This is a genomic window from Faecalibacillus sp. MSK20_93 (genome assembly GCF_020589945.1).
In the GTDB taxonomy this organism is placed as follows: Bacteria; Bacillota_I; Bacilli_A; order Erysipelotrichales; family Coprobacillaceae; genus Faecalibacillus; species Faecalibacillus intestinalis.
Window position 1 is genome coordinate 1 of sequence record NZ_JAJDKA010000009.1, and the last position, 57,671, is coordinate 57,671.

Here is a 57,671-nt window from a genome sequence, read left to right on the forward strand (position 1 = left end):
ATTGAATAGTAAAGATTATGATTCATATTATGTTTATTTCTATGAAACAGGAAATAAACAATGTGAAGAAGTAAATGATGATGTCAAAAAAACTTTAAGTGGGTATTCAAATCTTTATTTTTTCAATATTGAAGATACTACATTAAAAACAGGAAAAGATTTTGATTATAAAAATGTGACAGATTATAAAGATATTACAATAAAACAAGTACCAATGCTTATTCATGTAGAAAACAAAAAAATTGATCATGTTTATTACAAAGCAAGTGATATTAAAAAAGCATTAGAATAGTAGGTGAAAGTTATGTTGAAGTTTGCATTAGAAATGTTGTGGACAGAAAGAAAAAAAGCGTATGGCTTAGTTATTTCTATTGTTACAACACTTAGTATTTGTTTATTGTTTTTACATTTTATTATTAATCCATATCTCGCTAAAAAGGTGACATATGATGATATTCTTGATTTTAGTGAACCTTATTGCATTATGTTGATGGGATTGTTTATTTTAATGGTTTGTGTTTCATTGATTTGTTATTCATGTAACTATTATATGAAACTTCATGCCAGAGAAATAGGAATGCTTAAAATGGCAGGATTTAATCAAGGAAAAGTTATTCTTTATCAATTAGTTCAAATGATTATGCTCATGGTTGTTTCAGTAATAATCACTTGTTGCTTATCATTAGTGACAACACCGATTTTTTTAACAGTTGTCTATCGTTATTGTCATATTCATCAAAGTGTTTTCTATTTTAGTACAAGATTATTTTCAATGATAGGGATTTTAGTTATTTGTATTTTAGTTGTTTTAATTGCTATGCAAATCAACTATATCAACAATAATTCTTTATCATCACTTATTAAAGATAAATACATTACGACACAAAAAGAAGATCATCGTGTATTTGTCATACCTGATTATATCTATATTTTAGGTTATTTCTTAGGACTTTATGCGATGTATGTAGGAGAAGAATTAGATGCAGGATTTGCGATTGCTTCTTGTATTGGAGCTATCAGTGCTTATGGTTTATTTTATTATTTCATTCCTCATACTTTAAATGAAATGGTTGATTCGTTGAATCTAAAAGGAGAAGATACGATTGTTTTAGGTGATTTAGCTTTATTTATGCAACAAAGTAAATTACTCATTGTCTTTATTATGTTAGCCGTCATTTTAATACCAACATTTATTTTCTCATCGCTTCATATGAAGATGTTGCATATTGCTTTACACATTGGCGCTGTCTTAATTAATTTTGTTTTATGTTTAAGTGTTGTCAGTCGTTTTGATATCGATGCTTTAGAAAAGAAAGAACATTTTAAAAACTTATGTAAGATGGGACTTACAAATCAAGATGTTAAGAAAATATCTTATAAAGAAGGAAATGGATTTTATGTTGTTTTATGGATCTTTGCAGGTATTTATATTTTAAGTATTGCTTGTACTTTTTTAATTCGTGCATCGATTGATTTAGGACTTGTTGGTATTGTTTTACTTGAGTTTGTTGTTCCTTATGGAATGGCTGAATTGATTGTTTATTTAAAGAAAAGAGGTCAAAATTATGAGTTACATGGAAATTAGAAATTTAAAGAAAGTTTATAATCCTTATGGCATTCATCCTAAGGTGGCTTTAAATGGATTAGATTTTGAAGTAGAAAAAGGTGATTTTATTTGTATTATGGGTGCCTCTGGTTCAGGGAAGACGACACTTGTTAATATCTTGTCAACGATAGATGAAGCCACTCATGGACAAATTTTTCTTAATCAAAAAGATTTACTTCTTTTATCAGAAAAAGAAAAAGCAAATTTAAGGAAAGAAGAAATTGGTTTTATTTTTCAAAATTATAATCTTATTGAATCATTAACAATCAAAAATAATATTTTATTTTCATTAAGACTAAATAAAGTGGATCAAAAAACACAACTAGAAAAATTAAATGAACTTACAAAAATGTTAAACATTGAAGAAATCATTGATAAATATCCATCCCAATGTTCAGGTGGACAACAACAAAGAGCTGCGATTGCTAGAGCGTTGATCAACGAGCCAAAGATTATCTTCGCTGATGAACCTACAGGAAATCTAGATAGTTTAAATGCCAGAGAACTGATGGAATATCTTGTTAAAATCAATGAAGAAAAACATACAACGATTATTATGGTGACGCATGATAGCTTTGTTGCTTCTTATTCAAAGAAAGTTTATTACATGAAAGATGGACATTTAGATTTATCGATAGATCGTCTTACAAAATCACAAGATGATTATTATAAAGAAATTGTTAAAGTTACAACACAAATGCATTTATAAAACAGGAGTTTTTCCTGTTTTTTATATAGAATTATTTTTTCTAATTTTGTAAGAGCTTTCATTGATGTGCGATAGTGTGTTAAAATAGCAATAAAGGTGGGATTGAAATGGATGATTTTTTAAGAGAAATACAAACATCTGTATTTAGAGAATGGATCAATAATCAAAAAAGGGATTATTATCATCTTCATCAAAGTGAAACTGATCCAGATGCAATTATTATAGAAAATGAATATTGTTATAGCTATGTAACCTTTAATCCACAATGTATCATTGAATTATGTGTAATGAATAAAAGAACAGATGAAATGGCTTTTTATCTCCATTTTCAATTCAAGACACTTAAACATGCCATTTCTTTATTTGAAGAAATGGCTCAATGTATTAAAAAAATGATAGATCAACCGATCTGTCGACTTTTACTATGTTGTAGTGGTGGAATGACAACAGCCTTTTTTGCAGATAAAATAAAAAATGGTATTAAAGTATTAAATTTAAATATGGAAGTAGCCGCTACTTCTTATCAAAAAATATATAATGTTGCTCAAAACTATGATGTTATTTTATTAGCACCACAAGTATCTTATGTTAAATTACAAGTTGAAAAAGTATTTAAAAACAAACTTGTTTTAAAGATACCAACACAAATTTTTGCTTCTTATAATGTGGGTGCATTGATTACTTTTGTAGAAGAATCTTTAAAACATAAAGAAAATAAATATAATGGTTATGTTGAACCATTAGCTTCAATGATGGAAATAAAGACAAATAAACATGTTTTAGCGGTATCTATTAATGCTAATGGTGAAAATAGTCATATTTCTTATCGTTTATATAATTCGCATCAAGATATTGTCTTAGATAGTAATATTATTAAAAGTAATATTAAACTTCAAGATGTATTGGATGCTTTGGATACAGTTGTTTTACAAAATGAAATGATTGATGTGATTTCTATTGCTTTACCGGGTATTATGGTTGAAGGAAATGTTTATTCAGGGATTATAGAAGGTGGTAATCATCAATTAAAAGAACGCTTAGAAAAAAGATATGAAAAAGAAATTTATTTAATTAATGATGTTAATGCAGCGGTTGTTGGTTATTATGCTTCACAAAATGAATATAAATCACTTGCTTTTTTATTCCAACCAATTGGTCGTATGGCAGGAAGTGGGATTATTGTAAGTGGACAACTGGTAAGAGGAATGGATCATTTAGCAGGTGAAGTAGCATTATTACCTTTAAATCTTTCGGATGCTTATTTAACGCTAGCTAATACTCCAGAAGGTACTTTGGAGTTGGTGACTAAAAATATCATGAGTATTATTGCGATTGTGGCACCTGAAGCGATTGTTGTTTATAGTGATTTGATATTAGATAGTCAAGATGTTAGTGATGAAATAAAAAAATCATTGAGTCAATATTCTTTAAAAGTGTATCCAAAGATTATTAAAGTGGAAAATATTTTAGAATATATATTATTAGGAGCTATGATTTTAAGTGCAAAGGAGTAAGAAAATGAATATTATTTGGCATGGACATTCATGTTTTGAAATAACAGGAAAAGATGGAACAATTGTTTTTGATCCTTATCAAGCAAATTCAGTTCCAGGATTAAATTCTTTAAAATTGAAGGCAAATCTTGTGTTGTGTTCTCATGAACATGATGATCATAATGCAAGAAATTGTGTAGAAGTAGCACCAAAAGATTTTAAAGTGACATGTATTGAAACCTATCATGACCATCATCAAGGAAGTCATCGAGGTAAAAATACGATTCATATCGTTGATTTTGAAGATCTGAAAGTTGTTCATATGGGAGATATAGGTTGTATGATGGATGATGTTTCAAAACTTAAAAACTGTGATGTCTTGATGATTCCGATCGGTGGCTATTATACAATTGATACCAAAGAAGCTTTAAAATATATTGAACGTATAAAACCACGTATTGTTATACCAATGCATTATCGCAGTCATGAATTTGGTTATGATGTATTATCAACCAATGAAGAATTTATTCAACAATCATCTTCTGTTACTTATGTTGATGATTGTTTGGAAGTTAATAAGGATACTAAAAAACAAACAGTTGTATTTAAAAAAACAAGGAATTAATTTTCCTTGGTTTTTGTTGTAATCATTAATAAGAGGATACTTACAAAAATCATAGCAAGAGCGATGATAAAAGCATAAATATAAGAACCGAAGAAATCATAAATATAACCTACCATCGATAAAGAAATAGCTGCACCAACATTAGAGGCAAAAGAAATCGTTGGAAATGCCTTTGCATAGTTTTCTGTTTTAAAGAAATATTTGGTAAGTAAAGGAACAGCGACAGCTCCTAAAGAATAACATGAACCAAATAAGAAAGCACCAACAATAAGAAGTGTCATAGAACGTCCAATTATTAATAAGACAATTCCTAAAATATTCACTGTAATCATCATTAAGGTTGCTTTCATTTCACCAAAATGATCGCTTAAACTTCCAATAACTAATTTAGAAACAATATTACCCATCATTCCTGAAGATAATAAAATCGCACATGAAGTTAAAGGAAAACCTAATGATTCACCATAACCTGGTAAATGTTGTGTTACACTGGTAATACAGCTAGTCAACATACCAAAAATGAAGAAAGAAATAAAAGAAATTGACATAAAATGGAATGATGATGTTGCTTGATTTTGTGTTGTTTCTTGCTTTTCTTGATAACCATAAGGAAGCAATCCCTCATCTTTAGCATTCATCGAAAATGGATAAAGAACAGCTGGTAAACATAAAAGTAAAAGAATAACCACTTTTAATAGATAGCCCATTTGCCAATTAAAAGAACTGATTACACTTGATAAAACTGGAGAACAAAGCGTTCCACCTAAACCACTAAAACCCAAGGCAATACTTGTCGCAAGACCATGTTTCTTTTCAAACCACCCATTGATAATCATGGTAATGGGTACAATGGAAAAAAGACTTGTTGACATACCACGAATGGCTCCTAAAACATAGAAAGTAATGGCATTTTTTCCAAGTGCCATAGCGGCTGTTGAAACAACGGCAATAATAACACTGAAAGTTAGAATCTTTTTAAAAGAAAATTTTTGATAGATCTTTGGTACAAACAATGACATGATAGCAGTTGCCAGAGAAAAAAGTGTCATATGCATTGAAAATGTACCTCTTAACATATGTAAACTTTTTGAAACAGGTGTATAAAAAACACCTGACGAATTAATTGAAATACCAATCGATGCTGCAGCTAAACCACAGCAACAAATTAAAACGGACCAATGTTTTTTCATAATGTGTCCTCCTTTTCTGATTCTATTTTATAAAGAGTTTTATATAATGTCTAATACTTATAATTTATGTTTTTAATGCTTTTTAGGCATTGAAATAAATATGATTATATTTCTTTAATTTTTTAGATAAACGTATTAAAATAGTTAGCAGTAGGGGGATAAAGAGATGAGATTAGAAAAAGTACTTAAAGAAATGCAAAAAAGACAATTAACGCATTTAATTATTAGTGATCCATCATCAATTGATTATTTAATCAATTATAAAAATAATCCAGGTGAAAGAATGTATTTACTTCTTTTATCAAGTGATGGACATCATAAATTATTTATGAACAATTTATTTTATTTAGATCATGAACTTGATATTGAACAAGTATGGTATAGTGATACAGATAATTATCTTCAATTACTTGCAGATGAATTTGATGGGGCATGTTCTATTGGAATCGATAAAAACTTTCCGGCAAGATTCTTAATTCCTTTAATGAATTTAGTAGATGAATGTCATTTTGAATTAGGATCTGAATGTGTTGATCGTGTGAGAATGATCAAAGATGAAAAAGAACAACAACTCATGATAGAAGCTTCAAAAATCAATGATTTAGTTGTCGATGAAGTCATTAATATTTGTGCTAAAGGTAATTTAACAGAAGAAGAAGTTTCTAAACAACTTGAAGGAATTTATCAAAAACATGGGTGTGTAGGAAATTCTTTTGAACCAATTGTTGCCTATGGTAAAAATGGAGCAGATAATCATCATAGTGGAGATGATAGCCGTTTAAAAGCTGGTGACAGTATTGTTATTGATATTGGTGGTTTATATAAAGGGTATTGTAGTGATATGACAAGAACTGTTTTCTATAAAGAAGTATCACCAAAACAAAAAACAGTTTATGAACTTGTGTTAAAAGCACAAAAAGCAGCAGAAGCAATGATTAAACCAGGTGTTAGACTTTGTGATATTGATAAATGTGCCAGAGATATCATTGCTGAAGGTGGTTATACGGTTGAATTTAACCATCGTTTAGGACATTTCATTGGACGTGATGTCCATGAATGGTGTGATGTTTCACAAAACTTTGATTTAGAAGTTCAAGAAGGCATGACTTTCTCTATTGAACCAGGTGTTTATTTACAAGGTGAATTTGGCGTTCGAATCGAAGATCTTGTACTCGTTACAAAAGATGGATGTAAGGTCTTAAATAGTTATCCAAAAGATTTAAGAGTTATTGGTAATGACTAATTAAAAGCATAGGTTAGAAAATCTAATCTATGCTTTTTAAATACTCTAAAAATAAAGCAAGTGTTTTAGAATGATTTTGATGATACAAAGCACCACTTGCCTCTAAAAGATCAAGATTTAATTTATTAGATCATTTAAAACAACTTCATGTAGAATTTACTTTAGAAAGTAAAGTTATCAAAATTAATCAAGATGCAAGTAAAGTTGTGACGCTAAAAAAGCTATTTTTGAAGCTACTCAACTTGCTTTAAAACTTTAGAAAGGGTAAACCCTTTCTTTTCTTTTTCAAATTATGAAAATAGCATCATCTTTAAAAAATTATGTTAGAATGTATTTTACGATTAGGGAGGAAGAAATATGTCATTAAAAGCAAAATATAACTTTTTACATTTATTTTATTGGTTTACTGGATGTTGTATTAATGGTTTCATTGCCGTTTTCTTACAATCAAAAGGTTTATCAAATACGGAAATTGGAATTGTGACAGGTGGTTCTTGTGTTGCTACAATTTTCCTATCACCATTTATGTCATCTTTAATTTCTAAAATTAAAGGAATGACAATCAAAAAATTAATGACATTTTTAATGTTAACAACAGTTTTGTTATATATTGTGATGGCTTTTTTACCAATACCAGCCTTTTTAGTTATGATTTTCTATGTCATCATGTATGCATTAAATATGTCAACAGTACCTATGCTTACGATGATAGCAATGAATTATATCAATGAAGGAACATATGTTAACTTTGGACTTGCGCGTGGAATTGGTTCAGCTTCGTGGGCGACAAGTGCTTTGGTTTTTGGACAAGTCGTTTCATTTTTAGGAGCTAATATTTTATCAATTGCCTACTGTGTCTTTGCCTTAGTGACATTATTTATTTTATATCATTTACCTGAATCGAAGATTACAAAGACAAAAACAGAAGAAGTTCAAGAAGAAGGCTCTGTTGTTACTGTTATTAAAAAATATAAAATCTTCTTTTTCTTACTTTTAGGTTTTTGCTTTATGTTTTCTGGAGCAACAGCGATCGGTACTTATTTAATTAATATTGTTAAAAGCTTAGGTGGAAATACGTCACTTTATGGGGTAGCTATGTTTGCTATGGCCTTTAGTGAATTACCAGTCATGATGACTGTACCAAAACTTATGAAGAAATTTAATAGTGTGACCCTTATTTTAGTGGCTTCTATTTTCTATATTTGTCGTAACTATACCATTGGTTTAGCACCAAATCTTATCGTTTTAATTATTGGAATGATGTTCCAAGGACTTTCTTATGGATTATTTACAGGGGTTATTACTTACTATGTGACTTATAATCTAGATACCCAAGATCAAATGTCAGGACAAACAATGATTGGTATTATGACATCAGGAATAGGGTCAACTTTAGGAAATGTTTTAGGTGGTATTTTACAAGATACTATAGGTTTAAATGCGTTATTCACTTTTGTTTATTTAATGACAGCTCTTGGGGCCGTTATTATCTTTATTTGTAAATTTGTAAGTGTAAAAGTCAAAAAATAACTTGCTTTTACTTAAAGACTTTGATACTATCAAGATGTTGAATGAGGGAGTAGTACACGTCTTAGGACGCGGTTTGTCAACATCATGGCGTAAGCCTGGCAAATCTTAAAGAACGAGACTCATGCATAAGTTTTTTTATGCATGGGCCTCTTTTATTTTAGGAAGAAAGGAATTTGGTATGAGTTTGTTTATTGAAATCTTTTTGATTGGAGTAGGTCTTTCAATGGATGCTTTTGCAGTATCTATTTGTAAAGGTTTATCAATGAAAAAGATAAAAAAGAAAGATGTTTTTATTATTGCACTATTTTTTGGAGGCTTTCAGGCTTTAATGACTTTTATTGGATGGTTTTTAGGAAAAGGTTTTGAAAGTTATATTACGAGTATTGATCATTGGATTGCTTTTATTTTATTAGGTATTATTGGTGGTAAGATGCTTATTGATGGAATTAAAGCAGAAGATGATGAAGAAACAGGAGAATTTAAATTAGATTTAAAGGAATTATTTTTACTTGCGATTGCAACATCGATTGATGCTTTAGCTGTAGGAATTACGTTTACTTTTTTAAATTATCCAATTGTGGAATGTATGAGTATTATTGGTTGTACAACTTTTATTATTTCTTTTATTGGTGTTTATATTGGTAAGATTTTTGGGTCAAAATATGAACATAAAGCAGAAATTGCTGGTGGGATTATTTTAATTGTAATTGGTTTAAAGATTTTATTAGAACATCTAGGAATATTTTAAAGGAGAGAAAGTTATGACAAATGTATTTGTATCATTATTAGTTCTTATTGTTGGTTTTATTTTATTAATGAAAGGAGCGGATTTCTTTGTAGAAGGAAGTTCTTCTATTGCCACAAGATTTCATATTCCTTCATTAATCATCGGTTTAACAATTGTGGCTATGGGAACAAGTTTACCTGAATGTGCTGTCAGTATTACAGCATCAATGGATGGAAATAATGCTTTAGCGGTGGCAAATGCCGTAGGTTCTAATATTTTTAATTTAATGGTTGTTTGTGGTATATCTGCTTTATTTGTACCGATTGCAGTGCAAGTAAATACGCTTAAAAGAGAATTTCCATTTTCTGTTTTATGTGCTATTTTATTAATGATCTTAGGTTATTTTGGGATGATCTTAGGACATATTGATGGAATTGTTCTTTTGATTTTATTTGTAGGATATATTGTTTACATGATTGTTTCGGCTAAAAAAGCCATGAATACATATCAAGAGGAAGAAGAAATTAAAGTTATTTCAATGGGATTAAGCTTGGTTTATATTGTTGGTGGAGCAATCGCTATTAAATTTGGTGGAGATTTTGTAGTAGATAGTGCTTCCAATATTGCTTTATCTTTAGGAATGTCACAAAACTTAGTCGGTCTTACCATTGTTGCGCTTGGAACTTCTTTACCAGAACTTGTTACTTCAATGGTAGCTGCTAAAAAAGGTGAAGTAGATATGGCTCTTGGAAATGTTATTGGTTCAAATGTTTTTAATATTTTATTTGTTTTAGGTATTGCAGCAACAATTAGTCCAATTACTTTTATCTTTGAAAATATTATTGATATTCTTATTTTAACAATTTTTTCTTTAATAGTTTTATATTTTGGATTTACGAAACATAAAATTGATCGTAAAGAAGGAATTATTATGCTTCTTCTTTATGTCGCTTACTTAGCCTATATCATTATACGTTAGAGAGCATTGCTCTCTTTTTTTTGTTGCTAAAAGAAAGAAAAACAATTAGAATAAAAGCATTGAAAAAGGGGTAGAAGCATGAAAAAAATAGTATTTTTAGATATAGATGGAACATTAGTTACACCAAATTATCCTTTATCAGCTCTTGTAAAAAAAGGAATTAAAAAAGCAAGAGAGAATGGACATTTGATTTTTTTATGTACCGGTAGAAATCGCGTAGGTATAGAAAATATAATGTCTGATGATTTTGATGGTTGTATTTGTTCAGCGGGTGGTTATCTTGAAATTAAAGGGGAAATGATTGAAACAACTTATTTAGATAAAGAAGAAGTTGAACAAGCAAGAAAAGTTTTTGAGCAAAATCATATGCTTTATAATTTAGAATCAACTTATATGACTTTTGCTAGTGATGAATTACGTCATTATTTTGCTCATGCCTTGTTAGGTGATGAGGGTACTAATTCAGAGTTTGAAAGATTAAAAGAACAACAAAGGAAAGAATATCATATGATTGATATAAGCAAATATCAAGATCAAGGAATTCATAAACTTTGTTTCATTGCTTTTAATAGAGAAGATATTGAAAAAACAAAAATACTCTTACCAAATTACCATTTTATTGTTCATGAAATGTTTAGCCAACATTCTATCAATGGTGAAATCATCAAAAAAGGAATGGATAAGGGGCTTGCCATTAAAAAGGTCGTTGAAACACTTCATATGAAAATGGAAGATACGATTGCTTTTGGTGACAGTATGAATGATTATGAAATGTTACAAGTTTGCAATTATGGTGTAGCAATGAAAAATGCATGCCAAGAGTTAAAAGCAAGTGCTGATAACATTTGTGAAAGTGTTGAAAATGATGGTGTGTATTATGAAATGGAAAGGTTAGGATTGTTTGAATGTTTGGATTAGGAACAATTGTTAATACTATAGCTGTTGTTGTAGGTGGTATTATTGGTTTGTTGTTAAAAAATGGTTTAAAAAATAGGTATCAAGAAACGATTATGCAAGGAATTGGTTTAGCAGTTTTGTTTGTCGGTATTTCAGGGGCGATGACAGGGATGTTAAAGATTTCTAAATCAATAATAGAGTCAACGGGTTCTTTAATTCTTGTTTTATCTTTATGTTTTGGAGCTTTAATAGGAGAATTTATTAATATTGAAAAAAGAATTGAACAGTTCGGTTTTTATTTAAAAAGTAAAGTAAAAAGCAATGATTCTAAATTTATTGAAGGTTTCGTTTCAACTTCACTTGTTATATGTGTAGGAGCCATGGCTATTGTTGGTTCTTTTCAAGATGGTTTACTACATGATCCAAGTATCTTGATTTCAAAAGCGGTCATGGACTTTGTTATTGTTATGGTCTTTGCTTCAACATTAGGTGTGGGAACTATTTTTTCCGCAATTCCTATCTTTGTTTATCAAGGATTACTGACAGTTTGTGCTTCTTTTCTAGCACCTTATTTTACGACGACGATGATTTCTAATATTTCTTTTGTGGGTTCGGTTTTAATATTTGCGGTAGGGACAAATTTATGTTTTCATACAAAAATTAAAGTAGGCAATCTTTTACCAGCGGTATTTATGCCCTTGTTATTAGCACTTTTTATGTAAGTGCTTTTTTTGTTTGCTTGTCAATTGTCTAAAAATAATGTACGATAATAACGTTTGAAGAAGGGGGAAATTTATGTTAGACAAGTTTTTTAAGTTAAGTGAAAAAGGCACTACAGTAAAAACTGAAATTTTAGCTGGTGTGACAACATTCTTAGCAATGGCTTATATTTTAGCAGTCAATCCAGCAATGCTTGGTGAAACGGGAATGTCTGTTCAAGGGGTATTCCTTGCAACTGCTATTGCTTCTGCTGTAGCTACCATTATTATGGGACTTGTTGCAAACTATCCAGTGGCTTTATCTGCTGGTATGGGTGTGAATGCTTTATTTACTTATACAATTTGTTTTGGTATGGGCTTATCTTATAAAGGAGCCTTAGCCTGTGTTTTTGTCTCAGGTATTATTTTCTTAGTTATTTCTATTACAGGAATTAGAACAATGATTATTAATGCTATTCCTGCACAGCTTAAATTAGCAATTGGGGCAGGTATTGGTTTCTTTATTGCCTTCATTGGTCTAAAAAATGCAGGTATTATTGTCGCAAATGAATCAACATTTGTCGGTCTTGGTAACTTACAAGAACCAACAGTTATTTTAGCAGTAGTTGGTATTTTAATTACTTTATTACTTTTAACTAAAAATGTTTCTGGAGCTGTTTTCTATGGTTTAGTTGTTACAGCTGTTGTGGGAATTTTTGCTGGAGTTTGTGGTGTTGAAGGAATGCCAGAAATTCCTACTGGAGTTATTTCATTTGACTTTGATTTTTCATTAGTAGGAGCATTTGCTTCAGGACTTGGAGAATTAACTTCACATCCACAATGTTATGTAGCCATCTTTTCATTATTATTTGTTGATTTCTTTGATACTGCAGGGACTTTAGTTGCTGTATGTAACAGAGCAAATTTAGTTGATGAAACTGGAAATCTAGAAAACGTAGATCGTGCTTTATTAGCTGATTCAATCGGTACAGTTATTGGTTCTATTGCTGGAACTTCAACTGTTACATCATTCGTTGAATCAACTTCAGGTGTTGAAGTAGGGGGAAGAACTGGTTTAACTGCGGTTACTACTGGGGTATGCTTCTTATTATCTGTTTTCTTTTCACCATTACTTTCATGTGTTACAAGTGCAGTGACAGCGCCTGCATTAATTATTGTTGGTATTTTAATGGCACAACAATTAAAAGGTATTGAATGGGATAATCTTGTTTATGCAGCAAGTGGATTCATGACAGTTATTTTTATGATCTTGGCTTATTCTATTTCAAATGGTATTGCTATTGGATTTATTACATATACCGTTTCTATGATTGGTGTTGGTAAAATTAAAGAAATTAAGCCAATCGTATGGATCTTAGATATCTGTTTTGTAATCTTCTTAGTGTTCTTACCTAAATAGTGAAGAAATGAGTTTTACGCTTAGGCGTAAGACTCTTTTTTTATTTAAATGAAAAGGATGTTTTGTACATCCTTTTCAATATGATAGGGTTAGAGTGTAAGCTTACATGCCTCCGGGACTGCGGAAAGTCATATGTGCTTGTGCTCTTGAAATTTCATAGTTGTCACTATGAACATCTCTGGATAAATCATGAAGTTCTTTTGTTTTTAAGTAAGTTTCTTTGTTTTCTTTACCTTTATTTTTTCTATCTTGGATGAATAAATAAAGATAAATTCCAATAATGATGATAATAATAAAAACTACTGAATAAATAATCTTCATATAGATCACCTCTTACCTTTATTATATTATAACATTATTATGTGTAAATATTATGTACTTACAATTGAAAACACAAGATTTACACAAGTAAGTATTATAATTTATAAAAAAGGAGGGATTATGTATGTTTGATGTTCATCTTACGACAATTAAAGTGATTGATATTGAAAACAATAAAGTGGTGATTGATAGTACTTTTGGAGAAAAAGAATATGTTTTAGATAAGATTAAAAATGGAGTTAAATTTGAACTTCCTAAATACAAAAGTGCCTTACAATATCAAGAAAAAAACGATATATGTTATGTATTCACAAACAACCAAGGTAAAAAGCTATTTACTGCTTTAGATTCAAAATTAACCCAAGAATTATTAAAAATAATATCGTAATTTTAAGTAATAAAAAAGGAGCCACACTTGGCTCCATTATTATTATGCTTTACATTCAGCGCTTCCTAATTCATTACCTTCATTGAAGTTACGTGCATTTTCCATTGTAACAACAGCGATTGCTTGTAAAGCTTCACGAGTAAAGAATGCTTGGTGACTTGTTAAAACAAGTTGAGGGAACATTTGTAAACGAGCTGTGATATCGTTTGTGATAGCAACATCACTTTTATCTGTATAAACGTTATTATCTTCACCTTCATATACGTCTAAAGCAACAGCATGGAATTTACCTTGTTTTAATGCTCTGATTAATGCTTCAGGATCAATGATAGGTCCTCTACTTGTATTAACTAACATAACTGTATCTTTCATTAAAGCGATTGTTTCATCATTAATTAAATGATAAGTTCCATTATCTCCCATAATTAATGGACAGTGTAAAGAAATTAAATCAGCTCTCTTTAATAATTCTTCTTTACTTACATAAGTTAATAAACCTTCATCAACTAATGCTTGATTAGGATAAGCATCCCATCCTAAAACTGTCATACCATAACCTTTACAAATTCTAGCCATACATTGACCGATTTTACCAGTACCCATGATACCAGCAACTTTATTATGTAGGTCTAAACCTAATAAACCACTTAAAGCAAAGTTGTTATCTTTAACTTTTGTATAAGCTTTGTGTAAACGACGGTTTGCTTCTTGTAGAATTGCCATTGCATGTTCAGCAACTGCATATGGTGAATAAGCAGGAACACGTAAAACTGTAATTCCACATTCTTTTGCAGCTTGTAAATCAACATTGTTGAATCCAGCACAACGTAATAAGATTAATTTAACACCACATTCATGTAATTTTTCAACAACTGGTCTTGAAGCGTTATCGTTAACGAAGATACATACAGCATCATAACCTTGAGCTAAACCAGCAGTTTCAGGTCCTAATTGAGAATCAAAATATTTGATATCTGAATTGTAAGTTCCTTGACCTTTATCTTTTACTAATTCACTAAAGAAAGTTCTATCATAATCTTTAGTTCCAAAGAATGCGATTTTTAAAACATCTACAGGTTTCTTTTCTTCAAAAGCACCATGTAATAATTCTTCAATTGCTTTTGCTGCAACTTCTTCGTCATCACCATCGATATCAAGTCTTAAAGTATCACCTTTTTTAGCACCTAATGCTAAGATTTGAAGAACGTTATCTCCATCAGCAACTTTTTCGTCTAAGTAAATTCTTACTTGGCTTTTGAAATTCACGCAACATTGAGCAAGCAATGCAGCAGGTCTTGCATGAATACCTAATGTGTTATTAACTACATAACTAATTTCTTTCATTTTAAATCTCCTCCATTTTGCAAGACCATTTTAGCACAAAAAATATGAGAATAAAGAAGAAATTGAGAAAAATTACAAAAGTAATGGAAATTTTATAAAATATCACTATAATAAGTTTGTCAAGAGGGGGAAAAATAATGCTAATTATTAATTTTATCTTAGGTTTATTACCTATTATCTGGTTAGTAATCGCTTTATGTGGTTTAAAATGGCCAGGATATAAGGCTGCTTTAGGTGCCTTAATTATTGCTGCTGTTGAAGCATTAACATATTTTGGATTCTCTATGTCAGATACATTAACTTCTATTTTAGAAGGTTTTGCATTTGCAATGTGGCCAATCGTTATTGTAATTATTGCAGCTGTTTTTACGTATAACTTATCTTTACGTACAGGATCAATCGATATGATTAAAAAATTACTTACAAGTGTATCCGCTGATAAACGTGTTTTAGTTTTATTAATTGGATGGTCATTTGGTGGTTTCATGGAAGCGATGGCTGGATTTGGTACAGCTGTTGCAATTCCAGCAAGTATGTTATGGGTTTTAGATTTTAATCCAATTCTAGCATGTCTTGTTTGTTTAGTTGCCAATGCAACACCAACACCATATGGGTCAATTGCTATTCCTACAGTAACACTTGCCACAAACTTAGGTTTAGAAAATAACTTAATCGCTTTTGCAACTTCTTGTGCTTTAAGTGTTTTAATTATTTTAACACCATTTGTAATGGTTTATATTTTAGGAAAAAGTACAAAAGGAAAATCTTCTGCCTTTAAAGGCATTGTACCAGTTGTTTTAGTTTCAGGATTATCTTTCTTAATTCCAGAAATGGTTGTTTCATATTTTGTTGGTGCTGAACTTGCGGGGGTTGCAGCTTCAGTTATCTCATTAGTATGTACAATTTTAGCTAGTATGAAATTTACAAATCCTGATGCTATTCCTGATGAATATCGTTTAGAAGTAAAAAAAGGAAGTCCTTTAAAAGTAGGAAAAACTTTACAAGCATTATCACCGTTTGTTTTAATCTTTGTTGTTTTATTACTTACAAGTAATTTAGTACCACCAATTCATGATGCGTTATCATCATTTGCGACAAGTGTAAAAATTTCTACATACAAAAACGCAAGTATGACAACATTTACATGGATCAATACACCAGGTGTCTTAATTATTTTATGTGCAATTGTTGGTGGATTTATCCAAAAAGCAAAAGTATCAGAAATGGTTGCTGTCTTTATTGCAACATTAAAACAAATGATGTTTACAATTTTAACAATGTTATTTATTTTAGCAACAGCTCGTGTTATGCAATATTCAGGAATGATTGCTGCCGTTGCCGCTTTATTTTCAGTATTTGGACCTGTTTATCCATTCTTTGCCCCAATGTTAGGAGCATTAGGTACATTCGTTACAGGATCAGGTACAAGTTCAAGTGCTTTATTTGGATCAGTTCAAATGTCAACTGCTGCAAGTATTGGTGCTAATAAATATTGGCTTGTTGCCGCAAATAGCTTAGGTGTTGCTACTGGTAAAATGATGGCACCACAAAGTATTGCTATTGGATTAGTCGCTGTTGATGAAGCGGGTAGAGATGGAGAATTACTTAAAAAAGTATTACCATACGCTGCTTTATTCATTATTATTAGTGCACTCGTATGTTTCTTTGGACAATACGTATGGGCAATCTTTGGAATTGCTTAAATTAAAAATAAATGATTTAGGAAGTGTCTGTAAAAAGATACTTCTTTTTCTTTAGGTAGATTTTAAATTATTATATGAAAAGAGAAATCACAGTAAATGATTTCTTTTTTAATTCATTGTAAAAAGTAAATATGTATTAATTTCATAGAAAATTCTCGATAAAAAGGAGATTTTATGAGATAATAGGTGCCAAGAAGGTGGAAAAATATGAAAAAGGGAATTATGAGTAGTTTTATTATTTTAGGGGTTTTATTATCAGGATGTGGGAGTCAAAAAGAAGAACTTTATTCTTCATCAAATCCTGTTGATATTACAGTATGGACCTATTATAACGGAGATCAATTAAGTTCGTTTAATACGTTAGTTAAGAAATTTAATCGTACACAAGGGAAAGAAAATGGGATATATGTTGAAAGTGTTTCTTGTGGAACGGTAAATGATTTGGAAAAAAACCTTAAAGATTCTATTGAAAAGAAAGTAGGAGCAAGTGAGATTCCAGATATGTTTTCAGCCTATAATGACATTGCTTATACAATTGATCAAATGCATGGTATTGTTGATTTAAATAAATATTTTAGTGATGATGAACTTGATGAATATATTGAGGGATATGTTCAAGATGGGGATATTTTAAATAATGGAAAATTGAAAGTTTTTCCTGTTGCAAAATCAACAGAAATTTTAACAATCAATAAGACAGATTTTGATGTTTTTGCGAAAACAACCAATGTAAGTTCTAAAGATTTATCAACAATTGAAGGACTTGTAGAAGTTTCACAAAAATATTATGAATGGACGGATAGTTTAACACCAGAACCAAATGATGGAAAAGCGTTCTTTGGTCGTGATGCGATGGCAAACTATATTTTGGCGGGTTCTATGCAATTAGGACATGAAATCTTTAAAGTTAAAGATGGAAAAATGAAACTTGATTATAATGAAAAAGTGGCACGTAAATTATGGGATAATTATTATATTCCTTATATTAAAGGTTATTTTACTGCTTCTGGTGTCTTTAGAACAGATGACATTAAAACAGGAAATATTATTGGTTATGTTGGATCGAGTTCTTCAGCAACTTATTTTCCTAAAACTGTAACAAATAGTAATGATGAAACATATTCAATTAAAATGGAAACCTTACCATGTCCTCAATTTAAAGATAGTAAAAATTATGCGATTCAACAAGGTGCAGGAATGGCTGTAATGAAAACAACAAAAACAAGACAACAAGCTGCTGTAGAATTTTTAAAATGGTTAACAGATGCTAAACAAAACGTGCAATTTTCTAAAGAAACAGGATATCTTCCTGTTAAAAAAGAAGCCAATAAAGTAGAACCACTTGTTGATAATAATGACAATAAGGATACTCAAAAAGTTGTAGAAGTTTCAATTATCACAGTTAAAGAAAATACAATGTATTCTCCAAAAGCCTTTAAACAAGGAACAAAAGCAAGATCTTACTTACAATCAATGATGTCAGATAAAGCAACTGAAGACCGTCAAGTTGTTGAAACCAATTTAAAAAATGGGCAAGATCTTGATCAAGCAACAGCCTCATTTACTAGTGATGAATACTTTGAACACTGGTATCAAGAAACCAAAACGCAATTACAAACATATGAAGATTAATAGGAGATTATCGTTATGAATAAGATGGGAAATTCTAAAACGGTATATCGGACGATTTTAAGGCCACTTTTAATAGTGCTTCTTGTTGAAATTGTCTTAATGACAGGGAGTTATTGGCTTTTGGGGATTAATGGCCAGCTTAATAAAAATGCTAGAGATATTTTGATACAACAAACAGAAAATAGAAAAAGTTATCTACAAAATGAAATGATTCAAAAGTGGTCTAATTTATCGACGATTTCACAAACAATCAATGAACGTACCCAACAACTTATTGATCAAGATGTCATTTCTTTACAAACATTGGATTCTTCAAGTAAAGCAAGTGCACCGCTTTTAAATGAGATTTCTAAGGAACTGATTTCAACGCTTTATAGTAAAGAAACAACAGGAATTTTTGTTATCTTAAATACACATGATTTGAGAGAAAATAAAGATAATAAACCAGGAATTTATATTCGAAATGATGATCCTAGTACGGTTTCTGTAAAAGAGCATGGAGATTTACTTTTAGAAAAAGCACCTGTGGAAGTTGTTCGTTCTCTTAATATTTCAACGGATACGCATTGGGAATCGACCTTTGATCTTTCAACAGAAGAAAACACTTTACTCTATAAACCTTTTGAAAAAGCATTTCATGATAAAATAAAGATGGAAGCAAAGGAATATGGTTATTGGAATGAAAAAAGCTATCATTTAAAAAATAATGAGAATTCTGCAATCTCTTATTCGATGCCACTTATTTTACCAGATGGAACTGTTTATGGAGTGGTGGGTGTTGAACTTCTTACTTCTTATTTAGAAAATTTAATGCCAATCGATGAACTTAAAAATGATAATCAAGGAAGCTATGTCCTTTCTGTAGAAACGAATGCTCAACACAATTCTTTAGTTGTTTCCTCGGTATCATTAAAGCGTAAGCAATTAAAAAAATTCTATTTAACAGAAGATTATGATAAAAATAATTTTGTATTTTTAAACGGGAAAGAATACTATGCAGCAATTCAAAATTTAGATATTTATAATAGTAATGGTCCTTTCTCCAAACAACAATGGCAATTGATGTCACTTGTTGAACGAAATCAACTTTATTCATTCGCTAATCATTTTTTTTACCTACAAATTTCAATGATTATATTAGGAGGAATTGTTTCATTAATTGGAATCTTTTATGTGTCTAGAAAAATATCTGGATCAATCAGTCGTCTTTCTAAAGAAGTGGATAATTCAAGACTCGTAAAAGAAATACCAGAATTACACGCGACAGGTATTCAAGAAATTGATCAGTTTTCATCCGCAATTATTGATTTAAGTCAGGAAGTTTTGGAAACTTCGACAAAATTCTTAAACATTATGAATATGGCAAGTATTGATATTGGTGGTTATGAAATTAAAAAGGGAAGTAAAAATGTTTATGTCACAGACAATTTCTTCTTGTTGCTTGGTATTGATAAGGTCACTCTTCCTTTAACTTATGAACAATTTGAAGAATTATTTAAAGAAGTAGAAAGGGATTATCAAGTTGAAATTGAAAATGAAAACGAACGCATTTACTGTATAAAAAAATATGTAGGCTTACGTTATGTACGTTTGAAAATGAGAAAAGAAGCAGATCGTGAAATTGGTATTGCCGAAGATATTACGACAAGTTATTTAGAAAGACAACGTATTGAACATGAACGTGATTATGATGTTTTAACAGGATTGTATAATCGTTTTTCTTTCCAAAGACACATGGATTATTTATTTGAACACTCTGAACAACTAAAAATTGCTGCTTTGGTGATGATTGATTTAGATAACTTGAAAAAAATCAATGATGCCTTTGGACATGATTGGGGCGATAACTATATTCGCCAATGTGGAAAATGTTTCCAAGAAAATGTTCCTGAAAAAACAATTTGTGCGCGTGTTTCAGGAGATGAGTTCTATTTATTCTTATATGGTTTTGACAACCAAGAAGAAATACGACAAAGACTTATTTCAATGACATCAATTATGCAACATAGGACAGTTTTATTACCTAATGGCAATAAAATGAATTTAAGTGCCTCTATTGGGATCTCTTGGTATCCTCAAGATAGTATTTATTTTGACTTTTTGAAAAAATATGCAGATTTTGCAATGTACCAAGTTAAGAAATCTACAAAGGGAAACCTTGCAGAATTTGATAAGGCCCTTTATGAAGATGAAAAACATGATCGACAAATGCATTTAGAGTTCTATCAATTAATTGAAAAGGAACAATTAACATATCATTTCCAACCGATTCTTTCCGCAAAAAATGGAGAAATTATTGCTTATGAAGCTTTAATGCGTAGTCAACTTGCTACTTTGAAAAATCCTGAAATGATTTTAAGAATTGCACGTGAGGAAAATAAACTTGAAGATGTAGAAAGAATTTGTATTTTTAAATCAACAGAAACTTTTGATCAATTAAGAAAGAATAAATTAGTTAAAGAAGATGCTTTATTATTTATTAATTCTATTGCATCGGTGTCTTTAAATGATGAAGACCGTGAACGCTTCCATCGCTATTTTAGTCATATTCAATCACAAATCGTCGTAGAAGTAACAGAAGAAGAAAATATGTCAGAAGAAGCTTTGATTCGTAAAAGAGAAACCAAAGGTTTTTCAGGAATGTTTGCGTTGGATGATTATGGTAGTGGTTATAATACAGAAATTAATTTATTAAATTTAAGTCCAAAATACATAAAAATTGATCTTACTATTGTAAGAAATATTGATAAAGATTTTGATAAGCAACAACTTGTTTCAAATATTGTTGAGTATGCACATCAAAGAGAGGGTTATATTATTGCAGAGGGTATTGAAACGAAAGAAGAACTTCTTAAAGTCTTAGAGTTAGGGGTGGATTATTTACAAGGCTATTACTTATCTTATCCTCAATTAAACCCTCAAGAAGTTTCTAATGAATCTATTAAAACAATTGAAAATTATTGGAAGAAAAGATGATGAAAAATCATCTTTTCTTTGTTATAATTGTTAGCGTTTGATAACATGAGGATAGAAATGAGTAGACATACAAGAAAATATCAATGTAAAAAAAGTGCATTGTTAGAGTATCATGAAATTATTGAATGTATCATGACAGCACTTGACGCTAAAAGCCCTTATACGGCAGGACATTCAAAAAGAGTAAGTGATATGGCAGAAATTCTTTGTGGATTACTCGGTTTAAATAGAAGTGAAACACGGATGATTCATATTGCTGCCCATTTGCATGATATTGGGAAAATAGGAATAGATGACGCGGTTTTAAATAAAGAAGGAAAATTAGATGGGCGAGAATGGGAAATGATGAAGACACATCCTCAAATTGGTGCAAACATTCTTGATAAATCTCATTTATTAGCACCTTTTAGTAAAATTGTTTTACACCATCATGAACGTTTTGATGATAAAGGATATAGTTATGGACTTAAAGGAAAAGAAATTCCTTTAGGATCACGTATTATTGCTTTATGTGATTCAATTGATGCGATGTCATCAAAAAGAAATTATCGTGATATACAATCATTTGATTTTTGTTATCATGAAATAGAAAAGAATTTAGGAAAAATGTATGATCCACAAATTGGACAAGCGGTTTTGGATCATTGGCCTCTTTTTGAACAGTACATATTAAAATCAAGGGAAAAGTAATTTTCTCTTTTTTTTCGTTTTTATCAAGAAATTGACAAAAAAACATACAATGTCATGAGGTGGTTTTACATGTTAAAAAAAGGATTATGTTTGTTCGTGGGGATCATGATGCTTTTTTGTCAAATCAATGTTGTTCATGCAACGAATCTTGCAAGTGGGGCAGAAAGTGCAATTTTGATTGATGCAAATAGCCAACAAATTTTATATCAAAAAAATGCGACAAAAAAGCTTTATCCGGCATCGACAACAAAGATTATGACGATGATTTTATTGTTTGAAGCCATTCAAGAAAAGCGTTTGAAATGGGATGATATTTTAACGTGTTCAGCTTATGCTTCAAGTATGGGAGGAAGTCAAGTCTATCTTGAAGAAAATGAAACAATGAGTGTCTTTGAACTCTTTAAATGTATTGCAATTGCTTCGGCTAACGATGCAAAACACATCGGGTAACTGTTTATATTGGAATGTTAAATATTGACTTATCAAAGTACAATGATGAGTTTCATCATAGTTATGGAAATTGCAAAGTGAAGATACATATTGTTTATTAATGAGGGCGTGTTCGCTCCAAAATTCAACCGTGTGCGATTTGTAAGGAAAAATAAAGGAATAATGCCATTATGAATTATAAGAGAACGTGTGGCGAAATATGAAAGAAATCTTAAAATGAAGATTTCTTTTTTAACGTTATGAGGATATATTAATTATTCAAATCATGAATTTGACTGTGCAGGTTAAAGGCTAGGTGTAAAAGTGGGTGTAGGATCTTTAATAACAATTGAATTTATCTTGATAAAATGGGACTAATTTAGAAATAAAAGAGGGTGTAAATAACATTAATTAGGAGGAGATTATGGCAGAAACTAGAGAAAAAATAACATTTTTGGTATCAAAGGAGCAAAAAGAAAAACTTATACAATATATCAATATATCTAACGATAAAGGAATAACTGATTTTATACTATCGGCTATGGAGTTTTATGGTGGGTATTGTATGACGAGTCAAAAAAGTTAAGTGTGTAATCTTAACTCAAAAAAATTATATATACAAGACTAGATGTTTCATGATTATTCATCGATAATGCTAGCAAGGAGTGGATAGTCATGAATGAAAAAGTCAAAGTGATAAAAGTAGAATTAAAACAAGAATATGGTGAAGAAAAATTAAAAACATATTATCCTGAAGATGTAGAACTTGATGATATTATTATGAGTGTTTATAGTTTATTAAATTTTACAAGTATTATGTTCGAGTACAGTTCTTATCAATTTGATTTAGACATGTCACAAATAAAAACTTGTCTTTATGAGTCAAAAGAAAACATAGAAAATATGCTACAAAAAATCAGTAATTAAAAAGATATGATTTTCTTGTAAGAAAACCATATCTCTATTTGTTTATTGGGATGAGTCTGTCTATTTGATATCACTAGAGGAGTGCCACTGTGTCATACCTGTAACTACTTTTATAACATCTCGTTACAGAGAACATAAATATATTATGCAATCATTTATAATATATGTTGATGCATTTTATAAAATTTTATTTATTAATTTTAACAGATGACCAATATTTTTTAGTCTGAATAATTATAGTAGGAATCAATGCAAATGCATAAATAACAAATAATTGAGTTATCGAGATTGTTTGAATCATAAATAAACTGTGCATAAATGGCACGAATAAAATGACATGCAGTAAAGAAAATCCAATTAAGAATGCATAGATGCTTGAACGATTTGTATAAAAACCAATCTTTGTTAATGGAAGATTGCTACGACAATTGAAACCATGTAATAGACGAGCTAGACAAATTGTAGCAAATGCCATAGTAGATGCAACAAGAGGATCTTGTTTTAGTCCAAATAAATAAGCACACATTGTACAAATTGCAATTATAATACCTTCAAAAGTGATTTGTAAAACAGTTTGTTTGTTTAGAATAGAATCGGAAGAACTTCTTGGTTTTTCTTTTAAAACACCATTTTTTCCTGTTTCCATACCAATTGCGATGGCAGGTAATGAATCTGTAATTAAGTTCATAAATAGTAGGTGTACAGGGAAGAAAGGTGTTGGCAATAAAAGTAATGATGCAATGAAAACACAAAGAATTCCAGCAAAGTTACCAGATAATAAATAGTTGATCGAATTTTTAATATTACGATAAACATTACGTCCAGTGATCACTGCTTTAACAATTGTTGAAAAATTATCATCAGTCAAGATCATACTTGCTGCATCTTTAGAAACCTCTGTTCCAGTTATTCCCATTGCAACACCGATATCACTTTGTTTTAATGCTGGAGCGTCATTGACACCATCACCTGTCATTGCGACGATATCGCCACGTTTTTGCCAGGCTTTTACAATTCTAATCTTATGCTCAGGAGCAACTCTTGCATAAACACTAATATGAGGTAATTTTTCATCAAGTTCCTCTTCACTCATCTTATCTAATTCATAACCTTCAATAGATAAATCCCCATCTTCATAAATCCCAATTTGCGTAGCAATTGCTCTGGCAGTCACAACATGATCACCTGTAATCATAATAGGTTTAATACCTGCTATCTTACATTTAGCTACCGCATCTTGACTTTCAATACGTGGTGGATCCATTAAAGAAACTAAACCTATAAATGTTAAATCATGTTCATCTTCTAATGTGACTTGATTTCCTCTGTAATCTTTATATGCAAAACCTAAAACACGTAAACCATTGTTTGCACATCTTTGATTTTCTTTTTCAATCGCATCTAGATGTCTTTTTGTAATGGGTTCTTTAATACCATTAATTAATATTGTTGAACATCTTTTAATAATAACATCAGGAGCACCTTTTGTATAAATATGATTTAAAGAAGAAATGCTCATTAATTTTCTATCAGAATCAAAAGGTAATTCAGAAGTTCTCACTGCAGTATGTTTGAATTCAATATCATTCTTTGTATATTCATGAACCAAATCAATTAAAGCAAGTTCAGTTGGATCACCAATTCTTTGTTCACCGTTGATAACTGCATTATTACATAATAAACAAGATTTTAATAAGACACTGTGATCATGATGACGATTATCTAATTCAGAAATTTTCATTAAATGATTATAAAAATAAATTGTTTGTGGTGTCATTTTATTTTGGGTTAAAGTTCCTGTCTTATCGCTACAGATGACAGAGACACACCCTAAACTTTCAACTGAATTTAAGTTCTTGATAATCGCATTTTCTTTGACCATTTTTTGAGTACTCATTGATAAAACAATTGTGACAATTGAACTCAATGCTTCTGGAATTGCTGCAACTGCTAAAGCGACAGCAATCATTAAAGAATCAATTAAAGATTGTTTTGCTAAAAAGAGATTTAAACATAAAACAATGAGTGAAATAAAGAAAATACCAATAGATAGCTTTCCACTAAAATCATCTAGACTTTTTTGTAAAGGTGTTTTTCTTTCTTTGGCATTGTTTAACATTGATGCAATCTTTCCAATTTCAGTTTGCATACCAATATGGGTAACGATATAACGTCCTGTTCCATTTGTAACTAAACTACTTGAAAAAACCATATTTTTTTGATCACCAACAACAACTTGACCAGTAATCACATCCGTTGTTTTATCGACACTTTCTACTTCTCCAGTTAATGCACTTTCATTGATTTGGAGAGATGAGCATTCAATAATACGTCCATCACCACTAATCACATCACCTGCTTCAATTTGGACAAGATCGCCAATTGTTAGTTCTGTAGAATCAACTTCTTGAAGTGTTCCCTCACGTATAACTTTCGCTTTAGGAACAGAAAGTTTCTTTAAACTATCCAATGATTTCTCTGCTTTTAATGTTTGAATCGTTCCGAGTATTGCATTGACAATAATAACACTGACAATAACAATTGTACTTTCTATCTGTCCGCTCATTCCAGAAATGATTGCTGCAATGATTAAAATAATAACTAATAAATCTTGAAATTGTTTAAGAAAAATCATAAAAGGATTTTCCTTTTTCTTTTCATCTAAGATGTTATAGCCAAATTGCTGATGACGTTTGATAATTTCTTCATGACTTAATCCATTTTCACTTGTTTCACAAGCTTTCATAACTTCAGATATTCTTTTTTGATAATACATATATGCCTCCTATCTCTTTAGCAAACAAAAAAAGACAAGCTCGCTAAAGAAAATTATTCTTTAACGAGTCTTGTCTTTAAGATGCACCAGGATATTAAATCCGCGTCTGTTGATAACATCACACATTTTTGTGAGACTACTCCCTCATTGGAAAGTATAATAACATAGTCATAAAAATATGTAAATAAATTTATGAAAATAGTGGTTAAGTTTCGTCAACCGAAATTGATAATGTCTCAAAAATAATCAAACATTAGCACCATAACGGTGCTTTTGTTTTGCAGCATAACTGACAAAGCTCGCTTTTCTCCATGGATGATTCATTGGAGGAATATACTTTTTCTTTTCTTTCTTAGGTGCTTCCTTAGGAGCATCAAATTCCTTTGATATTAGTTCATATTCGGGTACTTCTTCCATCAGATAAAGCTTATCAGCGATATTTGCCAGAAGCTGTCCATCAAATGTCTCAATGACCATGTAGTCAGTCTTTCCTGCAAAGTATCTTCTGTCACCATTTTCAGGTACTGGAAAATGGTATTTACTCTGGAATCTGATGCAGTGGCCTTTGTCTATAGTTCTAGTTGAAAGTACTGCAAGAGTACGATTAATTTCCTCCATAGATGGTTGCTTCTCATATACCGATTCGGTACTGTTAAGGCGTAGAGCGAACTGATCATTGAATTTTTTTATGTAGGAGTTTAAAAATTCATTGACGTCCTCTATGTTGGTGATATGAGTGTGCCTTCGTTCGACTGGTAATCGTGACTGGAGCGTCTGGTTGAGTCTTTCGACTCTCCCTTTTGCTTGGGGTACGCTCGTAGTTTTTATATCGATTCCCAGATTATGACAGGCATAAGAGAACTGAGTGAATGTGTCCTCAGCATCTGAAGGTCTGTTTTTTTCTTTTATATTCAAATACAGTACGTCTGTCAGTATAAAATAAAGTAGGGATACCATGATTCGTTAATATTTGATGGAGGACATTGTAATATCCTTTAAGAGTTTCTTGATAATCAAAGTAGGCACCAACGATTTTACCATCGGCATCATCAATTGCAACATGCAGATGCCACACTTCTTTTTCAATCCAATGGAATGATGATGCATCCATCTGTATCATCTCACCTGCATATTTTGATTTAGGACGTCTTGGATGTTCATCCTGTTCATCAAATATTTTGGAGAGAGCACTTCCTCAGCTTTCATCCAGTTGTTGAGTGTTGTATCACTTATCTTTATACGAAAGTCACTTTCCACAATCTCACAGAAGTGAGTGAAGTTTGCGCCAGAGAAATCATTAATATAAAGAGAGATGATCTTATTCTTTATATCTAAAGGAACTGCAGAAGCGGGCAGTCTTCCACGGTTTCCATGCATGAATCTCTTCTTTCCCTGTTTCTTGTATTTAATGATAAGTTGTTGATTGTTCTTACTGTACATCCAAGCTTAGTAGCTGCTCTTTTCTTATTTTCATCTGTTTCTACAAGTTTCTTGATTATTTCATACTTATTCTGTTCATTCATTCTCAATTCAACCTTTTTCATAATAACCTCCCCTGGATACATTGAGATATTATCATTTTTGAATCAGAAATAATCAAAAAATATTTAAAAAGCTGTTGACTTTTTAATAATATTAAATTATTATAAGGGCGTAGAAAAAAGAATAAATAGGTTTGTAACTTCCTTTGAAGGCTTTCCCGAAAAATTCTTATGATTTTTTGGTTGCAGATAAGGAAGTTTTTTTGTTAGATAAAATAGAAAAAGGAGAAAAAATAATGTTTAGTTTATTTAAAAAAGAAAAATTTAAAATTGTTTCACCACTAGATGGACAATTGATATTATTAAAAGATGTACCCGATAGTGTATTTTCTCAAAAACTTATGGGAGATGGTTTTGCAATCATTCCACAAAGTCAAGTTGTTGTTTCACCAATAAGTGGTGTTGCTGAGAGTGTTTTTCCAACTGGTCATGCTGTAGGAATTAAAACAAAAGATGGGATTGAATGTATTGTTCATATAGGTTTAGATACTGTTGAATTAAATGGAGAAGGTTTTACCTCTTTAATTTCACAAGGTGATTATGTAAAAGCTGGAGAACCTATTGTTCAATTTGATAATCAATTTATTAAAGATAAAGGTTACAATTTGACAACAATGGTAGTTTTTCCTTCAGGGTATGAAAAAGATTTTAACTTAGGTGAAAGAGAAGTTAAAAAAGGTGAAGTTCTATTTTAGTTATAATTGACAAGAGTGAAGTGAATCAGTAATATTAAGTTATGTTTTAAATAATCAATAACAAATGGACTGGGGTTGAAAAGAATGAAGGTTATAAAAAATATTAACAATAACGTTGCTATTTGTGTTGATGATAATGGTCATGAAGTGGTCGCGATGGGTAAAGGAATTGGATTCTCAAAGCCTCCATATGAAGTTGATTTATCAAAGATAGATAGAACATACTATAGTTTAGATTCTCATTATGTTACTTTATTAAGTGAGATTCCTGAAGAGGTAATTGATGTCACATTAGAAATTGTTGAAAAAGGAAGTGATTACTTAGGAGTTAACCTTAGTAGAACATTTTGGTTTTCACTTTGTGATCATATTAATTTTGCAATTGAGAATGTAAAGAACGGGCTTGTCATAAGTAACCCAATGACAAATGAAATCAAGCATTTGTATGAAAAAGAAATGTTATTAGGAAAATGGGCTATTAACCATATAGAAAAAAGATTATCTATTCAGTTGCCTTTGAGTGAGGTAAGTGGGATAGCGTTGCATTTCATTAATGCAGAACAAATGACTACAATTGGAACACAAAAAGATGAAATAACACATTTTATAGATGATATTACAGAAATTGTTGAGAGTGAAATGAATATTATTATTGATCGTAATGATTTTAATTATTCTCGATTTGTAACACATCTTAAATATTTATTAAAACGTTCGACACGATTAAATGAAACAAATTCTGAGAATGTCAAATTATATGATGAAGTATATGAGAAATTTCCAGAATTAAGAAAAACTATAGAAAAAATTAAATTATATATTTTGGCTGAATTAAATATAGAACCTAGTAAAGAGGAGCTTCTATATTTAGTTATACATATTAATAGATTTTGTACAAGAGCAGGATTGTAACTTAAATAAGGCTTTACCTGATGTATACTAAGAATGTTTTCATAATGTTCTTATTAGCATCAGGTTTTATTTTGGGCTTTTACAAGATAAAATAGCGCGCAAATATCTTGTTAGCATATATATTATATTAAAGAGAGGAAAGAAAAATGGCAAAGTATACAGAGTTTTGTAATGAAGTTATTAAAAATGTCGGTGGCAAGGAAAACATTTCAGGTGTTGTTCATTGTATGACAAGATTACGTCTTAATGTTAAAGACAAATCAAAAGTAAACGTTGAAGCAGTAAAAGAAGTGAAAGGTGCAATTGGAGCACAATTCTCTGGGGAACAGTTCCAAATTATAATTGGACAACATGTTTCAGAAATATACCCAGAGTTTTGTGAAATAAGTGGAATTGAAAAAACAAAATCAATCGAAGAAAATCTAGATAAAGAACCGTTTGATTTTAAAAAGATTCCAGGAAAAGTCTTAGATTTTATTTCAGGATCTATTGCTCCAATTTTACCTATTATGATGGGTGCAGGATTATTTAAAATGTTATATGCAATGTTGGGTCCAGATTTGTTCAATGTTATGAATGTGGAACATCCTTTTATGAAAATGATATCAATTGTAGGAAATTGTGGATTTTACTTTATGCCTATATTTGTAGCATGGTCAACTGCTAAGAAAGTTAATACAAGTATTCCGATGGCATTATTATTAGGAGCATTGTTAATTGATCCTAATATTCTAAGTATTGTAACAACAGGTGAACCTTTTAAAATGTATGGTATTCTATCAATGCCTTTAGTTAATTATGCACAAACATTGTTACCAACTTTACTTACTGTTTGGGTATTGCAATATGTTTTTAAGTTTTTTGATAATGTTATTCCAAAATCATTTAAGATTATGGGAGTACCATTTTGTACATTATTTATCATGATTCCTTTGATGTTTTGTGGATTAGCTCCAATTGGTAACTGGTTAGGTGAAGGTATGTCATGGGTTATCACAACTTTATATGATGTTGCAGGACCATTGGCTATTGCTTTGGTAAGTGCAGTATTCCCATTTTTAATTGCTACTGGTATGCATGTCGCAGTTGGTCAAATTGGTTTGGTCAATATGACAACTGCTGGATTTGATCCTGTAGTATTCGTAGGTATGAACATTGCATATTATGCTATGTCAGGTATGATTGTAGCTTATTTAATTCGTGCAAAGGGCGAAGAAAAACAAATGGCAGGAGTTAATGCAGTAACTTTAATTGTTGGTGGTATTAGTGAGCCTACAATCTTTGGTGTATTAGTGAGAAATAAAAAAGCAATGATTGTACAAGTTATTGGAAGTGCAATAGCAGGGTTAGTTGGTGGTTTCTTAGGAGTAACTGTTTATTCTTTTGGAGCAACAAACTTCATGACTATTCTTCAATTTGCTGGAGGACCTGGACAAGATTTTATCAATGCATGTATTGCTTGTGGTATAGCATTTATTGTTCCTTTGGTTTTAGGCTTAATGATTGGATTCGATGAAAAAAAAGGATTTAAATTAAGAAAATTTAAATCAAATAAATTATCAAAATAGTTATAAGATTTAGGTTCATTATTGAACCTATTTCTTTGTATAACAAGAGGAGATATTCATGTTAAAAATTTCTAAAAACAAGCAAACTTTATTAAAAGATGGAAAAACATTTTTTTACTTAGCAGATACTTGTTGGTCTGCATTTACAAATATAAGTGATGAAGAATGGGATTATTATTTGTATAAAAGAAAAGTTCAAGGTTTTAATACGATTCAAATTAATATTCTACCACAATGGGATGCATCTCTAACCAATTTCAATTTTAATCCTTTTATTAATAATAATCCAAATTATTTGAATGATGAATATTTTGAACACGCAAAGAAAATGTGTGAAAAAGCTAAGAAAGAAGGATTTGAATTATCATTAGTGCTTTTGTGGTGTAATTATGTACCTGGAACATGGGCGTCTTCTTTAATTCCTGATGGCGTGTTACCTTTTGATTGCTTAAAAAATTATGTTGAAAAAGTTCATGAAACATTTAGTAAATTTGAACCATTATATATTGTTAGTGGAGATACCGATTTTCCAACTCAAGAATCTATAAAGTATTATGCTTACGTTGCTTCTGCTTTAAAAAAACTTGCACCAAGTTGTTTATTAACAACACATATCAAAGGAAGATATACATATATTCCAAAAGAAATATATCAGTATTTAGATCTGTGTTTTTATCAAAGTGGACACAATGCAAAAGATTTATCCATGCCATATTCATTAAGTGAAGAAATGCAAAATAAATATCCAGGGAAACCATTAATAAATTCAGAACCATGTTATGAAGAAATGGGATACTCAGGACAAATGTACGGGCGTTGGACTCGTTTTGATGTACGTCGTTGTGCTTTTATGAGTATTTTATCTGGAGCATGTGCTGGTATAACATATGGAGCAGCAGGAATATATAGTTGGCATAAAGTGAAGAAAAGTTTCGAAAGTTCTTTAGGTGAGGGATTTGATATGCCTAAGTCATGGGAAGAAGCAATGTCTTTTACTGGTGCTTGGGATTATGGATATATAAAAGCAATATTTGAAGAATTAAAGGTTAATTCAATAATACCAAAACAAGATATATTGATTAATGATACTAATGATATTCGAGTTGCTCAAGCGAATAATGGATTGATTTTTGTATATGTTCCATATAATACAACTATTCGATTATCTATTAATCTCGATGGGTGGAGTATAAAAGCTGTTGATTTAGCAGAGCGATTTATTGCAAATATAAAAATGATTGTGAAAGAAAAGCATACTGTTATTGATATGCATCCATTTTCTCAAGATGCATTACTAATATTAAAAAAAGAAAATGAAGAGGTGTGTGAAGATGTTTGATAAAGATTTTTTATGGGGTGGTGCTACTGCTGCTAACCAGTATGAAGGTGGTTGGCAAGAAGGGAAAAAAGGTATAAGTACTGCTGATTGCTGTACAAGAGGTTCTAAAACGGAACCTAGAAAAGTTACTTACAAGACTAAAGATGGTAACATTAAAGCAGATAATCTGTTTGGTATGGAAATTAATGATGATGTAGAATTTGGATGTTTTGAAGGCTATGATTATCCTAGTCATAGAGCTAGTGATTTTTATAATCATTATAAAGAAGATATAGCTTTGATGGCAGAAATGGGATTTAAATGTTATCGTATGTCAATTGCATGGACAAGAATATTTCCAAATGGTGATGAAGAAGAGCCAAATGAAGAAGGATTAAAATTTTATGATCAAATTTTTGATGAATGTTTGAAATATGGAATCAAACCGTTGGTCACATTATCACATTACGAAACACCAGTTGGTTTAGTAAATAAATGGGGTTCATGGAGTGATTCAAGAACAATTGATTGTTTTCTTCGTTATGTGAAGTCAGTAGGTGAAAGATATAAAGATAAAGTTGAATATTGGTTAACTTTCAATGAAATCAATTGTATAGATTTTAGTGGATGGGTTGCAGCAGGTATACCTAATCAAAATCCCCAAACAATTGCTGATGCTGCTAAAAACCAATTGATTGCTAGTGCTAAGAGTGTTATAACATTACATAATATTAATCCAAATAATAAGGTTGGAAATATGATTGGCTATGGTATCAAATATCCGAATACTTGTCACCCAAATGATATTTTAAAAACATGGGAAGAAGCAAATGAAGATTATTTTTATTGTGATGTACAAGCACGAGGATATTACCCACGTTATAAATTAAAAGAATATGAAAGAAATGGAGTTGTTTTTTCTTTAAATGATAAGGAAAAAGAAATTCTTAAATCTGGAACAGTTGATTTTATTAGTTTTTCTTATTATATGTCAAATTGTATTTCGGCAGATCCAAAGGTGGCTCCTAATCAAAGTGGAAATATGTCATTTGGAGTGAAGAATCCATATTTAAAAGCTAGTGCTTGGGGTTGGCAAATTGATCCAAAAGGCTTACGAATTGCCTTAAATTATTTATATGATCGTTATCAAAAACCATTAATGGTTGTTGAAAATGGATTAGGTGCACAAGATGAAGTTGATGAAAATAATAAAATACATGATACATATCGTATTGATTATTTGAGAGATCATATTCTAGCAATGGAAGAAGCTGTTCGTATTGATGGTGTTGAATTATGGGGTTACACCTCTTGGGGATGTATTGATCTTGTATCAGCATCAACTGGTGAAATGCATAAAAGATATGGATTTGTTTATGTAAATTACCAAGATGATTGTAGTGGAAATGGAGAAAGAATACGAAAAGATTCTTTTTATTGGTATAAAAAAGTTATTTCTTCACAAGGAAGAGATTTAAAATAGGAGGATTTTATATGAATAGATTAGAAAATAAAGTTGCAATTATTACTGGGGCAGCAATGGGACAAGGAGCTGCTGAAGCTTATCTTTTTGCAAAAGAAGGAGCTAAGGTTGTAGCAACAGATATGTGCGAAGATATTTTGAGAGAAACTGTTCAAAAAATTAATGAAGATTTTTCACATTCTACAATTGCCTTGAAATTGAATGTAACTGATGAAGAAGAATGGAAGAAAGTTGTAGAAGAATGTATTAATCAATTTGGTACTGTTGATATTTTATTGAATAATGCAGGTATTGGATCAAAAGGTATTAATTATGATAAGACAGATTATCAAGCGTTTGAAAATGTGATGAAGATTAATGCTTGGGGACCTTTTGTTGGAATGAAAACAGTTGCGCCAATTATGATTAAGAATAAAAAAGGTTCTATTATTAATGTTTCATCTTTAGCTGCAGTAAAAAGTATTGAATTCAATGCTTATAGTCTTTCTAAAGGAGCAGTTATTTCATTAACAAAAGCAGCTTCTGCTGATTTAGGGAAAAATGGTATTCGTGTTAATACTATTATTCCTGGTACAATAGAAACACCAATGACAAAAATTATTTGTGATTATCCCAATGTTTTGAATTCATGCATTGAAAAGACTGCTTTAGGACATATTGGTGAAGCTGATGATATTGCATATTGTGCCTTATATTTAGCAAGTGATGAATCAAAGTATACAACAGGTACAGATATAACGATTGATGGTGGGCAACGATATAAAGATACTTTAGAATTAGAAATGTAAACATTAGAGGTGAATATTTTAAAACTAGCTTGATGTTTGATTTTATTATTTGGAAAGTGCAGTATTTATTAATTCTTCTTATTATGTAGATATTATAGATAAATTAAATATGAAATAATTAATAGTAAGAAAAATTTATTCTGTTATAAAGTGTCACCAGAAATGTTAGAAATAATTTCTTCTCTTAGTAATTATGCAAAGTATAAATTAGTGAGTACAAGTATTTTTAAAGTTTTAGTACAATGATTAATGATATATTATAGATGTTATTTTAATTATAATACTTTAATTGTTCATATTTTTGGTATTATTCGTGTAACATATCAAGATTAAAATAGGAATTAAATCTAGATTTAATTCCTATTTTAGATTCTATTGTATTTTTTATTGAAAATATAAAATAATTATGGAATTGTATTAGAACTGCTCTAAAATAAATAATCTCCAAAGTTGATAAATTATGATAACTTTATTTTATGGTTTATCATAAGGAGCATAATAAAATGGCAGAAAATGATTTATCTATTCGCAGTTCAGCTGCTGAATATTTAACATATATAGCATCAACAGGAAATACTGACGAAAGTATTGAAATTCGTTATGAAGATGAAAATATACGGTTAACACAAAAAATGATGGCTGTTTTATATGATGTTGAAGCTCATACAATCAATTATCATATTAAAAAGATATTAGAAGATAATGAATTAAATGAAAATTCAACTATTCGAAAATTTCGAATAGTTCAAAATGAAGGTGAAAGACAAATCACTATAATTTACAAATGATTATAGCTGTAGGATTTAAAATTAATAATGAACGTGCTATTCAATTTATAAAATGGGCAAATACAATTGTAAAAGATTATACAATTAAAGGTTGGGTTATGGATGATGAAAGATAAAAAAAGGAACATTCCTAACCGATAAATACTTTGAAGAACAATTAGAACGTGTTCGTGAAATTAGAGCGAGTGAACGTAAATTTTATGCAACTGTTCAAAACAAAATGCATTATGCAATTCATGGTCATACTGCAGCTGAACATATTTTAGAAAGAGCTGATCATCAAAAACAAAATATGGGATTAATGACTTGGCAAGATGCACCAGATGGCAAAATTAAAAAGAGTGATGTCATAATTGCTAAGAATTATTTATCTGAATTTGAATTATCACAACTTAATCGTATGGTTACATCTTACTTGGATTTTGCTGAAAATATGGCTCAAAGAAAAATACCATTAACAATGCAAGACAGGGAAACAAGACTTAATGGATTCATTGAAATGTTTGAATATGGTTTATTAAAAGATGCTGGTAAAGTAACTGCTGCAATTGCTAAAATTCATGCTGAAACAGAATTTGAAAAATATCGAATTATACAAGATCAATTGTATATGTCTGATTTTGATCGCTATTTGTTAGAGTTAGAAGAAAAAATGAAATAGAATTTGAGAAGATATGAGTTATTCATTATGAATATATTCATATCTTTTTATTGTTGGGTTACCGAGGATTCCTCGATAACAGGGAAGGAGTGTAAAAAATGAACGACATATATTATTTCGTTAAAACATAGATTTTAAAAAGGGGGAATTATTATTGAGAGGAAATAAAATTGATATTTCAATTATTGTACGAAATGCAATTTTAGAAGAACTCTATGAAGAAAAAGAAATAGATGAAAAGACATATCACAAAATGAAAGAAATATTTTTAAACCAAGAGAAGAATTCACTAGATAAATAAAATAATCTTAGTAGTATGTTGATTGAAATGAGTGAGCGAATAATGAAAAAATTAAAAGCTGTTTTTTATGCAAGAGTATCTACAGATCATAGTGATCAACTTCATTCTTTAAAGGCACAACAAGATTATTTTTATCAATATTTAGATAATCATCCAGAGTTTGAATTAGTTAATTCATATGTTGATGAAGGTATTACAGGAACAAGCATTAAAAAAAGGAAATCATTCCAAAAAATGATTAATGATGCTTTGCATCATCATTTTGATATTATTCTTACAAAAGAAGTGACACGATTTGCAAGAAATACTTTAGATACTTTACAAATGGTCAGGTTATTAAAAGAAAATAATGTGAATGTGTTATTCTTGACAGATATGATTGATACAAGAACACATGAAGGTGAATTGCGTTTATCTTTAATGGCTACAATTGCTCAAGAAGAAGGTAGAAAAATTAGCCAAAGAGTCAATTGGGGATTTCAAAGAGCATTTGAAAATGAAAAACTTGTAATTACTAATGTTTATGGTTATGACATTGTCAAAGTTGGTCATGTGAGAAAACTTGAGGTGAATGAGCAACAGGCATATGTGATTCAACATATATTTAAATGGTACTTACAAGGATTGGGATATGGAAAAATTTCAAAAAGATTATATGAATGGAATATTCCTTCTCCTTCTGGTAACGCACATTGGGATACATCGGTGATTGCTAAAATATTGGCCAATGAGAAATATATTGGTAGACTTGTGCAAGGAAAACAAAAGACAAATAATTATCTAGAAAAGAAAATATTAAGAAATATATCAAGAAATGATATGTATATTACTAACAATCATCATGAAGCCATTGTTGATAAAGAAATATTTTATGCAGTCCAACAATTAAGACAATCAAAAGTAAAAAATGGAGAAAGAAATCGAAGATATCCGTTGTCTGGTAAAGTCATTTGTGCAATGTGTGGAAAATCATATGCTCGAATGAAATATGGAAACAGTATTGGTTGGGGATGTAGAAAATGTGAAAATACGAATATTATTAATGAAACAGTACTTATAGAATTATTACGTTCATTTATAAGTACTGTTTTCATAAACAAAGAAAAGGTCAAGAAAGAATTGGTTGATGCGTTAATGAATTCTTATGATTTTATGAACTGTGAGAATCAAATTAATCAATTACACAAAGATATTGGATATATTAGACGTCGAATGAAATTATATTTAGATGATTATTTAGAAGAAAAGATATCAATAGAAGTCTATAAAGAAAATAAATTAAAAGAAGAAAAAGAATTAGAAGCAAAAGAAAAAGAACTTCAAGCATTAGAAATGAAGGAAAGTAATAATGATATGAAGAATGCTATTCATCATATTGTGAAAGTGATTGAAAAGAAAGTTGAAATAGATAAAGGAGTTATTCATCAAATCATTATCCAATATATAAAAGCAATCATTCCTAAAAAGATGAATGAGTATCACTTATATATGGATTTAAGTGATTGTTACTTTAAAGAAAATGTGGATTTATCACAATTTGAATATGTGAAAACTTATATATTTGATTTACAAGACTATCAATCGCCATATGTTAAAAAGAAATATAAACAACTTCAAAATACAAAACTTCATCTTTACATAAGGAGGTTGTCGTTATGAAAAAGACAAGAGTCGTTTTCTATGCCAGAGTTTCAAAAGATACCGAAGAACAGTTACATTCTTTTGAAGCACAGAAAAAATATTTTGAAGAATTTATTAGTAGAAATAAGGATATGGTATTCATAAGAGGATACGCAGATGAGGGAATATCAGGAGTTAATGTAAAGAAAAGAAAACAATTTCAACAAATGATTGAAGATGCTAAGAATAGCGAGTTTGATTTAATTCTTACAAAAGAAGTCACCCGTTTTGCAAGAAATACAGTGGATACTTTAGTCAATACAAGATTGTTGTTGAAATATAATGTTGGTGTTCTTTTTACAACAGATAATATTGATACAAGAAGTAATGATGGTGAATTACGTCTATCTTTAATGGCTACGCTTGCTCAAGAAGAAAGTCGCAAAATCAGTTCACGTGTCAATTGGGCAACAAAAAGAAATTATGAAAATGGTGTTGCACATGGGACAATGCCTTATGGTTATAAGCGAGAGAATGGAAAAATTGTTATTGTTGAAGATGAGGCTAAGGTTGTTCAACAGATCTTTCGACTTTATATTGATGGGTATGGCACAAGACGAATCGCTAACACATTAAATGAACAAGGTTATTATAATGCAACTGGTGGAGAGTGGCTTCCTTCTACGATAAGAGGAATGTTAAAGAATCGAAAATATTGTGGAGATCTTGTTCAAGGAATGAGTAAGACAATTGACTTTTTAGAAAAGAAAAGAGAAGTTGTTAAAGATGAAAGTCAATATTATGTATGTGTTTCGCATCATGATGCTATTATTGATAAACAAACTTTTGAATATGTTCAACAACTTCAAGAGAATCGTAAGAGTATAAATGATAAAAACGAGGTTAAAGTTCCCTTTAAATATAGCAATCAAAATATCTTTTCTAATAAGATTTTCTGTGGATATTGTAATGCAAGCTACCGTAGAATCAAAAGAAAGAATGATAGTATTTACTATAAATGTTCAACTGCAGACAAGAAAAAACGTGTTTTCTGTCCTGAAAGTGAGAACATAAAGGAGGAGGCTTTAAAAGATATTATTAAACAGACTGCTCAATATTTTAAGGTCAATGAAGAAGATATTATTAGACAATTTGAAGATGTTTTAAAAGAAATTGAAATGGATTTAGATGAAGATTCAATTCAAGGTATCGAAGAAAAGATACAAAGTAATCGTTCTAAGCTAGAAAAACTAGTTGATCTTTATATGGAAGGTTTGATTGATAAAGAGATTTATTTTCATAAAAAAGAAGAAATTGAAAAAGAAACTTATGAACTGAACCAAAAGATGAATATGACGAGTCAAACACAAGTCAGTGTCATTCAAAAGGTTAAAAATTTGATAGAAACTATCAAAGATAAGCTGAATCATTGGAGAGATATGAGTGATACTTTGATTAAAGAATTAATCTATAAAATTGTGGTCTATAGTAAAGAAAAACTTGATATTTATATCAATGTTGCGAGTTATCAAAAAATAAGTTATGAAAATGGGGTGTTTGTGTTACCGAATGTGAGTGAAATGGAATGATGCCTGTGTTGTCGTGGCAGAAAATATTGCAGGAAGTCATGAAGAATTTGTTTCGATGATGAATGAAAAAGCAAAAGCTTTAAAACTTAAAAATACGCATTTTGTCAATTGTACAGGATTGCATGATAAAAATCATTATACTTGTGCGAAAGATCTTTCAACTATGGCCGCTTATTTACTACAAATTGGTGGCAAGAAACTTTTAGCCGTCACATCGCTTTATGATAGTTATGTTCGCGAAAAAACAAAACAAAAGTTTTGGCTTGTAAATACCAATAAACTTTTAAAACAATATCCAGGAGTAGATGGTTTAAAAACAGGTTTTACCAAAGAAGCTGGGTATTGTATTGTCACAACATGTAAGAAAAAGGATTTAAGATTAATTGGTGTTGTCATGAATGAAGATAAGCCACAAACACGCAATGAAGATATGAAAGGGTTATTGAATTTTGGTTTTTCGAAGTATCAACAAGTTAAACTTTATCAAAAAGGAGAAGTGATTGATACTGTAAAAGTCAAAGATATGGTTGAACAAAAGATCAATGTTGTAAGTCATAAAAATCTTTATTATTTATCTGAAAAGACAAATCAAGAAAAGTTCAAAAAGAAAATTGTTTTTGATTCTTTACAATTACCAATTAATCAAAATAAAAGTATTGGAAAGCTTATTTTATATAATAAAGATAAAGCTGTTGCTAGTTATCCTTTATATAGTGAAATAAATGTCAAAAAAATGAGTTTTTTAGATAAATTATTAAGAGTCTATAAATCGTTGATTTAGGCTCTTTTTTTGTGTTTTATTCTAGTTTTGTCGAATCTATTTTTTTTCTTTTTAAGATGAGCTAAGATGCATTTAAGGAGATGAAAAAATGGAAAATAAAATGGAACATGAAATTGAAAATGGACAACTGATTATTTCATTTTACGGAGAAATAGATGGTTATAATGTTGCGTATTATCGAAATAAATTAAATGTACTTCTAGCGATTAATGATGATGATGTCATTTTTGATTTTAAGCATACGACTTTTATCGATAGTGCAGGGGTAGGGTTGGTTTTAGGCAGGTATCAACAATTATCTAAAGAAGGAAGAAAATTATCACTTAGAAGATTGTCTAATACAGCTTATAAGGTTTTTGAGTTAAGTGGGTTATTTGAAATTATGGAGTATTTAAAGGAGGCGCAAATATGACAAATGAAATGTCATTATCTTTTAGTGCAACTTTGGAAAATGAACCTTTTGTAAGAACATGTATTGCCTCTTTTGTGGTTTGTTTAAATCCTACGATAGATGAAATTGTAGAAATTAAAACGATTGTAGGAGAGGCTGTTTCTAATGCCATCATTCATGGTTATAACGGTGATAAAGGCTGTCTTGTAAAGGTTAAAGCTTATATCGAAGATGATTCGCTTACAATCTATGTCATTGATAAAGGACAAGGTATTCAAGATATTGAAAAAGCAAGACAACCGATGTTTACTTCTAAAAAAGAATTAGAACATGCTGGAATGGGACTTAGTATTATTGAAGCATTATGTGATGAAATGACAATCGAATCTTCTTTAGAATTAGGAACTCAACTCATAATGAAAAAAAGAATTGTTCATGAATAAAGAAGCTGTTTTAAACAATATTCAATTAGCACAACAAGGGGATGAAGCAGCTAAGGAATTAATTGTTAAAAATAATTTAGGTTTAGTTTGGTCGATTGTTCATCGCTTTAAGAATAATTATTATGATAAAGAAGATCTTTTTCAAATTGGTTGTATTGGATTAATGAAAGCTATTAATAATTTTGATGTTCATTATGGTGTTCAATTTTCAACGTATGCGGTGCCTATTATTATGGGAGAAATCAAACGTTATTTTAGGGATGATGGGACAATCAAGGTTTCTCGTTCACTTAAGGAATTGAATATCAAAATTAACAAAGCAAAAGAAAAATTAATTACACTTTATGGTTATGAACCGACGGTTCAAGAAATTGCAAAGGAACTGGAAGTAGATGTCATGGATGTTGTAGAAGCTATAGATGCTTCTTATTATCCAACTTCACTTTCTGAACCGATATATGAAAAAGATGGATCTACAATTTCAATGGAAGAAAGAATAGAAGATAAACATCATACAATGTGGTTTGAAAAAATTGCATTGAAATTAGAAATAGAAAAACTTGATGAAAAAGAAAGACTTATTTTATATATGAGATATCAGTTGGATTTCAATCAAGAAAAAGTGGCGCAAAGATTAAATATTTCTCAAGTACAAGTATCTAGATTAGAAAAGAAAATCATTACAAAATTAAGAAAACATTTGAATGAATCTCATTAAGTGATATAATTCATTCAGGTGATTTTATGAATGAAAGAAAAGAAAGTACGACTTCAATTATATTGGAATATGTAAGAGTCATTGTTTTAACAGTTATTGCAACTTTTATATTTTTACAGTTTGTGCAAATATCAAGAGTTAATGGTTCAAGTATGGAAAATACTTATTTTCAAAATAATATTGTTTTGATTGATAAAGTTTTTTATAAACATAGTCAACCTAAAAGAAATGATATTATTATTGTAGATTATGATGATGGTTTAGATGATACGCTTATTATTAAACGAGTTATTGCTGTTGGTGGGGATCATCTAGATATTAAAAATAATGAAGTGTATATTAATGGTAAAAAGATAAAAGAAAGTTACATTAAAGAGAATATGAATACAGAAGATCTTTCTATTGATATTCCTAAAGGAAAAGTGTTTGTCATGGGGGATAATCGTAATCATTCTTTAGATTCTAGAAAATTAGGCTATTTTGATTTTGATAATGATGTCATTGGTAAAGTCTTTTTTAAGATTCCTTTATAGGGGTCTTTTTTTGTATAGATATGTAATAAAAAAATATCTATATGATAAACAAGCCTTAATTGTATAATTTTAAGCAAAAAAATCGAAAAATAAATCATATTTTTACTGTTTTTATTTTGCTTGTGAAAAAAATTATGGTAAGATAATGTCAATCAATAAGGCAATTTATGGGGAATCTTATTGGTGGAAAGGATGATAAAATGTCATATAAATTTAAAATTACTAGAGGAAATGCAATTCTTAACTTTTCAGAAGAATACTGTCAATCACGTTGTGAGTTGATTGAAAGCGAATCTTTTGCGCGTGTACTTAAAGGGTATGTACACGATATCAAAAGGAAGAAAACAACAGCTTATGAATACTTGAGAGAAGTTCAAAAAGAAAGTATTGATATTGTTGAAGATTTAAGAACGGTTTTTAGATTATTACTCGTTATGGATCCTAAGGAATTAGCTTCAATTTATCCTAAATTTGCTCCATATTTTAGAGATATGGATGAATTTACACAAGTAATTGAAGATATCTATTTATTCTGGCGTCGTTTACAACGTTATAGTGTGGTTTATAACGAAGAATCAAGAGGGGGATATCAAAACGTTCAATTCGCTGATGCACAAGTTAACTTTGAAGCGCTTGTTTTATCAGTATATCGATCAATTAAAAATAAATGTATTGGACAAAGTGAAAATGTTTTACGTCAAATTACTGCAGGTGTCAATGCAGGGTTACGTGTTTCAAATATGCGTTCATTTTTACCATATGAATATCGTTGTTTAGACAATATTCCATTTATTGAATCAGTTATTATTCATCCACCTTTTATTACATATTCAAAACGTAATAAAAGAGATGGTGTTTTCCCTGAAACAAAGAAAAACCCACTTGAAGATTTAAAATTTGATCCAGATCAATGGTTCTGTTATCCTGCGAAAGTAGGAAATCTATTATGTTTTGTTTATTTCAATGTCGCTTATATGGCACAAGGTGTTACTTTATGTAACTTATTCCAATTAGCAACTGAAGAAGAATATCGTAATAGAAAACCAGATATGATTTATGTTTATGGATATGAAGATGGTAAAAAACATCAATATTTCTATCAAGATGATGAAAATGATATGATGGTTGCTTTACTTTCAGCAAACGATGAATTTGATTATTTCGGTTACATGAAGAAAATGATGCTTACATTACACAATGTAAGAAAAATCAATAAAAAACAACTTCCAATCCATGGGGCAATGGTTCAAATCACTTTACAAAGTGGAGAAACAAAAAATATCGTTGTTATGGGTGATAGTGGAGCTGGTAAGTCTGAAACAATCGAACAAATTAAAGTTTATGGAGCAGCTTATATCAGAGATTTAATCACTGTTTATGATGACATGGGGTTATTATCATTAGACGAAAAAGGAACTGTTAAAACATCAGGTACAGAAATTGGGGCTTTCGTAAGACTTGATGATTTAGATGCAGGTTATAGCTTTAAAGAATTAGATAGGTCTGTTTTCATGAATCCTGATAAAGTCAATGCTCGTATCGTTATTCCAATTACAGAATATAAAGATGTAGTTGCTAAGCATGATGTTGATATGTTCTTATATGCAAACAATTATGAAGAAGATGGAGATTCATTAAGTTTCTTTGATAATGTTGATGATGCTCTTAAAGTCTTCAGAGCTGGTAATCGTATGGCTAAAGGAACAACAACTGAATATGGTTTAGTAGGAAGCTACTTTGCAAATCCATTTGGACCTGTACAAAGACAAGATCAATGTGAACCATTATTACAAGATTATTTCCAACGTATGTTTGATCAAGGGGTTAAGGTTGGACAATTACGTACTCGTTTAGGAATTAAAGGTAATGAACATAATGGTCCTAAAGAAGCAGCTACTGAAATCTTAAAATATATTACAGGTGAAAAAGAATTAAAAATGTTAGAAGATGATGAATAATCATCTTCTTTTTTTATATTTTATACTATGGAAAAGAAAAAACGTTGGTTAATTAATTTTTTATATTATGGAATTATTTTTAGTATAGGATGTTTGATAGTTTATATTTTATTTAAAAAATGTCTGATTGTCGTTTTAAGTTATTTATCCGCTATTTTATTAAAACCTTTTATTGACTTGATATTAGAAAAATTGCATATAAAAAATAAAGTTTTTACAATAATTATGACAATCATCATTTTTATTCTTTTGTATACTTGTTTCTTTCTCTTTGTTTTCTTTTCATGTCTTTTTTTTATTAAAACACTTTCTTTTCTACCAAGCTTTATAGAAACGGTTTATCAAGAACTTCTTAGCCATCAATATCTCATTTCTTTTTTTACGCAATTTTATCAACAAATTCAAACTCTCATTCAAAATATTCTTTCAACAAGTATTCATTATGTATTATCGTTTGCGATGAATATGGTTCATTTTATTGCTTGTCTGTTTATTCATTTCTTTCTAACAATACTTTTTTTATTTCATCAATCACTTATTCAAAGAAAAAAAGAAAATCTTTATACGACCCTTATATCTTCTTTTACAGAGACGTTTATTATCATTATAAAAACATATAGTATTTTATTTGTTATCACATTTATAGGGCTTTTTTTAGGCTTTCAAGTGATAGGGATCAAACAAGCATTGAATCTTTCTTTTTTTATTGCCTTCTTTGACTTTTTTCCAGTATTAGGAATTGAGATGATTATGTTTCCTTGGATCATTACTCTTGCTTTATTAAATCAAATATCTCTATCATTAAAACTATTAATTCTTTATGGAATCATTGCTTTGATAAGGAATATTTTAGAACCACATCTTTTATCTAAAAAAATCAAAATACCAGCTCTCTATATGTTTGTTGCTATGTATCTGTTTATGAAATTGATGGGTATTTGGGGGTTTATGGTTGCACCTTTTGTTTTGTTAGTTTTAAATAATTTTAGACAAAAAAATAATTTTCAAGAGATTTACAAAATAATTAAAAAAAGTCTTTGAAATTTATATATGTTTTGTTATAATAGTCGTGCAACAATGTCTAGGATATGCGAATACTCAACGTATAGCTTGGATATTGCCAAGAAATTAACATATGGAGGATAAAAGAAATGTTAACAAAACAAGAAAAACAAGCTATCATGAAAGAATATGCTACTAAAGAAGGAGATACTGGTTCTCCAGAAGTACAAATCGCTGTATTAACTGCAGATATCAACAAATTAAATGGTCACTTCAAACAACATCCAAAAGATAAACACTCAAATAGAGGTTTATTAAAGAAAATTGGTAGAAGAAGAGATTTATTAAAATACTTAAAAAATAAAGATATCGAAAGATATGCTTCTTTAGTACAAAGATTAGGATTAAGAAGATAGTTAAAAAAGCGCTTAGGCGCTTTTTTGTTAAAAGAATAAAAGGATAAAAAAAACTCTATGAAATAGGAATCATAGAGTTTTCTTTTTATTCAACTGTAACTGATTTAGCTAGGTTACGTGGTTTATCAACATCACAACCTTTAAGACCAGCTGCATAGTAAGCAATCAGTTGTAAAGGTACAGCAACTAAAACAGATTGTAAGATTGGATCAACGTCAGGTAAGATATATGTTTCTTTAACATTTCCTACTTCTTGTCCATCGATTGTAAATAAGATAACATTAGCACCACGAGCAATTGTTTCTTGAATGTTAGAAATTGTTTTAGCAGCAATATTTGGTTGTGTTGCTACAGCAATTACTAAACTTCCTTGTTCAATTAATGCAATTGGACCATGTTTTAACTCACCTGCAATATAGGCATCAGCATGGACATATGAAACTTCTTTTAATTTTAAAGCTCCTTCTAAAACAGTAGCATAATCTAAACTTCTACCAATATAATAAGCATCTTTTAAATCTTTTAAATAAGATGCATAATGTTCAAATGTTTTTTCATCTTTTAAGATGTTTTCGATATGTTGAGGTAATGAAGCAATACCTTCAATAATACGTTTATAATCTTCATTTTCATTTCCTAAAGCTTGAGAAATATACATACCAAGTAATAATAAGACAATTAATTGTGTTGTATAAGCTTTTGTTGAAGCAACAGCAATTTCAGGACCGGCACATGTATAAATTGTATGATCAGCTTCACGAGAAATAGATGATCCTAAAACGTTTGCAACTGCAATTGTTGTACACCCTTTTTCTTTAGCTAAACGTAAAGCAGCCATTGTATCAGCTGTTTCTCCTGATTGAGAAACAAAGACACACATTGTTTTTTCATCAACGATAGGATCACAATATCTAAATTCACTGGCAACTTGAGTAAAAGTAGGGATTCCTGTTAATCTTTCTAAAATGTTTGCCCCTGAAAGGCAAGCATGATAAGCTGTTCCACAAGCAACAAAGTAAGCTTTGTTGAAAGTTTTGAATTTATCATGAATGGCATCAAGCTCAGGTAAAACGATACGATCTGTTCCTTCAACACGTCCTCTTAAAGTTTCAGCAATAGCATAAGGCTGTTCATGAATTTCTTTTAACATGAATGTATCATAACCACCTTTTTGAGCAGCTTCATTATCATAAGGAATAGTAGTGATTTCTTTTTCGATAGGATTTCCGTATTGATCAAAGAAAGAAACATTTCCTTTATTTAAAATAGCAATTTCATAATCTTCTAAGAAATAAACATCTTTTGTATAATCTAAAATAGCTGGAATATCACTAGCAGCGACAGAAGCATCAGCTGTTTTTCCAATAACTAATGGACTGTCTTTTTTAGCGATAAAGACTTTATCAGGCTCAATTGTTGAAACAATACATAAAGCATAGCTTCCTTCAATTCTTGTAATAACTCTTTCTAATGCTTTTTGTAAATCTTTTTCTTTTTTATAATAATAATCCATCATATGAACAACAACTTCACTATCTGTTTCAGAATGAAATTGATATCCTTGTAAAATTAAGATTTCTTTAAGTTCTCTATAATTTTCAATAATTCCATTATGAACTAAAGAAATAGTCTCATCATTATTAGTATGAGGATGAGAGTTTAAATTTGATGGGATTCCATGAGTAGCCCATCTAGTATGACCAATCCCAACATGACCTAAAACATTTTCATCTTTTAATAAATCTTTTAAATTTTGAAGACGACCTTTAGCTTTTTTTGTAAATAAATGGTTCCCTTCAATTGTTGTAATACCCGCTGAATCATATCCACGGTATTCTAGTTTTTCTAGCCCTTGAAGTAAGAATGGTAGGGCTTCTTTGTTTGCACTAATGGCAGCAATTCCACACATAAAAAATCCTCCTTTATATATTCATATGTGTGGTTATAAAAAAGAGGATACTAGATGAATTTGTTTTACAATCACTTGTAGTTTTTGTTCATCGCTTAGGTAGTATCATACCTCTAGACCATCCGCCGAATTTTTCGATAAGTCTAGTCCTCGTCAACTGCAATGCAGTCCTGGCGCTCTATTTTCAAATCTCATTTTATAACCGCATCTATTATATAGAGTACTTATTTATAAATCAACTACAAATTTTTTAAAAAAAGAAGAAAAAAAAGAAGAAAAAATGATTTTTTTAGGCGATATAATAATGGAGGTATTTTTATGGAAAATAAAAAAAGTGAGATGTCTGTAGAATATAATATGGACGAAATGAAAAAATCATTAAAAAATTTGAAAGAAACAGAATGCTATGATGTAGAAAAGTATACCTATTCTTTGTTGCATCAAACAAGACAATTAGAATATTTTTATTGTCAATTAGTTGAAGAAGAGAATCCAGAACCTGATCAAACTTATTATCATGTTTCTCGTCGACCTATGGTTCACCAAATGGCCTATTTTAATATTGGTAGAGGATTTCCTAAAGAGTTGATGGATGGGCATTGGTGCTACGTTTTAAAAGATTTTGGATCGAAAATGCTCGTTATTCCCTGTACATCTATTAAAGAAGATTCGCCAGAAGCAACTGAATATGAATTAGATATTCGTGCAAAAATAAGAAAATATCCAATAAGGAGTCGTATGCAGTTGAGTGATATGCGTGTTGTTGATCTTCAAAGATTAGATATTAGAAAAAGATTTTGCAATGTAATTACAGATAAAAAAGAAATAGAAAATCACATAAAACATATTATTTTTGATGAAGATGATGAATATTAAAAGGTCTCACGAGGGAGACCTTTCTTTTATCTTATAAATTTAACAATCTTTTAGTATCTCTAGCGATAACTAATTCTTCGTTTGTTGGAATAACGTAAACTTTAACTTTACTATTTGGCGTAGAAATTAAACGATCACCTTTACCATTAACGTTTGCATCATCATCAATTTCAATACCTAAAGCTTCAGCTAATAAATTACAAATTTCTTTTCTTGCAAAGAATGAGTTTTCTCCAATACCTGCTGTAAAACAAATAGCATCCACTCCACCTAAAGCAATGAAGTAACGACCAATATAAGCAATAACTCTTCTAAAGAAAATATCCAAGGCAAGCTGCGCTCTTTCATTACCGTTGGCAGCAGCTTCTTGTACATCTCTAAAGTCACTTGATACACCAGAAACACCAAGTAATCCAGATTCTTTATTAAGCATCTTGATGACTTCTTTCATATCTAAACCAACTTCTTCGATTAAATAATCGATAACTGAAGGATCAACATCTCCAGAACGTGTTCCCATCATAATACCAGCAAGAGGTGTAAATCCCATAGATGTATTGATTGATTTACCATCTTTAACAGCAGTTAAAGAACCACCAGCTCCTAAGTGAGCAACGATAATACGTGAGTGTTCAGGGTTTCCCATCATTTCACGACAACGAGATGAAACATAGAAATGGCTTGTTCCATGAGCACCGTATTTACGTACTTTGTTTTCTACATAATATTTGTAAGGAATTGGATAAATATAACTTTTTGGTTCTAATGTTTGATGGAAAGCTGTATCAAATACAGCAACAGCACCAGCATTAGGAATAGCTTCTTTAAAAGCATAGTATCCAGTTAAATGAGCAGGATTGTGTAAAGGGGCTAATGATTTTAATTCATCAATTTTAGAAACAACATCTTCATCAATAATGACTGATTGATCAAAATAAGCACCACCTTGGACAACACGATGTCCAACACCTTTGATTTCATCTAGGTCCTTAACGATTTCTTTTTTGATTAAAGTGTCTAATAAAAGTTGAACAGCAACTTTATGGTTTTCGATTGGTAAAGTTGTGACATCTTTTTCTCCATTATACTTAATAGTAAAAATAGAATCTTCTAAACCAATTCTTTCAATAACACCAGAAGTAATAACAGTTTCATCATCCATTTCAAATAATTGGAATTTTAAAGATGAACTTCCAGCGTTTACGGAAATAATTTTTGACATAACATTCAAGTCCTCCTTATTAATACTTTTCTATTATAACACCGACAAGGAAGAAAAAACTATAAAAAGATTGAAAAAAAGAAGAGATTGATTTATAGTAAGACTTGCCAGGGGCGCAAAATGCTGAGAAAGGTGAAAACCTTGTCCCTTATAATCTGAACTAGGTAATGCTAGCGTAGAGAGTGCAAAATAGTTTATTTGCCTTTTTGCGTATGTAAAAAGGCTTTTATTTTGCCTCATTTAAAGGAGGATGACTATGGAAATTAAATTAACTACGAAGAATATGGCTTATATGGCAATGTTTGCGGCAATGCAAGTTGTTTTAGAATATTGCACAAAATTTTATGAGATGCCAAAAGGTGGTAACTGTGCTTTTTCACTTGTTGCAATTATTTTATGTGGCTATTTGATGAATTGGGGTTACAGTTTGATTGTTTCACTTGTTTGTTTAGGTCTACATTTTACTTTAGGACTTGCAACATTTTATGGTCCTTTATCGGTAATCTTTGATTATTTATTACCAATGGTTTTAATTGGACTTACACCACTTATTCCTTTATTAAAAGTAGGTAAGTATGAATTACCTGTTGGAATTATCGTAATGGGTGGTTTAAAAACGATTTGTCATTTGATTTCAGGATGGTATGCTTTCCAAACACCATTACAAGCAAACTTAACTTATAACTTACCTTATAATATTGCAACAATCATTGCTTGCTTTATTTTGTTTGTGATTTTATATCCAAGACTTAAAAAAGCAGTTCATTTATAAGACTCGTTTCGAGTCTTTTTTTCTTTGAAAGAAAGATGAATTTGTGTATAATGTAAATGTTAATAAGGAGTCGTTTGTTGTGGAAGATATTGTAGGAAAGAAAATCTTAATACATGGATATAAACATAATGGTAAAATACATAGATGTTGGTCAAAGGGACTTGTTTTACAAGAAACGGATGATCATTACATTGTTATTAATAATCGGACATTGGTGACAGAATCAGATGGCAGAATGTGGCATACACGTGAACCTGCTATTTGGTATATGCCCAAACATAAATGGTACAATGTAATTTGTATGATTAGAAAAACAGGAGTGTATTATTATAGTAATATTGCTTCACCAACTTTATATGATGGAGAGGCTTTAAAATATATTGATTATGATTTAGATTTAAAAGTATTTCCAGATGGAAACTATCGCATTTTAGATCAAGAAGAATATCGTCAACATGCTCGTGAAATGGGCTATAGTGATGAATTAGACAAAATTTTAAAGAAACAACTAGATGTTTTGATTGATTTAGCGGTAAAAAAGGGAGGACCATTTGATCAGAATTTTACTAAGAAATGGTATGGTTTTTATCAAGATTTAAAAGAGGGTTATTATGGAAAAAGTGATTACTATAAATAATAGAGATGAAACATTAGCTTTTGGTGAATATTTAGGAAAATTACTAAAACCGCATATGTTATTGACACTTAATGGTGATTTGGGTGCAGGCAAAACAACCTTTACTAAAGGAATAGGAAAGGGTTTAGGAATTAAAAGAATTATTAATTCACCAACTTTTACAATTTTAAAACAATATCAAGGAAATTATCAATTATCTCATTTTGATGCTTATCGCTTAGAAGGACAAAGTGAAGATTTAGGCTTTGAAGAAATTTTTGATAGTGATGATATTTGTGTGGTTGAATGGCCAGAATTTTTAGAAGATATTTTACCTCAAGAACGTTTAGCAATGACGATAAAAAGAATCGATGATGATCATAGAGAATTTATTTTAAAACCAATTGGTAAAAAATACGAAGAACTTGTAAAGGAGATTGAATATGAAAACAATTGTCATGGATAGTGCTAATAAGTATTTAGTAGTAGCTTTATATGAAAATCAAAAATGTTTAGCTTCTTTACAAGAAGAAGGAAATCGAAAGCAATCTGAGTATGCAATCGTTTATTTACAAAAATTATTACAAGAAAATCATTTAAAAATGAGCGATTTTGATGAAATGGTCATTACTATTGGACCGGGTTCTTATACTGGTGTACGTGTTGCTTTAACGATTGCGAAAACATTAAATGCAACGATGAATATTAAGGTAAAAACTGTTTCTTCTTTAAAGGCGATGGCAGGAATGAAAAAAGCTATTTCTATTTTAGATGCAAGAAGCCATAAATTATTTCTAGGAATTTACAATGAAGGAAAGGTTATTGTTGATGATTGTTTAATAAATATTGATGAATTTGAAAATTATCAAAAACAATATACTGATTATGAAATTGTTGGTGATACACATTTAGTAGGAATACCTGAAAAAGAAGTGGATCTTGCCAATCATATTTATACACTTTCTACTTTAGAAAAAGAAATAGAAAATGTTGATGGTCTTGTTCCAAGATATACTAAGGAAGTTGAGGCTAAAAAAATATGTCAATAAGAGAAATGAAAGTTGATGATTTAAAAAGAATTGTAGAATTAGAAAAAGATCTTTTTTTATCACCATGGAATGAAGAAGATTTTATACATGAATTAAAAGAAAACCCTATGGCGGGTTATTATATTCTTGAAAAAGAAAATCAAATTATTGGATACATAGGATTATGGTTTTTAGGTGATCAATGTCAAATTACAACAATTGCGACAGATCGACATTTTCAAGGACAAGGGTATGCAAGCCAACTGATGGAATACGCTCTTGAAAAAAGTGAAGAATTACATTATCAAAATGTTAATTTAGAAGTACGTGTTTCAAATGTAAAAGCAATTGCTTTATATCAAAAATTTGGGTTTAAAAATGTTGCTGTTAGAAAAAGATACTATAGCAATGGTGAAGATGCGTATTTAATGATCAAGGAATTGGAGGGATAGAGATGTCATTATTACTAGCAATTGAATCAAGTTGTGATGAAATGGCGATGGCTGTCTTAAAAGATCAAAGAGAATTTTTAAGTAGTGTCGTGGCAAGTCAAATCGACATACATGCAATGTATGGTGGTGTTGTCCCTGAAATTGCCAGCCGTAAGCATGTTGAATGTGTATCTGTTGTTTTAAAAGAAACGTTAAAACAAGCAAATATAAAAATGGAAGACCTTGATGCTATTTGTGTAACAAAAGGTCCAGGACTTGTTGGCTCTTTACATATTGGTTTACAAGTCGCTAAAACACTTTCTTTGGCTTATGATAAACCATTAATTGGGGTTCACCATATTGCAGGGCATATTTATGCAAATAATTATGAAAAAGATATTGTTTATCCAGCACTATGTCTTGTAGTCAGTGGTGGGCATACAGAGCTTGTTTTGATGAAACATCCTTATTCTTTTGAAGTGATTGGTGAAACTTTAGATGATGCTGTTGGAGAAGCATATGATAAAGTGGGAAGAGTTTTAAATCTTCCTTATCCTGGAGGACCGGTTTTAGATAAGATGGCTCATTTAGGAAAGGCAAGTTATCATTTACCTAAACCATTAGATGATGATAGTTATAATTTTAGTTTTAGTGGTTTAAAATCAGCAGTAATCAATTTAGCACATAATCATAGACAAAAAGGTTTAGAAATCAATCAAAATGATTTAGCAACGTCTTTTCAAAATGTTGTTGTTGATGTCTTGGTCGATAAAACGATTCGAGCGGCTAAAGAATATGGTGTTAAAGAAATTATGTTAGCTGGTGGGGTTTCTGCTAATAGGGGTTTAAGAGAAAAGATGAAAGAGCAAGTTGCCATGTTAGAAGACGTACAATTGTCTCTTCCACCGATGAAATGTTGTACAGATAATGCAATGATGATTGCTTTAGCAGGAAAAGTTATGTATGATAATAATAAGTTTAGTGATTTATCGCTTGGCATTAAACCACATCTTGATTTAGAATTAGAATCAATAGGAGGGGATTAGTGTGGAGAAAAAAATATCAAAAGCGACAATGTCCCGTTTTCCTGTTTATTTAAAAGCGCTTAGAAAAATGCAACATGAAGGAAAAGAAACATGTTTATCGAGTGAATTGTTTGAAATTACAGGAATACAAGATACAACAATTAGGCGTGATTTTACATATTTATCAAAAACGGATAATTTTGGTAGACGTGGAAGAGGCTATGATGTTAAACATCTTATAGATGGTTTAAGTGAAGTTTTAGGTTTACGATTAGATGAACCTATTATTTTAATTGGGGTTGGCAATTTAGGAAGTGCCATTTTAAAATATAATCGTTGGCAATATACAGTAGGTAAGATTGTTTGTGGTTATGATATGGATAAAAATAAAGAAGGGGAAAGATTTGGTGTGAAAATTTGTCATATTGACAAGTTGGAAGAAACTTTTCCAAGTGATTGTAAAATTGCTATTTTGGCGATTTCAGAAAATGTTCAAGAAACAGTGGATCGTTTAATGAAATTAGGCATTAAAGGAATTGTAGATTTTACGCATAGTCATTTTATGGTTCAAGAAGGCGTTGAAGTCCAAACAGTAGATGTTGTGGTAGCTATTCAAGAATTAGTAATTAAAATGAAATCAAATGATCAAGAATAGGGAGAGAAAAATGTTTGAATTTATTACAGTAAGAGAATTATATGAATTATATATCAATGATAGAGACCAATTAGATGGTATTGAATATGTTGAATTACAAGGATGGATCCGTACAAATAGAAATAGTGGGAAAGTCGGATTTTTAGCTTTAAATGATGGAACATATTTTAAAAATGTACAAGTTGTTTATTTAGATGAAATTATTGATAATTATGAAGAAGCTTCTCATATTTCTACAGGAAGTGCTGTTAAAGTAACTGGTAAATTAAAATTAACACCAGATGGAAAACAACCTTTTGAAATTGAAGCAACACATTTAGTGGTTGAAGGAACTTGTGATGAAGATTTCCCATTACAAAAGAAAAGACATTCTTTTGAATACATGAGAGAAATTCCTCACTTAAGACCAAGAGCAAATACTTTTTATGCAATCTTTAGATTAAGATCTGTTTTATCAATGGCTATTCATGAATTCTTCCAAAACCAAGGATTCGTTTATGTCCATACACCAATCATTACTTCAAATGATGGTGAAGGTGCTGGAGAAATGTTTAGAGCAACAACAATCGATAATACAGAATTTGATAAAGATTTCTTTGGAAAAGAAGCTTATCTTACAGTTACAGGACAATTACATGTTGAAGCTTTTGCTTTAACATATCGTGATGTTTATACATTTGGACCTGCCTTTAGAGCGGAAAATTCAAATACTTCAAGACATGCTAGTGAATTCTGGATGATTGAACCTGAAATTGCTTTTGCTGACTTAGAAGATGATATGGATTTAATTGAAGATATGGTTAAATACTGTATTGATTATGTCTTAGATAATGCACCAGAAGAAATGAAATTCTTTGAAAGCATGATTGATAAAGAATGTATCAAACGTATCAAAGCAGTTAGAGATAGTGATTTTAAACGTATGACTTATACAGAAGCAATCGATTATTTATTAAAAGCAGATGTTAAATTTGAAAATAAAGTAGAATGGGGTATGGATTTAAATTCAGAACACGAACGTTATATCTGTGAAAAAATTGTTGGTGGACCAGTATTTTTAACAGATTACCCTAAAGAAATCAAAGCATTCTATATGCGTTTAAATGATGATGGTAAAACAGTAGCTGCTTGTGATTTACTTGTTCCAGGAATTGGTGAACTTGTTGGTGGATCACAACGTGAAGAAAGATATGATGTCTTAGAAAAAATTATGGATGAAAAAGGAATGGCCAAAGAAGGATTACAATGGTACATGGATCTACGTCGTTTTGGTGGATGTAAACATGCTGGATTTGGTTTAGGATTCGATCGTTTCTTAATGTATTTAACAGGTATGCAAAATATTAGAGATGTTGAACCATTCCCAAGAACTCCAAGAAATTTAAAATTCTAAAAGCCTATTCGTTAGGCTTTTTTTTGTGTATAATATGTGGGAGGTGACACACATGAATGAATATGATTTGATGAATCTCTATTTTAATTTTATTTTTAAAGACGGTAATAAGTCATTTAGGAATGTGTATGCAAGTTACGAACAACTTGGAGAATTTAAAAATTGGTTAACAAAACAAAATATAAAATTTCCATTTGTACATCAAATTCAAAAAAATGAATGTGAGTTACTTTTTAGAAGTAAAAACTTTGAAACCTATGATACGGCTTTTAAAACAAGTTATGCACATGATTTTCATAAATATATAGCAAAGGAAAAAGAAAAATATCAAGTCATTTTATTATCGGGAATCGATCAGCAATTCTTGGAAAATTTTGATAATAGTTATAATTATGATTTGATGCGCGTTTTTTGTATAAAAAAGGCATTGAAAGAAGATATCTCTTTATATGGACCTTTTCATCTGTTTTTAAATGCTCTTTATCAAATAGATCGTTGGCCTGGTGTTTTTATATTTAAAGGAGAGCAAAGTATTTTTTATCCTGTAAAAAACATAGAGGAAGTAAAAGAATGTTTTAGACTAATAGAAACAAATAAGATTTTTGAAAAGAAATGTCAAACAAATGAAGATCAATATTTTATACAACTAAGTGATCTTCATTTAGGAACAAAGAAAACAGACAATGGACTTATTGTATTACAAGATAGTCTAGATGAACTTTATCATATGCTTCCTCATGATCATCAACTTAAATTTTTGATTACGGGTGATCTAATGAATTCGCCTAATCGTAAAAATATGTATGCAGCCTCTCATTTTATGAATCGTTTAAAAAGGAAATATCATAGTGATGTAACGTTTATTTTAGGAAATCATGATGTCATTGTTTATGGCTTGAATCTTTTAAAAAAACAAAAGACAAAAGTGGTAGCTTATTTGCTAGGAGAAAATATTAAAGTTTATCCGGATGTTAAAATGATTGTGATCAAAATAGATTCTACTTCCCAAGGAAATCTAGCAAGGGGAATGGTCGGGCAAAGACTTTTACAAGAAATTGAAGATGAGTTATTATCTATTAATCATTTAGAGGATTATACTTTGATTGCTATGATGCATCATCATTTAATGCCACTTAGAAAAGATGATTTTTTGAAAATAAAATGGAATGAAAAACTATTCATGGGGAAAATTGCTGACTCGACAAAAGCCCTTGTGGATGCTCAAGATGTAATGTATTGGTTAGAAAAACATCATGTACGTTATATTTTCCATGGACACAAGCATATTCCTTGTGTTGTAAAAAAAGGAAATACATATATTATGGCAGGAGGTTCTTCGTGTGGAGGAGGTACCAGAGAAAGAAAAAGCAGTTATTTAAGTTATAATTTATTGAAATATAATCGTAAAGATCAAGCGTTTAAGTATTGTTTTGTATTCTATGATGATCTTACAAAACAAGAAAGACATCGTGTAAAAATAAAATTATTTATGGAGGATCAAAATGAAGTTAGTAGATAAGATGAAAGATGAAAATTTAGGACTTGCAATCCTATATAACTTTACAAAAGGGTATGGGCATGTTCCAATGAGTGTTTATGATGTAGTTTTACCATTTCTTTATCATGATGGTTTTAGAAATCATTTATTTGAAGGGGTTGAAGTAGAAGAAGCCCTTACTAAATGTGTTCAAGAGGATGCTTCTTTTATTCAAAATATATTAGATACAATTGAAAAAGATAAAGAAATGACATCAAGAGCATTAGGGATTTGTCTTTTAAATAAATATTTAAGTTTTGAATTTGAAGATAATGAAATGAAAGGAATTTATCATGAAAGCTCTATTTTAGATATTAATGAAGCAATCAATTTAGGAAAATTTTTTTCAGGAAAATCTTATGAAGATATTTTAAATATTTTAAAAAAAAAGAGTTCTA

57 protein-coding genes, 1 pseudogene and 1 riboswitch (1 of these 59 running past the window's edge) are annotated in these 57,671 nt (G+C 30.1%); of the genes and pseudogenes, 51 read left to right on the top strand and 7 right to left on the bottom strand.

What is annotated here, in order from left to right:
• The 5 genes from LJD34_RS04375 to LJD34_RS04395 form a co-directional block, all read left to right on the top strand.
• The coding region (locus LJD34_RS04375) for a hypothetical protein (RefSeq protein WP_227359272.1) at positions 1-292 on the top strand (292 nt) is incomplete at its 5' end.
• A 12-nt stretch (positions 293-304) separates the two neighbouring features.
• Entirely contained in the window at positions 305-1,585 is a 1,281-nt protein-coding gene (locus LJD34_RS04380; RefSeq protein WP_227359273.1) for an FtsX-like permease family protein, read from the top strand.
• Positions 1,566-2,315: an ABC transporter ATP-binding protein gene (locus LJD34_RS04385; RefSeq protein WP_227359274.1), complete on the top strand. Its 750-nt coding sequence runs from the start codon at positions 1,566-1,568 to the stop codon at positions 2,313-2,315. The genes LJD34_RS04380 and LJD34_RS04385 overlap by 20 nt, the downstream gene beginning before the upstream one ends.
• 107 nt (positions 2,316-2,422) lie before the next feature.
• The gene (locus LJD34_RS04390; protein ID WP_227359275.1) at positions 2,423-3,829 is read left to right on the top strand and encodes an ROK family protein; all 1,407 of its coding nucleotides are present in this window, start codon (positions 2,423-2,425) and stop codon (positions 3,827-3,829) included.
• A gap of 4 nt (positions 3,830-3,833) precedes the next feature.
• Entirely contained in the window at positions 3,834-4,433 is a 600-nt protein-coding gene (locus tag LJD34_RS04395; protein WP_227359276.1) for an MBL fold metallo-hydrolase, read from the top strand.
• Here LJD34_RS04395 and LJD34_RS04400 read toward each other — a convergent pair.
• Entirely contained in the window at positions 4,430-5,623 is a 1,194-nt protein-coding gene (locus LJD34_RS04400; RefSeq protein WP_227359277.1) for an MFS transporter, read from the bottom strand. The genes LJD34_RS04395 and LJD34_RS04400 overlap by 4 nt on opposite strands.
• A gap of 166 nt (positions 5,624-5,789) precedes the next feature.
• On the opposite strand from LJD34_RS04400, the gene LJD34_RS04405 reads away from it, so the two are divergent.
• From LJD34_RS04405 to LJD34_RS04435, 7 genes are all read left to right on the top strand, one after another.
• Positions 5,790-6,866: a M24 family metallopeptidase gene (locus tag LJD34_RS04405; protein WP_032090335.1), complete on the top strand. Its 1,077-nt coding sequence runs from the start codon at positions 5,790-5,792 to the stop codon at positions 6,864-6,866.
• 357 nt (positions 6,867-7,223) lie between these two features.
• Complete coding sequence (locus tag LJD34_RS04410; protein ID WP_227359278.1) at positions 7,224-8,396, top strand: MFS transporter; 1,173 nt, start codon at positions 7,224-7,226, stop codon at positions 8,394-8,396.
• A 178-nt stretch (positions 8,397-8,574) separates the two neighbouring features.
• Positions 8,575-9,144, top strand: coding sequence for a manganese efflux pump MntP family protein (locus LJD34_RS04415; protein WP_227359279.1), 570 nt, complete (start codon positions 8,575-8,577; stop codon positions 9,142-9,144).
• A gap of 13 nt (positions 9,145-9,157) precedes the next feature.
• A complete protein-coding gene (locus LJD34_RS04420) occupies positions 9,158-10,102 on the top strand; it encodes a calcium/sodium antiporter (protein WP_119363531.1) in 945 nt (314 codons plus the stop codon).
• 78 nt (positions 10,103-10,180) lie between these two features.
• Positions 10,181-11,020 carry an HAD family hydrolase gene (locus LJD34_RS04425; protein ID WP_227359280.1) on the top strand — a complete coding sequence of 280 codons (840 nt, stop codon included), beginning with the start codon at positions 10,181-10,183 and terminating at the stop codon, positions 11,018-11,020.
• A complete protein-coding gene (locus LJD34_RS04430; RefSeq protein WP_032090331.1) occupies positions 11,008-11,721 on the top strand; it encodes a DUF554 domain-containing protein in 714 nt (237 codons plus the stop codon). Before LJD34_RS04425 ends, LJD34_RS04430 begins: the two co-directional genes overlap by 13 nt.
• 73 nt (positions 11,722-11,794) lie before the next feature.
• Positions 11,795-13,117, top strand: a complete 1,323-nt coding sequence (locus tag LJD34_RS04435) for an NCS2 family permease (protein WP_175301066.1) — start codon at positions 11,795-11,797, stop codon at positions 13,115-13,117.
• A gap of 102 nt (positions 13,118-13,219) precedes the next feature.
• On the opposite strand, the gene LJD34_RS04440 is transcribed toward LJD34_RS04435, so the two are convergent.
• Positions 13,220-13,438, bottom strand: coding sequence for a hypothetical protein (locus LJD34_RS04440; RefSeq protein ID WP_227359281.1), 219 nt, complete (start codon positions 13,436-13,438; stop codon positions 13,220-13,222).
• Between the two features lie 124 nt (positions 13,439-13,562).
• On the opposite strand from LJD34_RS04440, the gene LJD34_RS04445 reads away from it, so the two are divergent.
• Positions 13,563-13,826, top strand: a complete 264-nt coding sequence (locus tag LJD34_RS04445; RefSeq protein ID WP_032090323.1) for a hypothetical protein — start codon at positions 13,563-13,565, stop codon at positions 13,824-13,826.
• Between the two features lie 42 nt (positions 13,827-13,868).
• On the opposite strand, the gene LJD34_RS04450 is transcribed toward LJD34_RS04445, so the two are convergent.
• Positions 13,869-15,170, bottom strand: coding sequence for a fused HPr family phosphocarrier protein/2-hydroxyacid dehydrogenase (locus tag LJD34_RS04450; RefSeq protein WP_032090322.1), 1,302 nt, complete (start codon positions 15,168-15,170; stop codon positions 13,869-13,871).
• Positions 15,171-15,307: 137 nt separating this feature from the next.
• On the opposite strand from LJD34_RS04450, the gene LJD34_RS04455 reads away from it, so the two are divergent.
• The 7 genes from LJD34_RS04455 (at position 15,308) to LJD34_RS04485 (ending at position 23,527) form a co-directional block, all read left to right on the top strand.
• Positions 15,308-16,873 (top strand): L-lactate permease, encoded by a 1,566-nt coding sequence (locus tag LJD34_RS04455; RefSeq protein WP_227359282.1) that lies wholly within the window; start codon positions 15,308-15,310, stop codon positions 16,871-16,873.
• Between the two features lie 207 nt (positions 16,874-17,080).
• Positions 17,081-18,505: an extracellular solute-binding protein gene (locus tag LJD34_RS04460; protein ID WP_227359283.1), complete on the top strand. Its 1,425-nt coding sequence runs from the start codon at positions 17,081-17,083 to the stop codon at positions 18,503-18,505.
• Positions 18,506-18,520: 15 nt separating this feature from the next.
• Positions 18,521-21,481 (top strand): EAL domain-containing protein, encoded by a 2,961-nt coding sequence (locus tag LJD34_RS04465; protein ID WP_227359284.1) that lies wholly within the window; start codon positions 18,521-18,523, stop codon positions 21,479-21,481.
• Positions 21,482-21,538: 57 nt separating this feature from the next.
• Positions 21,539-22,171 (top strand): HD-GYP domain-containing protein, encoded by a 633-nt coding sequence (locus LJD34_RS04470; RefSeq protein WP_227359285.1) that lies wholly within the window; start codon positions 21,539-21,541, stop codon positions 22,169-22,171.
• 69 nt (positions 22,172-22,240) lie between these two features.
• Positions 22,241-22,621, top strand: a complete 381-nt coding sequence (locus LJD34_RS04475) for a D-alanyl-D-alanine carboxypeptidase family protein (protein WP_227359286.1) — start codon at positions 22,241-22,243, stop codon at positions 22,619-22,621.
• A gap of 403 nt (positions 22,622-23,024) precedes the next feature.
• Positions 23,025-23,186, top strand: coding sequence for a hypothetical protein (locus LJD34_RS04480; protein ID WP_175301072.1), 162 nt, complete (start codon positions 23,025-23,027; stop codon positions 23,184-23,186).
• A gap of 89 nt (positions 23,187-23,275) precedes the next feature.
• The gene (locus LJD34_RS04485; RefSeq protein ID WP_117346789.1) at positions 23,276-23,527 is read left to right on the top strand and encodes a hypothetical protein; all 252 of its coding nucleotides are present in this window, start codon (positions 23,276-23,278) and stop codon (positions 23,525-23,527) included.
• A 187-nt stretch (positions 23,528-23,714) separates the two neighbouring features.
• Here LJD34_RS04485 and LJD34_RS04490 read toward each other — a convergent pair whose 3' ends face one another.
• Together LJD34_RS04490 and LJD34_RS16740 are read right to left on the bottom strand one after the other, a co-directional pair.
• Positions 23,715-26,303, bottom strand: a complete 2,589-nt coding sequence (locus LJD34_RS04490) for a cation-translocating P-type ATPase (RefSeq protein ID WP_117481324.1) — start codon at positions 26,301-26,303, stop codon at positions 23,715-23,717.
• Positions 26,304-26,549: 246 nt separating this feature from the next.
• Positions 26,550-27,826 (bottom strand): annotated as a pseudogene (locus tag LJD34_RS16740) (ISNCY family transposase).
• A 254-nt stretch (positions 27,827-28,080) separates the two neighbouring features.
• Here LJD34_RS16740 and LJD34_RS04510 point away from each other — a divergent pair.
• The 20 genes from LJD34_RS04510 to rpsO all read left to right on the top strand — a co-directional run bounded on the left by LJD34_RS04510 (position 28,081) and on the right by rpsO (position 45,809).
• A complete protein-coding gene (locus LJD34_RS04510; RefSeq protein ID WP_117346791.1) occupies positions 28,081-28,539 on the top strand; it encodes a PTS glucose transporter subunit IIA in 459 nt (152 codons plus the stop codon).
• Positions 28,540-28,623: 84 nt separating this feature from the next.
• Positions 28,624-29,451, top strand: coding sequence for a PRD domain-containing protein (locus LJD34_RS04515; RefSeq protein ID WP_117346792.1), 828 nt, complete (start codon positions 28,624-28,626; stop codon positions 29,449-29,451).
• Positions 29,452-29,597: 146 nt separating this feature from the next.
• Positions 29,598-31,019, top strand: a complete 1,422-nt coding sequence (locus LJD34_RS04520) for a PTS transporter subunit EIIC (protein WP_117346793.1) — start codon at positions 29,598-29,600, stop codon at positions 31,017-31,019.
• 58 nt (positions 31,020-31,077) lie between these two features.
• Positions 31,078-32,358, top strand: a complete 1,281-nt coding sequence (locus tag LJD34_RS04525) for a DUF4038 domain-containing protein (RefSeq protein ID WP_117346794.1) — start codon at positions 31,078-31,080, stop codon at positions 32,356-32,358.
• Positions 32,351-33,820, top strand: a complete 1,470-nt coding sequence (locus LJD34_RS04530; protein ID WP_117481326.1) for a glycoside hydrolase family 1 protein — start codon at positions 32,351-32,353, stop codon at positions 33,818-33,820. Before LJD34_RS04525 ends, LJD34_RS04530 begins: the two co-directional genes overlap by 8 nt.
• Positions 33,821-33,831: 11 nt before the next feature.
• Positions 33,832-34,608 carry an SDR family NAD(P)-dependent oxidoreductase gene (locus LJD34_RS04535; RefSeq protein ID WP_117346796.1) on the top strand — a complete coding sequence of 259 codons (777 nt, stop codon included), beginning with the start codon at positions 33,832-33,834 and terminating at the stop codon, positions 34,606-34,608.
• A 503-nt stretch (positions 34,609-35,111) separates the two neighbouring features.
• Positions 35,112-35,396: a hypothetical protein gene (locus LJD34_RS04540; protein ID WP_227359288.1), complete on the top strand. Its 285-nt coding sequence runs from the start codon at positions 35,112-35,114 to the stop codon at positions 35,394-35,396.
• Entirely contained in the window at positions 35,393-35,512 is a 120-nt protein-coding gene (gene rhuM, locus LJD34_RS04545; RefSeq protein ID WP_227359289.1) for a RhuM family protein, read from the top strand. The genes LJD34_RS04540 and rhuM (LJD34_RS04545) overlap by 4 nt, the downstream gene beginning before the upstream one ends.
• 104 nt (positions 35,513-35,616) lie before the next feature.
• On the top strand, positions 35,617-36,057 hold the full coding sequence (rhuM, locus tag LJD34_RS04550; protein ID WP_230311141.1) for a RhuM family protein: 441 nt from the start codon (positions 35,617-35,619) through the stop codon (positions 36,055-36,057).
• A gap of 154 nt (positions 36,058-36,211) precedes the next feature.
• A complete protein-coding gene (locus LJD34_RS04555; RefSeq protein ID WP_227359290.1) occupies positions 36,212-36,358 on the top strand; it encodes a hypothetical protein in 147 nt (48 codons plus the stop codon).
• 42 nt (positions 36,359-36,400) lie between these two features.
• Positions 36,401-38,017, top strand: a complete 1,617-nt coding sequence (locus LJD34_RS04560) for a recombinase family protein (protein WP_158561377.1) — start codon at positions 36,401-36,403, stop codon at positions 38,015-38,017.
• A complete protein-coding gene (locus LJD34_RS04565; RefSeq protein ID WP_117346798.1) occupies positions 38,014-39,567 on the top strand; it encodes a recombinase family protein in 1,554 nt (517 codons plus the stop codon). The genes LJD34_RS04560 and LJD34_RS04565 overlap by 4 nt, the downstream gene beginning before the upstream one ends.
• The gene (locus LJD34_RS04570) at positions 39,554-40,348 is read left to right on the top strand and encodes a D-alanyl-D-alanine carboxypeptidase family protein (protein ID WP_117783176.1); all 795 of its coding nucleotides are present in this window, start codon (positions 39,554-39,556) and stop codon (positions 40,346-40,348) included. The genes LJD34_RS04565 and LJD34_RS04570 overlap by 14 nt, the downstream gene beginning before the upstream one ends.
• Before the next feature lie 88 nt (positions 40,349-40,436).
• Positions 40,437-40,760 carry an STAS domain-containing protein gene (locus LJD34_RS04575; protein WP_022000917.1) on the top strand — a complete coding sequence of 108 codons (324 nt, stop codon included), beginning with the start codon at positions 40,437-40,439 and terminating at the stop codon, positions 40,758-40,760.
• Positions 40,757-41,182 (top strand): anti-sigma F factor, encoded by a 426-nt coding sequence (gene spoIIAB, locus LJD34_RS04580; protein ID WP_227359291.1) that lies wholly within the window; start codon positions 40,757-40,759, stop codon positions 41,180-41,182. Before LJD34_RS04575 ends, spoIIAB begins: the two co-directional genes overlap by 4 nt.
• Positions 41,175-41,900, top strand: a complete 726-nt coding sequence (locus LJD34_RS04585; RefSeq protein ID WP_147579656.1) for a SigB/SigF/SigG family RNA polymerase sigma factor — start codon at positions 41,175-41,177, stop codon at positions 41,898-41,900. Before spoIIAB ends, LJD34_RS04585 begins: the two co-directional genes overlap by 8 nt.
• A gap of 26 nt (positions 41,901-41,926) precedes the next feature.
• Positions 41,927-42,433, top strand: coding sequence for a signal peptidase I (gene lepB / locus LJD34_RS04590; RefSeq protein WP_117481333.1), 507 nt, complete (start codon positions 41,927-41,929; stop codon positions 42,431-42,433).
• 200 nt (positions 42,434-42,633) lie between these two features.
• Positions 42,634-44,391, top strand: a complete 1,758-nt coding sequence (locus LJD34_RS04595; protein ID WP_227359292.1) for a phosphoenolpyruvate carboxykinase — start codon at positions 42,634-42,636, stop codon at positions 44,389-44,391.
• A 27-nt stretch (positions 44,392-44,418) separates the two neighbouring features.
• Positions 44,419-45,432, top strand: coding sequence for an AI-2E family transporter (locus tag LJD34_RS04600; RefSeq protein WP_227359293.1), 1,014 nt, complete (start codon positions 44,419-44,421; stop codon positions 45,430-45,432).
• A gap of 110 nt (positions 45,433-45,542) precedes the next feature.
• Positions 45,543-45,809 carry a 30S ribosomal protein S15 gene (gene rpsO, locus LJD34_RS04605; RefSeq protein WP_022000911.1) on the top strand — a complete coding sequence of 89 codons (267 nt, stop codon included), beginning with the start codon at positions 45,543-45,545 and terminating at the stop codon, positions 45,807-45,809.
• A gap of 85 nt (positions 45,810-45,894) precedes the next feature.
• Here rpsO and glmS read toward each other — a convergent pair whose 3' ends face one another.
• Complete coding sequence (glmS, locus tag LJD34_RS04610; RefSeq protein ID WP_227359294.1) at positions 45,895-47,718, bottom strand: glutamine--fructose-6-phosphate transaminase (isomerizing); 1,824 nt, start codon at positions 47,716-47,718, stop codon at positions 45,895-45,897.
• Between the two features lie 318 nt (positions 47,719-48,036).
• Here glmS and LJD34_RS04615 point away from each other — a divergent pair, with 318 nt between their 5' ends.
• On the top strand, positions 48,037-48,594 hold the full coding sequence (locus tag LJD34_RS04615) for a hypothetical protein (protein WP_227351855.1): 558 nt from the start codon (positions 48,037-48,039) through the stop codon (positions 48,592-48,594).
• A gap of 31 nt (positions 48,595-48,625) precedes the next feature.
• Here LJD34_RS04615 and LJD34_RS04620 read toward each other — a convergent pair whose 3' ends face one another.
• Positions 48,626-49,816, bottom strand: a complete 1,191-nt coding sequence (locus tag LJD34_RS04620; protein ID WP_032090316.1) for an acetate/propionate family kinase — start codon at positions 49,814-49,816, stop codon at positions 48,626-48,628.
• A 99-nt stretch (positions 49,817-49,915) separates the two neighbouring features.
• A riboswitch (TPP riboswitch) is annotated at positions 49,916-50,016 on the top strand.
• Between the two features lie 56 nt (positions 50,017-50,072).
• On the opposite strand from LJD34_RS04620, the gene LJD34_RS04625 reads away from it, so the two are divergent.
• From LJD34_RS04625 to LJD34_RS04670, 10 genes are all read left to right on the top strand, one after another.
• A complete protein-coding gene (locus LJD34_RS04625) occupies positions 50,073-50,588 on the top strand; it encodes an energy-coupled thiamine transporter ThiT (RefSeq protein ID WP_227359295.1) in 516 nt (171 codons plus the stop codon).
• Positions 50,589-50,667: 79 nt separating this feature from the next.
• On the top strand, positions 50,668-51,225 hold the full coding sequence (locus LJD34_RS04630; RefSeq protein WP_175301095.1) for a DUF402 domain-containing protein: 558 nt from the start codon (positions 50,668-50,670) through the stop codon (positions 51,223-51,225).
• A complete protein-coding gene (gene tsaE, locus LJD34_RS04635) occupies positions 51,200-51,670 on the top strand; it encodes a tRNA (adenosine(37)-N6)-threonylcarbamoyltransferase complex ATPase subunit type 1 TsaE (RefSeq protein WP_022000905.1) in 471 nt (156 codons plus the stop codon). Before LJD34_RS04630 ends, tsaE begins: the two co-directional genes overlap by 26 nt.
• Positions 51,648-52,253, top strand: coding sequence for a tRNA (adenosine(37)-N6)-threonylcarbamoyltransferase complex dimerization subunit type 1 TsaB (gene tsaB, locus LJD34_RS04640; protein ID WP_227359296.1), 606 nt, complete (start codon positions 51,648-51,650; stop codon positions 52,251-52,253). Before tsaE ends, tsaB begins: the two co-directional genes overlap by 23 nt.
• Positions 52,244-52,684 carry a ribosomal protein S18-alanine N-acetyltransferase gene (gene rimI, locus LJD34_RS04645; RefSeq protein WP_032090311.1) on the top strand — a complete coding sequence of 147 codons (441 nt, stop codon included), beginning with the start codon at positions 52,244-52,246 and terminating at the stop codon, positions 52,682-52,684. Before tsaB ends, rimI begins: the two co-directional genes overlap by 10 nt.
• Before the next feature lie 2 nt (positions 52,685-52,686).
• Positions 52,687-53,709, top strand: a complete 1,023-nt coding sequence (gene tsaD / locus LJD34_RS04650; protein WP_032090310.1) for a tRNA (adenosine(37)-N6)-threonylcarbamoyltransferase complex transferase subunit TsaD — start codon at positions 52,687-52,689, stop codon at positions 53,707-53,709.
• Position 53,710: 1 nt separating this feature from the next.
• Positions 53,711-54,343 carry a redox-sensing transcriptional repressor Rex gene (locus LJD34_RS04655; RefSeq protein WP_032090309.1) on the top strand — a complete coding sequence of 211 codons (633 nt, stop codon included), beginning with the start codon at positions 53,711-53,713 and terminating at the stop codon, positions 54,341-54,343.
• A gap of 10 nt (positions 54,344-54,353) precedes the next feature.
• Positions 54,354-55,736, top strand: coding sequence for an asparagine--tRNA ligase (asnS, locus tag LJD34_RS04660; RefSeq protein WP_119363513.1), 1,383 nt, complete (start codon positions 54,354-54,356; stop codon positions 55,734-55,736).
• 52 nt (positions 55,737-55,788) lie between these two features.
• Positions 55,789-57,255: a metallophosphoesterase family protein gene (locus LJD34_RS04665; RefSeq protein WP_227359297.1), complete on the top strand. Its 1,467-nt coding sequence runs from the start codon at positions 55,789-55,791 to the stop codon at positions 57,253-57,255.
• A protein-coding gene (locus LJD34_RS04670; protein WP_227359298.1) for a D-2-hydroxyacid dehydrogenase crosses the window boundary here: on the top strand, positions 57,239-57,671 show its 5' end (the start). It continues 950 nt past the right edge of the window; the window shows 433 of its 1,383 coding nt (coding positions 1-433); its start codon is at positions 57,239-57,241; its stop codon lies beyond the right edge, outside the window. Before LJD34_RS04665 ends, LJD34_RS04670 begins: the two co-directional genes overlap by 17 nt.

Coding starts and splice junctions, on each gene's coding strand:
- LJD34_RS04380 (WP_227359273.1), top strand. CDS start 305: ATGTTGAAGTTTGCATTAGAAATGTTGTGGACAGAAAGAAAAAAAGCG.
- LJD34_RS04385 (WP_227359274.1), top strand. CDS start 1,566: ATGAGTTACATGGAAATTAGAAATTTAAAGAAAGTTTATAATCCTTAT.
- LJD34_RS04390 (WP_227359275.1), top strand. CDS start 2,423: ATGGATGATTTTTTAAGAGAAATACAAACATCTGTATTTAGAGAATGG.
- LJD34_RS04395 (WP_227359276.1), top strand. CDS start 3,834: ATGAATATTATTTGGCATGGACATTCATGTTTTGAAATAACAGGAAAA.
- LJD34_RS04400 (WP_227359277.1), bottom strand. CDS start 5,623: ATGAAAAAACATTGGTCCGTTTTAATTTGTTGCTGTGGTTTAGCTGCA.
- LJD34_RS04405 (WP_032090335.1), top strand. CDS start 5,790: ATGAGATTAGAAAAAGTACTTAAAGAAATGCAAAAAAGACAATTAACG.
- LJD34_RS04410 (WP_227359278.1), top strand. CDS start 7,224: ATGTCATTAAAAGCAAAATATAACTTTTTACATTTATTTTATTGGTTT.
- LJD34_RS04415 (WP_227359279.1), top strand. CDS start 8,575: ATGAGTTTGTTTATTGAAATCTTTTTGATTGGAGTAGGTCTTTCAATG.
- LJD34_RS04420 (WP_119363531.1), top strand. CDS start 9,158: ATGACAAATGTATTTGTATCATTATTAGTTCTTATTGTTGGTTTTATT.
- LJD34_RS04425 (WP_227359280.1), top strand. CDS start 10,181: ATGAAAAAAATAGTATTTTTAGATATAGATGGAACATTAGTTACACCA.
- LJD34_RS04430 (WP_032090331.1), top strand. CDS start 11,008: ATGTTTGGATTAGGAACAATTGTTAATACTATAGCTGTTGTTGTAGGT.
- LJD34_RS04435 (WP_175301066.1), top strand. CDS start 11,795: ATGTTAGACAAGTTTTTTAAGTTAAGTGAAAAAGGCACTACAGTAAAA.
- LJD34_RS04440 (WP_227359281.1), bottom strand. CDS start 13,438: ATGAAGATTATTTATTCAGTAGTTTTTATTATTATCATCATTATTGGA.
- LJD34_RS04445 (WP_032090323.1), top strand. CDS start 13,563: ATGTTTGATGTTCATCTTACGACAATTAAAGTGATTGATATTGAAAAC.
- LJD34_RS04450 (WP_032090322.1), bottom strand. CDS start 15,170: ATGAAAGAAATTAGTTATGTAGTTAATAACACATTAGGTATTCATGCA.
- LJD34_RS04455 (WP_227359282.1), top strand. CDS start 15,308: ATGCTAATTATTAATTTTATCTTAGGTTTATTACCTATTATCTGGTTA.
- LJD34_RS04460 (WP_227359283.1), top strand. CDS start 17,081: ATGAAAAAGGGAATTATGAGTAGTTTTATTATTTTAGGGGTTTTATTA.
- LJD34_RS04465 (WP_227359284.1), top strand. CDS start 18,521: ATGAATAAGATGGGAAATTCTAAAACGGTATATCGGACGATTTTAAGG.
- LJD34_RS04470 (WP_227359285.1), top strand. CDS start 21,539: ATGAGTAGACATACAAGAAAATATCAATGTAAAAAAAGTGCATTGTTA.
- LJD34_RS04475 (WP_227359286.1), top strand. CDS start 22,241: ATGTTAAAAAAAGGATTATGTTTGTTCGTGGGGATCATGATGCTTTTT.
- LJD34_RS04480 (WP_175301072.1), top strand. CDS start 23,025: ATGGCAGAAACTAGAGAAAAAATAACATTTTTGGTATCAAAGGAGCAA.
- LJD34_RS04485 (WP_117346789.1), top strand. CDS start 23,276: ATGAATGAAAAAGTCAAAGTGATAAAAGTAGAATTAAAACAAGAATAT.
- LJD34_RS04490 (WP_117481324.1), bottom strand. CDS start 26,303: ATGTATTATCAAAAAAGAATATCTGAAGTTATGAAAGCTTGTGAAACA.
- LJD34_RS04510 (WP_117346791.1), top strand. CDS start 28,081: ATGTTTAGTTTATTTAAAAAAGAAAAATTTAAAATTGTTTCACCACTA.
- LJD34_RS04515 (WP_117346792.1), top strand. CDS start 28,624: ATGAAGGTTATAAAAAATATTAACAATAACGTTGCTATTTGTGTTGAT.
- LJD34_RS04520 (WP_117346793.1), top strand. CDS start 29,598: ATGGCAAAGTATACAGAGTTTTGTAATGAAGTTATTAAAAATGTCGGT.
- LJD34_RS04525 (WP_117346794.1), top strand. CDS start 31,078: ATGTTAAAAATTTCTAAAAACAAGCAAACTTTATTAAAAGATGGAAAA.
- LJD34_RS04530 (WP_117481326.1), top strand. CDS start 32,351: ATGTTTGATAAAGATTTTTTATGGGGTGGTGCTACTGCTGCTAACCAG.
- LJD34_RS04535 (WP_117346796.1), top strand. CDS start 33,832: ATGAATAGATTAGAAAATAAAGTTGCAATTATTACTGGGGCAGCAATG.
- LJD34_RS04540 (WP_227359288.1), top strand. CDS start 35,112: ATGGCAGAAAATGATTTATCTATTCGCAGTTCAGCTGCTGAATATTTA.
- rhuM (WP_227359289.1), top strand. CDS start 35,393: ATGATTATAGCTGTAGGATTTAAAATTAATAATGAACGTGCTATTCAA.
- rhuM (WP_230311141.1), top strand. CDS start 35,617: ATGCATTATGCAATTCATGGTCATACTGCAGCTGAACATATTTTAGAA.
- LJD34_RS04560 (WP_158561377.1), top strand. CDS start 36,401: ATGAAAAAATTAAAAGCTGTTTTTTATGCAAGAGTATCTACAGATCAT.
- LJD34_RS04565 (WP_117346798.1), top strand. CDS start 38,014: ATGAAAAAGACAAGAGTCGTTTTCTATGCCAGAGTTTCAAAAGATACC.
- LJD34_RS04575 (WP_022000917.1), top strand. CDS start 40,437: ATGGAAAATAAAATGGAACATGAAATTGAAAATGGACAACTGATTATT.
- spoIIAB (WP_227359291.1), top strand. CDS start 40,757: ATGACAAATGAAATGTCATTATCTTTTAGTGCAACTTTGGAAAATGAA.
- LJD34_RS04585 (WP_147579656.1), top strand. CDS start 41,175: ATGAATAAAGAAGCTGTTTTAAACAATATTCAATTAGCACAACAAGGG.
- lepB (WP_117481333.1), top strand. CDS start 41,927: ATGAATGAAAGAAAAGAAAGTACGACTTCAATTATATTGGAATATGTA.
- LJD34_RS04595 (WP_227359292.1), top strand. CDS start 42,634: ATGTCATATAAATTTAAAATTACTAGAGGAAATGCAATTCTTAACTTT.
- LJD34_RS04600 (WP_227359293.1), top strand. CDS start 44,419: ATGGAAAAGAAAAAACGTTGGTTAATTAATTTTTTATATTATGGAATT.
- rpsO (WP_022000911.1), top strand. CDS start 45,543: ATGTTAACAAAACAAGAAAAACAAGCTATCATGAAAGAATATGCTACT.
- glmS (WP_227359294.1), bottom strand. CDS start 47,718: ATGTGTGGAATTGCTGCCATTAGTGCAAACAAAGAAGCCCTACCATTC.
- LJD34_RS04615 (WP_227351855.1), top strand. CDS start 48,037: ATGGAAAATAAAAAAAGTGAGATGTCTGTAGAATATAATATGGACGAA.
- LJD34_RS04620 (WP_032090316.1), bottom strand. CDS start 49,816: ATGTCAAAAATTATTTCCGTAAACGCTGGAAGTTCATCTTTAAAATTC.
- LJD34_RS04625 (WP_227359295.1), top strand. CDS start 50,073: ATGGAAATTAAATTAACTACGAAGAATATGGCTTATATGGCAATGTTT.
- tsaE (WP_022000905.1), top strand. CDS start 51,200: ATGGAAAAAGTGATTACTATAAATAATAGAGATGAAACATTAGCTTTT.
- tsaB (WP_227359296.1), top strand. CDS start 51,648: ATGAAAACAATTGTCATGGATAGTGCTAATAAGTATTTAGTAGTAGCT.
- rimI (WP_032090311.1), top strand. CDS start 52,244: ATGTCAATAAGAGAAATGAAAGTTGATGATTTAAAAAGAATTGTAGAA.
- tsaD (WP_032090310.1), top strand. CDS start 52,687: ATGTCATTATTACTAGCAATTGAATCAAGTTGTGATGAAATGGCGATG.
- asnS (WP_119363513.1), top strand. CDS start 54,354: ATGTTTGAATTTATTACAGTAAGAGAATTATATGAATTATATATCAAT.
- LJD34_RS04665 (WP_227359297.1), top strand. CDS start 55,789: ATGAATGAATATGATTTGATGAATCTCTATTTTAATTTTATTTTTAAA.